52 protein-coding genes (2 of these 52 running past the window's edge) are annotated in these 57,671 nt (G+C 61.0%); 3 read left to right on the forward strand and 49 right to left on the reverse strand.

Going from position 1 to position 57,671, the window contains the following annotated elements:
* The 30 genes from AAAX75_RS04260 to pyrR all read right to left on the reverse strand — a co-directional run.
* Positions 1-136 carry the beginning of a helix-turn-helix transcriptional regulator gene (locus tag AAAX75_RS04260; RefSeq protein WP_349091212.1) on the reverse strand. Its footprint begins 1,376 nt before the window's first position, so only the first 136 of its 1,512 coding nucleotides appear in the window; the start codon lies at positions 134-136; the stop codon falls past the left edge of the window.
* Complete coding sequence (locus tag AAAX75_RS04265; protein ID WP_349091213.1) at positions 136-2,916, reverse strand: DNA translocase FtsK 4TM domain-containing protein; 2,781 nt, start codon at positions 2,914-2,916, stop codon at positions 136-138. Before AAAX75_RS04265 ends, AAAX75_RS04260 begins: the two co-directional genes overlap by 1 nt.
* 1 nt (position 2,917) lies before the next feature.
* Positions 2,918-4,588 (reverse strand): ribonuclease J, encoded by a 1,671-nt coding sequence (locus AAAX75_RS04270; RefSeq protein ID WP_349091214.1) that lies wholly within the window; start codon positions 4,586-4,588, stop codon positions 2,918-2,920.
* 651 nt (positions 4,589-5,239) lie between these two features.
* Positions 5,240-7,486, reverse strand: coding sequence for a polyribonucleotide nucleotidyltransferase (locus tag AAAX75_RS04275; RefSeq protein WP_349091215.1), 2,247 nt, complete (start codon positions 7,484-7,486; stop codon positions 5,240-5,242).
* Between the two features lie 149 nt (positions 7,487-7,635).
* On the reverse strand, positions 7,636-7,914 hold the full coding sequence (rpsO, locus tag AAAX75_RS04280) for a 30S ribosomal protein S15 (protein ID WP_035138510.1): 279 nt from the start codon (positions 7,912-7,914) through the stop codon (positions 7,636-7,638).
* A gap of 138 nt (positions 7,915-8,052) precedes the next feature.
* Complete coding sequence (recO, locus tag AAAX75_RS04285; RefSeq protein ID WP_349091216.1) at positions 8,053-8,802, reverse strand: DNA repair protein RecO; 750 nt, start codon at positions 8,800-8,802, stop codon at positions 8,053-8,055.
* 15 nt (positions 8,803-8,817) lie between these two features.
* Entirely contained in the window at positions 8,818-9,894 is a 1,077-nt protein-coding gene (gene era, locus AAAX75_RS04290) for a GTPase Era (protein ID WP_349091217.1), read from the reverse strand.
* A 12-nt stretch (positions 9,895-9,906) separates the two neighbouring features.
* Positions 9,907-10,284: a diacylglycerol kinase family protein gene (locus tag AAAX75_RS04295; RefSeq protein WP_349091218.1), complete on the reverse strand. Its 378-nt coding sequence runs from the start codon at positions 10,282-10,284 to the stop codon at positions 9,907-9,909.
* A gap of 9 nt (positions 10,285-10,293) precedes the next feature.
* Positions 10,294-10,803 carry an rRNA maturation RNase YbeY gene (ybeY, locus tag AAAX75_RS04300; RefSeq protein ID WP_260699294.1) on the reverse strand — a complete coding sequence of 170 codons (510 nt, stop codon included), beginning with the start codon at positions 10,801-10,803 and terminating at the stop codon, positions 10,294-10,296.
* A complete protein-coding gene (locus AAAX75_RS04305) occupies positions 10,800-11,786 on the reverse strand; it encodes a PhoH family protein (protein WP_349091219.1) in 987 nt (328 codons plus the stop codon). The genes ybeY and AAAX75_RS04305 overlap by 4 nt, the downstream gene beginning before the upstream one ends.
* Entirely contained in the window at positions 11,767-13,059 is a 1,293-nt protein-coding gene (locus tag AAAX75_RS04310) for a MiaB/RimO family radical SAM methylthiotransferase (RefSeq protein WP_349091220.1), read from the reverse strand. Before AAAX75_RS04310 ends, AAAX75_RS04305 begins: the two co-directional genes overlap by 20 nt.
* Positions 13,060-13,068: 9 nt before the next feature.
* The gene (gene dnaJ / locus AAAX75_RS04315; RefSeq protein WP_138374184.1) at positions 13,069-14,217 is read right to left on the reverse strand and encodes a molecular chaperone DnaJ; all 1,149 of its coding nucleotides are present in this window, start codon (positions 14,215-14,217) and stop codon (positions 13,069-13,071) included.
* A gap of 81 nt (positions 14,218-14,298) precedes the next feature.
* Positions 14,299-15,402 carry a DnaJ domain-containing protein gene (locus AAAX75_RS04320; RefSeq protein WP_171021457.1) on the reverse strand — a complete coding sequence of 368 codons (1,104 nt, stop codon included), beginning with the start codon at positions 15,400-15,402 and terminating at the stop codon, positions 14,299-14,301.
* 58 nt (positions 15,403-15,460) lie between these two features.
* Positions 15,461-16,693 (reverse strand): radical SAM family heme chaperone HemW, encoded by a 1,233-nt coding sequence (gene hemW, locus AAAX75_RS04325; protein ID WP_195211969.1) that lies wholly within the window; start codon positions 16,691-16,693, stop codon positions 15,461-15,463.
* A 2-nt stretch (positions 16,694-16,695) separates the two neighbouring features.
* Positions 16,696-17,739, reverse strand: a complete 1,044-nt coding sequence (gene dusB, locus AAAX75_RS04330) for a tRNA dihydrouridine synthase DusB (RefSeq protein WP_138374182.1) — start codon at positions 17,737-17,739, stop codon at positions 16,696-16,698.
* A gap of 4 nt (positions 17,740-17,743) precedes the next feature.
* A complete protein-coding gene (gene lepA, locus AAAX75_RS04335) occupies positions 17,744-19,555 on the reverse strand; it encodes a translation elongation factor 4 (RefSeq protein WP_117770326.1) in 1,812 nt (603 codons plus the stop codon).
* 96 nt (positions 19,556-19,651) lie between these two features.
* The gene (gene rpsT / locus AAAX75_RS04340) at positions 19,652-19,918 is read right to left on the reverse strand and encodes a 30S ribosomal protein S20 (protein ID WP_022094714.1); all 267 of its coding nucleotides are present in this window, start codon (positions 19,916-19,918) and stop codon (positions 19,652-19,654) included.
* 133 nt (positions 19,919-20,051) lie between these two features.
* A complete protein-coding gene (holA, locus tag AAAX75_RS04345) occupies positions 20,052-21,014 on the reverse strand; it encodes a DNA polymerase III subunit delta (protein WP_349091221.1) in 963 nt (320 codons plus the stop codon).
* Positions 21,015-21,092: 78 nt separating this feature from the next.
* Entirely contained in the window at positions 21,093-23,396 is a 2,304-nt protein-coding gene (locus tag AAAX75_RS04350) for a DNA internalization-related competence protein ComEC/Rec2 (protein WP_349091222.1), read from the reverse strand.
* A complete protein-coding gene (locus tag AAAX75_RS04355; protein ID WP_349091223.1) occupies positions 23,393-24,106 on the reverse strand; it encodes a ComEA family DNA-binding protein in 714 nt (237 codons plus the stop codon). The genes AAAX75_RS04350 and AAAX75_RS04355 overlap by 4 nt, the downstream gene beginning before the upstream one ends.
* A gap of 213 nt (positions 24,107-24,319) precedes the next feature.
* The gene (gene thiI, locus AAAX75_RS04360) at positions 24,320-25,564 is read right to left on the reverse strand and encodes a tRNA uracil 4-sulfurtransferase ThiI (RefSeq protein ID WP_349091224.1); all 1,245 of its coding nucleotides are present in this window, start codon (positions 25,562-25,564) and stop codon (positions 24,320-24,322) included.
* Positions 25,565-25,846 carry a DNA-directed RNA polymerase subunit omega gene (locus tag AAAX75_RS04365; protein ID WP_035138532.1) on the reverse strand — a complete coding sequence of 94 codons (282 nt, stop codon included), beginning with the start codon at positions 25,844-25,846 and terminating at the stop codon, positions 25,565-25,567. It abuts the gene before it with no gap.
* Between the two features lie 5 nt (positions 25,847-25,851).
* Complete coding sequence (gmk, locus tag AAAX75_RS04370) at positions 25,852-26,421, reverse strand: guanylate kinase (protein ID WP_006236131.1); 570 nt, start codon at positions 26,419-26,421, stop codon at positions 25,852-25,854.
* Positions 26,422-26,730 (reverse strand): integration host factor, actinobacterial type, encoded by a 309-nt coding sequence (gene mihF / locus AAAX75_RS04375; RefSeq protein WP_006236130.1) that lies wholly within the window; start codon positions 26,728-26,730, stop codon positions 26,422-26,424.
* 239 nt (positions 26,731-26,969) lie between these two features.
* Positions 26,970-27,686, reverse strand: coding sequence for an orotidine-5'-phosphate decarboxylase (pyrF, locus tag AAAX75_RS04380; protein WP_349091225.1), 717 nt, complete (start codon positions 27,684-27,686; stop codon positions 26,970-26,972).
* On the reverse strand, positions 27,680-28,603 hold the full coding sequence (locus tag AAAX75_RS04385) for a dihydroorotate dehydrogenase (protein ID WP_022094721.1): 924 nt from the start codon (positions 28,601-28,603) through the stop codon (positions 27,680-27,682). The genes pyrF and AAAX75_RS04385 overlap by 7 nt, the downstream gene beginning before the upstream one ends.
* On the reverse strand, positions 28,603-29,370 hold the full coding sequence (locus AAAX75_RS04390; RefSeq protein ID WP_349091261.1) for a dihydroorotate dehydrogenase electron transfer subunit: 768 nt from the start codon (positions 29,368-29,370) through the stop codon (positions 28,603-28,605). Before AAAX75_RS04390 ends, AAAX75_RS04385 begins: the two co-directional genes overlap by 1 nt.
* 116 nt (positions 29,371-29,486) lie before the next feature.
* Positions 29,487-30,776 (reverse strand): dihydroorotase, encoded by a 1,290-nt coding sequence (locus AAAX75_RS04395; protein WP_161161343.1) that lies wholly within the window; start codon positions 30,774-30,776, stop codon positions 29,487-29,489.
* The gene (locus tag AAAX75_RS04400; RefSeq protein WP_349091226.1) at positions 30,760-31,704 is read right to left on the reverse strand and encodes an aspartate carbamoyltransferase catalytic subunit; all 945 of its coding nucleotides are present in this window, start codon (positions 31,702-31,704) and stop codon (positions 30,760-30,762) included. The genes AAAX75_RS04395 and AAAX75_RS04400 overlap by 17 nt, the downstream gene beginning before the upstream one ends.
* 4 nt (positions 31,705-31,708) lie before the next feature.
* Positions 31,709-32,293: a bifunctional pyr operon transcriptional regulator/uracil phosphoribosyltransferase PyrR gene (gene pyrR / locus AAAX75_RS04405; RefSeq protein WP_117770320.1), complete on the reverse strand. Its 585-nt coding sequence runs from the start codon at positions 32,291-32,293 to the stop codon at positions 31,709-31,711.
* A 451-nt stretch (positions 32,294-32,744) separates the two neighbouring features.
* Here pyrR and rpmB point away from each other — a divergent pair, with 451 nt between their 5' ends.
* Positions 32,745-32,933: a 50S ribosomal protein L28 gene (gene rpmB, locus AAAX75_RS04410; protein ID WP_022094725.1), complete on the forward strand. Its 189-nt coding sequence runs from the start codon at positions 32,745-32,747 to the stop codon at positions 32,931-32,933.
* A gap of 195 nt (positions 32,934-33,128) precedes the next feature.
* Here rpmB and AAAX75_RS04415 read toward each other — a convergent pair whose 3' ends face one another.
* Complete coding sequence (locus AAAX75_RS04415) at positions 33,129-33,905, reverse strand: transposase (RefSeq protein ID WP_349091227.1); 777 nt, start codon at positions 33,903-33,905, stop codon at positions 33,129-33,131.
* A gap of 332 nt (positions 33,906-34,237) precedes the next feature.
* On the opposite strand from AAAX75_RS04415, the gene adhE reads away from it, so the two are divergent.
* Complete coding sequence (gene adhE / locus AAAX75_RS04420) at positions 34,238-36,886, forward strand: bifunctional acetaldehyde-CoA/alcohol dehydrogenase (RefSeq protein ID WP_316365489.1); 2,649 nt, start codon at positions 34,238-34,240, stop codon at positions 36,884-36,886.
* Between the two features lie 88 nt (positions 36,887-36,974).
* The gene (locus AAAX75_RS04425; protein WP_349091228.1) at positions 36,975-37,739 is read left to right on the forward strand and encodes an aminoglycoside phosphotransferase family protein; all 765 of its coding nucleotides are present in this window, start codon (positions 36,975-36,977) and stop codon (positions 37,737-37,739) included.
* A 178-nt stretch (positions 37,740-37,917) separates the two neighbouring features.
* On the opposite strand, the gene AAAX75_RS04430 is transcribed toward AAAX75_RS04425, so the two are convergent.
* The 18 genes from AAAX75_RS04430 to ppdK form a co-directional block, all read right to left on the reverse strand.
* Positions 37,918-39,639, reverse strand: coding sequence for a proline--tRNA ligase (locus tag AAAX75_RS04430; RefSeq protein WP_349091229.1), 1,722 nt, complete (start codon positions 39,637-39,639; stop codon positions 37,918-37,920).
* Positions 39,640-40,722 carry a flavodoxin-dependent (E)-4-hydroxy-3-methylbut-2-enyl-diphosphate synthase gene (gene ispG / locus AAAX75_RS04435; RefSeq protein ID WP_349091230.1) on the reverse strand — a complete coding sequence of 361 codons (1,083 nt, stop codon included), beginning with the start codon at positions 40,720-40,722 and terminating at the stop codon, positions 39,640-39,642.
* A gap of 13 nt (positions 40,723-40,735) precedes the next feature.
* Entirely contained in the window at positions 40,736-42,097 is a 1,362-nt protein-coding gene (locus tag AAAX75_RS04440; protein ID WP_349091231.1) for a M50 family metallopeptidase, read from the reverse strand.
* Between the two features lie 25 nt (positions 42,098-42,122).
* Positions 42,123-43,310: a 1-deoxy-D-xylulose-5-phosphate reductoisomerase gene (gene dxr / locus AAAX75_RS04445; protein ID WP_346964742.1), complete on the reverse strand. Its 1,188-nt coding sequence runs from the start codon at positions 43,308-43,310 to the stop codon at positions 42,123-42,125.
* Positions 43,310-44,209, reverse strand: a complete 900-nt coding sequence (locus tag AAAX75_RS04450) for a phosphatidate cytidylyltransferase (protein WP_233504656.1) — start codon at positions 44,207-44,209, stop codon at positions 43,310-43,312. Before AAAX75_RS04450 ends, dxr begins: the two co-directional genes overlap by 1 nt.
* Positions 44,210-44,211: 2 nt before the next feature.
* On the reverse strand, positions 44,212-45,006 hold the full coding sequence (locus tag AAAX75_RS04455) for an isoprenyl transferase (protein WP_349091232.1): 795 nt from the start codon (positions 45,004-45,006) through the stop codon (positions 44,212-44,214).
* Position 45,007: 1 nt separating this feature from the next.
* Positions 45,008-45,544, reverse strand: coding sequence for a ribosome recycling factor (gene frr / locus AAAX75_RS04460; protein ID WP_006236112.1), 537 nt, complete (start codon positions 45,542-45,544; stop codon positions 45,008-45,010).
* A gap of 2 nt (positions 45,545-45,546) precedes the next feature.
* Complete coding sequence (gene pyrH, locus AAAX75_RS04465; RefSeq protein ID WP_035138557.1) at positions 45,547-46,269, reverse strand: UMP kinase; 723 nt, start codon at positions 46,267-46,269, stop codon at positions 45,547-45,549.
* 118 nt (positions 46,270-46,387) lie between these two features.
* The gene (gene tsf / locus AAAX75_RS04470; RefSeq protein WP_022094736.1) at positions 46,388-47,257 is read right to left on the reverse strand and encodes a translation elongation factor Ts; all 870 of its coding nucleotides are present in this window, start codon (positions 47,255-47,257) and stop codon (positions 46,388-46,390) included.
* Positions 47,258-47,302: 45 nt separating this feature from the next.
* Positions 47,303-48,031, reverse strand: a complete 729-nt coding sequence (rpsB, locus tag AAAX75_RS04475) for a 30S ribosomal protein S2 (RefSeq protein ID WP_006236109.1) — start codon at positions 48,029-48,031, stop codon at positions 47,303-47,305.
* Between the two features lie 219 nt (positions 48,032-48,250).
* Positions 48,251-49,171: a tyrosine recombinase gene (locus AAAX75_RS04480; protein ID WP_161160301.1), complete on the reverse strand. Its 921-nt coding sequence runs from the start codon at positions 49,169-49,171 to the stop codon at positions 48,251-48,253.
* On the reverse strand, positions 49,168-50,505 hold the full coding sequence (gene trmFO, locus AAAX75_RS04485; RefSeq protein WP_349091233.1) for a methylenetetrahydrofolate--tRNA-(uracil(54)-C(5))-methyltransferase (FADH(2)-oxidizing) TrmFO: 1,338 nt from the start codon (positions 50,503-50,505) through the stop codon (positions 49,168-49,170). The genes AAAX75_RS04480 and trmFO overlap by 4 nt, the downstream gene beginning before the upstream one ends.
* A 14-nt stretch (positions 50,506-50,519) precedes the next feature.
* Positions 50,520-51,452 (reverse strand): DNA-processing protein DprA, encoded by a 933-nt coding sequence (locus AAAX75_RS04490; RefSeq protein WP_349091234.1) that lies wholly within the window; start codon positions 51,450-51,452, stop codon positions 50,520-50,522.
* A complete protein-coding gene (locus AAAX75_RS04495; RefSeq protein ID WP_349091235.1) occupies positions 51,452-52,975 on the reverse strand; it encodes a YifB family Mg chelatase-like AAA ATPase in 1,524 nt (507 codons plus the stop codon). Before AAAX75_RS04495 ends, AAAX75_RS04490 begins: the two co-directional genes overlap by 1 nt.
* Positions 52,975-53,460 (reverse strand): YraN family protein, encoded by a 486-nt coding sequence (locus AAAX75_RS04500; RefSeq protein WP_349091237.1) that lies wholly within the window; start codon positions 53,458-53,460, stop codon positions 52,975-52,977. Before AAAX75_RS04500 ends, AAAX75_RS04495 begins: the two co-directional genes overlap by 1 nt.
* A gap of 188 nt (positions 53,461-53,648) precedes the next feature.
* A complete protein-coding gene (locus AAAX75_RS04505; RefSeq protein ID WP_138374168.1) occupies positions 53,649-54,437 on the reverse strand; it encodes a ribonuclease HII in 789 nt (262 codons plus the stop codon).
* 93 nt (positions 54,438-54,530) lie between these two features.
* Positions 54,531-54,872, reverse strand: coding sequence for a 50S ribosomal protein L19 (rplS, locus tag AAAX75_RS04510; RefSeq protein WP_117583231.1), 342 nt, complete (start codon positions 54,870-54,872; stop codon positions 54,531-54,533).
* Between the two features lie 209 nt (positions 54,873-55,081).
* Positions 55,082-57,671 carry the 3' portion of a pyruvate, phosphate dikinase gene (ppdK, locus tag AAAX75_RS04515; RefSeq protein WP_349091239.1) on the reverse strand. It continues 161 nt past the right edge of the window, so 2,590 of the gene's 2,751 nt are visible here — the last part of the coding sequence; the start codon falls outside the window, past its right edge; the stop codon is at positions 55,082-55,084.

The raw sequence follows: 57,671 nt of genomic DNA on the forward strand, positions 1-57,671 counted from the left end.
GCATCGAGGCAAAGTTACCGGTCTCGAAAAACTCGATGATCTGCGGCCTGATTTTGATGGTGTTGGCGACCTGCTGAATGGAAAGGCCCATTCGGCGACGCTGCTCGAGCAGCATATCACCAAAGCGTGCAGCCATCAGAATCCTCCAAACTCACGATCTTCACGTGCCATCTCGGCGTCGACAGATTCCAGCGCGGCAAGCCCCTCCTCGTCCAACAGGACCTCGCGCGGCTTGGAACCGTCGGGCGGGCCGACGACACCCTTTTCTTCCAGCATGTCCATAATACGCCCGGCACGCGCATAGCCAACCTTCAGACGACGTTGCAGGCCAGATGTGGAACCAAGCTGCGATTCCACCACAATATGGGCGGCTTCCCAAATGAGCGGATCATCGTCTTGCGGCTCGGCGACTCCGGTGCGGACAATACCGCCGCCACCCGCCATGGACATGGAAGCGGGCGCCACGGCAGACAGAATCTCCTCGTGGTAGTCGGGCTCGCTCTGCGACTTGACGAACTCGACAATCTCGTTGATCTCATCATCCGAAACAAAGCATCCCTGAATACGGCGAGGCTTGCCCCAGTCGACCTTGGAGAACAGCATGTCGCCCAAACCGGTAAGCTTTTCGGCACCCATCTGGTCGATGATGACGCGCGAGTCGATACCCGTGGCGACGTTAAAGGCGATGCGGTTGGTGATGTTGGCCTTGATAAGGCCCGTCACCACGTTGGAGCTGGGGCGCTGCGTGGCCACGATAAGATGAATACCGGCGGCACGGCCCAGCTGGGCGATACGCACAATCGACGCCTCGACGTCCTTGCCGGCAACCATCATCAGGTCCGAAAGCTCGTCAATAATGATGACCAGGTAGGGCATCTTTTGCGGCGGGTTGTCGTAATGCTCAAACTCGCCGGCGGCCTGCTTTTCGTTGTAGGTCGAGATCTTACGCACGTTAAGGCGCTCGAAGACCTTCAGGCGACGCTCCATCTCGGACACGGCCCATTGCAGAGCGCTCGCGGCCTGCTTGGGTTCGGTAACGACCGGTACATAAAGATGCGGCAGGCCGTTATAGCCCGCAAGCTCGACGCGCTTGGGGTCGACCATGATCAAGCGAACGTCCTCGGGAAGCGCGCGCATGAGCAGGGTCGTGATGATGGAGTTGATCATCACCGACTTACCGGAACCAGTGGTACCGGCGATCAGCAGGTGGGGCATCTTGGCAAGGTCGGCGACGACCGGCGTGCCCTCGGCATCGCGCCCGATTGCGAGCTCGAGCGGACCGCCCTTCACATAGGGCAGCACGTCGCCCAGGTTGACGTTCTGGCGCTTGCGATTGGGGATCTCGATGCCCACGAGCGAGGTGCCGGGGATCGGGGCAAAGATACGCACCGACTGGGCAGCGAGCGAAAGCGCGATATCGTCCTCGAGGCTCGAGATCTTGCTCACGCGCTCGCCCTCGCCAGGTTGCAGCTTAAAGGTCGTCACCGTGGGGCCGGCGATCCAGCCGACCACGCGGGCACTGCGGCCAAACTCAAGCAACGTGGACTGAAGCGACTCGGCAGTCTGTTCCAGCTCCTTGTCAGAAGACGCGGAGGACGCCGACTGCGGCTTGGCATGCAGGATTTCGAGTGGCGGAAGCTTAAGGCCATCCTCTTCTTCGCCCTCGTTATCTGCGGCGCCGCCGTCCGCTCCCCCATCCCTAGCCGCAGCCGATCCGACAGCACTCGAGGCAGGCGCATCGGCAACCTTGGGATGCTTCAAGAAGTCGGGAATCTGAGGTGCTGCCGAGACAGGATTCACGGCAAACGGCGGCTCGGACTCGTCAATCTTATCGGGGTCGTCTTCCATCGAAAGCTGGCCGGTTACCTGTTCGCGCTTGGCATGGCGACTCGGCAGCAAAGTTGTCTTTGCGGTCTCAATCGGCGCCTCGTCGTCCTCGTCATCGCCCTCAGTGAGCTCAATCTCGCTATCGGACCAAGACGGGTCGGGCTCACTCGTATTGAGCTTAGGCGCAGCCTTGCCCTTCTTGGCATGGCGGCGCGGCAGCAGCGTCGTCTTAGCGCGCTCAACCTCAACCGACTCGGACACGTCGACAAACGGATTCTCGTCCTCGTCGTCATCGTCCAAAACCGGGTCCACATCGTTGCCCATGACCGTGGTCACGGCAGCAGCGGAGCCCTTTTGACGAAGAATGCTCAGGTGCGGACGGGCAACGCCGGGCACCGACAGGGCTTCGTCGTCACCCCACGGGCTGGCGTTGACATCGGCACGACGGCGCTCGGCAAAATCGGCCGCACGGTCGCGAGCAGAGCGCAGCACGCCACCCACCGAAAAGCCGATGATGACCAAGCCCACGACGACAAGGCCCAACAGGACTACCATAGCGATAGGCTTACCCAGGGCATTCTGCAGCGCACTCGCAATAAACGCACCGATGTAGCCACCCGAGGCGGACAAATTTTGCGGCGTGAACATAAGGTCACACGAGACACTCGTACCCGGCACCATCAGCGAAAGAATGGAGACGACGGCGATAAAGACCACGGCTCCGCCCGCAACAGAGCGCACGTTGAGCGGCGAGTCCTCGCCTAAAAAGAGCGTGGCGGCAAACAGCAAAATAACGATCGGCAGCACGTAGGCGCCCAGACCAAAGCCCAGGTGGTAGAAACCGGCAACCGCAGCCGTAACGGGTGCAGTCGCCGGCGAAATCACGGCAATGAAGGACGCAATCGCCAAAACGGCGATGACCACGCCGGCGATATCGCGGTTGGCCGAGGGCTCGACCAGGGGCTCAAAATCGTCAAAGTCCGCCTCGTGGCCCTTATTGGCACGCAGATGGGAACCGGCACCCTTAGCAGATGCCGGTTGGTTATTGGTCTTATTGCCTTTGGCGTTTTGTGCAGATCCGCGCGCCAAACTAAACCTCCATGACGACCGGGATGATCATCGGACGGGTGCGCGTACGGCTCCAAATAAAGTTGGAGAGCGAATCGCGCACGGCCTTGCGAATGGCATCGGAGCCGCTGCTCGTAAAGCTAAACTTGCCCTTCTCGATCGTCTTCATGATGGACGCGGAGGCATCCTCGGAGAACTGGTCGTCGATGGCAAACGAGACACCGCGGCCCGAAAACTCGATAGCCTCAATCTTCTTGTGCTTGAGCGAGACGATGGCAACAGCGGTAACCATACCGTCGTTGGCGAGCTTCTGGCGATCGCGCAAGACGATGGGGTCGGTATCACCGATACGCAGGCCGTCGACGTAGACGACGCCGGACTCGACGGGCGTACCGCGCTTGACGATACCGCCGCGCATCTCGAGCGTGTCGCCGTTATCGAGGATAAAGATATGATCGTCCTTGATGCCCATCTTGCGGGCCAGCTGGGCATGGGCGCGCAGATGCACGGCCTCACCGTGAACCGGCATAAAGTACGTGGGCTTGGCCATGGCCATCAGGAGCTTGAGCTCCTCCTGGCTACCGTGACCGGAGACGTGGACGAGAGCGCGGTTCTTATCCCACACGTCGCAGCCGAGCTTGGCCAGGCTGTTGACGACCTGCTGGACGGCCTTCTCGTTGCCGGGAACAGGAGTTGCCGAGAGGATGACGGTATCGCCCTCGTGGATGGAGAGCGTCTTGTGCTCGCCATTGGCCATGCGGGAAAGGGCCGACAGCGGCTCGCCCTGCGAACCGGTGCACATGACGACGATCTTGTCGTCGGGCAGGTTATCGATATCGAAGGCATCGATGATATCGGCATCGTCGATGTTGAGGTAGCCCAGCTCGCGCGCGACGCGGGTGTTGGTGAGCATGGAGCGACCGGTCACAACGACCTTACGGCCGCACTTGCGGGCGGCATCGCAGATCTGCTGCAAACGATGGATATGGCTCGAGAACGAAGCGACGAACACGCGACCCGGGGCGTTCTTGATGGCATGCAGTAGGTTGGGACCAACCTCGGCCTCGGACTTGGTAAAGCCGGGAACCGTGGCATTGGTGGAGTCGGACAGCAACAGGTCGATGCCCTGCTTGGCAAAGCGGCTGATAGCGGCATAGTCGGGCGTGACACCATCGATGGGCGTCTGGTCGAGCTTAAAGTCGCCAGTGTGCATAACGGTGCCCTGATTGGTGCGAATGAACACGCCCAGAGCGCCGGGGATGGAGTGCGTCATCGAGAAGAAGTCGAGCGAGATGCCGCCGAGGTTGACATGGCTGCCGCCCTTAACCTCGCGGAACTTGGGTGCGCGGATGCGGAACTCAGAAAGCTTGCCTTCGATAAAGCCAAGCGTCAGCTTGCTCGAGAAGATGGGCACCTTTTTGTTGAGGTCCTGCAGCAGATACGGAAGCGAACCGGTGTGGTCCTCGTGGCCGTGGGTGACGACGATACCGCGGAGCTTCTCCTCGTTCTCCAGAACATAGGTGTAGTCGGGAAGCACCAGGTCAATACCGGGCTGGGAATCGTCGGGGAACATGAGGCCAGCGTCAACGAGCACCATGTCGTCGCCGCATTCGAAGACCGTCATGTTCTTGCCGATGCCGTCAAGGCCGCCGAGCGGAATGATCTTCAAGGGAGATGATTTTTTAGCTGCCATAGGTTAGTGTGGTTTCCTTTCTTCGAAACGGGTCTGGAACAACCGACGGGGCGCTTCTGGCAAACCGACCGCCGGGAACGTACAAACATGCATCGCAGAGTCGATGCAATAACCACAGTATGATACCCATTTGCACAACAACAGACCACCCATGCATCAAAGCCCCATCTGAACCTGTGTATCCCGCCGGTCAGGGCTCAGCGGCCCCGGCACGGGCTAAGTTTCCTGCTCTACAGTCCTGCGCAAGACGGAAAGCACATTAAGTGCTTTCCTTTGCGTGCGGAACTCACGATAAACTTAGCCCGTGCCGGGCCCGCTGAGACCAGACCTGCCAAAATGGGACAGGTTTATTTTGGTTGGTTTTATCTGAGGATATGCCGGGTGTGCAGCTATCGACAATTCAGAAAAAAGGAAAGCTGAATTGACCATCTGACAAAATCGAAACCCGCACCAACCAGCCCTTTTGCTATTCCCGGCGGGGGCCGCGGGTAAAGTTTATCGCGAGTTCCGCACGAACAGGAGGCCACTTAATGTGGCCTCCGTCGTGAGCAGGACTGTAGAGCAGGAAACTTTATCCGCGGACCCCGCCGGGAATAGCAAAAGGGCGACCCCCTTAGGAGTCGCCCTTGTTGAGCTGCTTATGTTTAGCTGTTACTCGGCGTCGTGGTGACGGCGGGGCTTGCGGCCTCCGTTGTCGCCGGGACGGCGCGGACGGTCGCTGCGCTCGGAGCGCTCGCGACGCGGACGCTCACGGCGCTGGAAGTGCTCGCCGTCGCCCTCGGAAGCACCCTCGGCGCGAGCCGGGGCCTCGGGCTTGTCAAGACGATCGAGCGAGATCTTGCCGCGATCGTCAACCTCGATGACGACGACCTTGACCTCGTCGCCCACGTTGAGGACGTCCTCGACCTTCTCCACGCGGCCCTTGGCGACGCGAGAGATGTGCAGCAGGCCGTCCTTACCGGGCAGCAGGTTGACGAAGGCGCCGAAGGGCTGGATGGAGACCACGCGACCGGTGTACTCCTCGCCCGGCTCGGGAACCTTGATGATGAGCTTGATGCGCTCGACAGCCTGGTCCACGGACTCGCCGGTGCCGCCGACAAAGACGGTGCCGTCCTCCTGGATGTCGACCGAAGCGCCGGTCTCATCCTGGATACCGCGGATGACCTTACCGCCGGAACCGATGACGTCGCGGATCTTGTCGGTCGGAACCTGGATGGAGACGATGCGCGGAGCGGTGCTGCGCGTGGTGTGGCGCGGCTCGGGGATCACATCGAGCATCTTCTGCAGGATGAAGGCGCGACCCTCCTTGGCCTGCTGCAGAGCGCGGGCCAGGATGTCGAAGGTGAGGCCGGTGGCCTTGTTGTCCATCTGCAGGGCGGTGATGCCCTCGGTGGTACCGGTGACCTTAAAGTCCATGTCGCCCAGGAAGTCCTCGAGACCCTGGATGTCGGACAGGACCACGGTCTTGCCCTCCTCCTGGATCAGGCCCATGGCGATACCGGAGACCGGGCGCTTAATGGGCACGCCGCCGTCCATAAGGGCGAGCGTGGAGCCGCAGGTCGAAGCCATCGAAGAGGAGCCGTTGGACTCCATGACCTCGGAGACGACGCGGATGGCGTAGGGGAACTCGTTCTCGTCGGGAAGCACCGGAAGCAGAGCGCGCTCGGCCAGATTGCCATGGCCGATCTCGCGGCGCTTGGGGCTGCCCATGCGGCCGGTCTCGCCGGTGCAGAAAGGCGGGAAGTTGTAGTGGTGCATGTAGCGCTTGCCCTCGGTGGGCTCGATGGTATCCAGACGCTGGCCCTCGTTGAGCATGCCGAGCGACAGGACGGAGAGCACCTGGGTCTGGCCACGCTGGAACAGGCCGGAGCCGTGAACGAGCGGCAGGTAGTTGTCCTTCACCATGATGGGACGGATCTCGTCGGCGGCACGGCCGTCGACGCGCTCACCGGTCTCGACGACCATGGTGCGCATGGCCTTCTTCTCGAGCTTCTTGAGCGCCACGGGGATCTCGCGCTCCCAAGCGGCCTGCTCCTGCTCGGTAAACTCGGCACGGATGGACTCCTTCAGAGCCTCGACCTTGCCGATACGGGAGAGCTTGTCGGCGTCGCGAAGGGCGGCTGCCATCTCGTCGTAGTGGGCGAAGATGCGCTCCTGGACCTCCTCGACGGGCTGGTCGAGCGGGTACTCCTTCTTGACGATGGGGCCGTTGACCTGCTCCCACTCGGCAACGAACTCGTCCTGAGCCTGGCAGAAAGCAGCAAGGGCCTCCTGGCCAAACTTCATGGCGGCGAGCATGTCGTCCTCGGAGATCTCCTCGGCGCCGGCCTCGACCATCGAGATGAAGTCGGCAGAGCCGCCCAGCTCCAGGTCCAGATCGGAGTTCTCGCGCTCCTCGTAGGTGGGGTTGACGATAAACTCGCCGGTCTCCACGTTACGGCCGATGCGCACGCAGGCAAGCGGACCCTCGAAGGGCACGCCGCCGAGCGTCATGGCCAGAGAAGCACCCATGACGTTGATGACGTCGAAGGGGTTGACCTGGTCGGCGACGAGCGAGGTGGCGACGATGTGCACCTCGTTGCGGAAGCCATCCGGGAAGCTCGGGCGAATCGGACGGTCGATCATGCGCGCGGTGAGCGTAGCCTTCTCACTGGGACGGCCCTCACGCTTGAGGTAGCCACCCGGGATGCGGCCGGCGGCGTACATCTTCTCGTTGAAGTCGACGGTCAGCGGGAAGAAGTCGTAGTTCTTACGCTCCTTGGAGACGACCACGGTGTCGAGCATCGTGGTGTCACCCTGCTTGACCAGGCAGGCGCCGGTGGCCTGCTTGGCAAGCTCGCCCGACTCAAAGGTGTAGGTCTTGCCGTACAGCTCAAAGGTCTTGGATACGAGTGTCATTGTTCTCCTTTACCCCGCAGACCCCTTGCCTGCGGGCTTCTCATGTGACGCGGGCCCCCTGCCCCCGCCACGCTTCAGAGCGTGATTGTTCGCGCCCTTACACAAAAAGAGCGCCCCGCTGCGCAGGACGCTCTTAGCATGTACAAATCCTACTGGATGTTGTCGCGGATGCCCAGAGCCTTGATGAGCTCACGGTACTCGACGATGTCGTTCTTCTTGATGTAGGAGAGAAGACGACGACGACGGCCGACGAGCATGAGCAGGCCACGACGGGTGTGGAAGTCCTTCTGGTGGGACTTCATGTGCTCGGTCAGCTCCTTGATGCGCTCGGACAGGATGGCGACCTGAACCTTGGGGTTGCCGGTGTCGACCGGGGTGTTACCGAACTGGGCAGTCAGCTCCGCCTTGCGCTCTTTGGAAACAGTCATTGTTTCACCTTTCGTTTTACGTCGCCCGCGGGCGACTCGATTCGCCTCGGACTGGGAAGCCGCCGGTGGAGCGAGCAACCAAGGTCGAGGTACCAACAGGTCGGCATGATACCACAAGCAGCCCGCGCCTGCGCATCATCACCGACCCAACATGAATTCCATCGCACGGAGGCGTTGATCGGTGTGCGTCGCAGCCCACACATGCGAAAGCCCGAGCAGGAATGCCGCCGTATGCGGGTCGATTCGCTCGGCCATGAGCGCATCGAAGGTCATGGACATGAGGGCGCGCAGCCATGCGGTCTCACCGGTCGACACCAGTTCGGCACCTGGAACGCTCGACGCGCACGACCCGCACATGAGACCGCCCGCCTGGGGTGAAAAATACGACAGCATGGGGTCTCCGCACAGCACGCAGGCCGAAAAATCGGGTCGATAGCCAACGTGCGACAGCAGCTTAAAGACATATGCCGCCACAAGTAGGTCCATATGCGCCGTGTCAAGCCCGCTGCCCACCAGGGCAAGCGCTCGCTGCGTGATGGCAAAGGTAAACGGGTCCTCGGCGTCCTCGAACGAGCACACGCGCGCAACCTCGGCGATCGCGCTTGCGGCGCAGGTCGTCTCGTAATCGGGCGCAGCGCCGAGCGGCGCCTCCATAAGCTCGGCCTGGGAAACCACGTCGAGTGACCGTCCATGTGCGAGCAGCATATCGACCGTACAGAACAGCTCGCAGCGCGCAGCCAGGCGTCCGCCGGGTTTGCGGGCGCCCTTTGCCACGGCACGAACCTGCCGCCCCCGCTCGTCAAGCATCGTCAAGATCAGGTCGGTCTCTTTGAGCTTCGTCTTGTCGAGGACGAGCACCTTGGTGCGATATGTCCGGGAGCCTGCCATGCGCGCCGCGCGTCCTTAGTCCTCGGCGTTGTAGCCAAAGCGGCGAATCTGGGCCTCGTCGTCACGCCAGCCGGCCTTGACCTTCACGTCCAGCTCCAAAAAGACCTGCGTGCCAAAAATGCGTTCAAGATCGCGTCGGGCGTCGATACCGATATGCTTGATCATCTCGCCGCCCTTGCCGATGATGATGCCCTTTTGGCCCTCGCGCTCGACGTAAATGGTGGCGTGCACGCGCAGCACCTTCTTGGTCTGCTCGAGCGCATCGCAGATCACGCCAACGGAGTGCGGAATCTCATCACGGGTGCGGCGCAAGACCTTCTCGCGCACAAACTCGGCAACGAGCGTCTCATCGGAAGCGTCAGTACCCATGTCCTCGGGGAACCAACGCGGACCCTCAGGCAAAAAGTGCGCAACGGTCTCTATAAAGGCATCGACGTTGAAGTTCTTAACCGACGACGTCACAATCTCGTCGTCATATTCCATAAGCTCGTGGGCAGCCTTAAGCTGCTCCATGACCTGTGCGGGGTCGGCCTCATCGGCCTTGGTGAGCACCAGGACCTTCTTGCAACGAGCGCATCTGACACGCTCGGCAACCCAGGCGTCTCCCCTGCCGATGGGCTTGGTGGCATCAATCAAAAACGCGACGACGTCGACATCGTTCAACTCGAACAGTGCGCTCTTGTTGAGCTCGGACCCCAGGCCGTCCTTGGGCTTATGAATACCCGGGGTATCGACAAAGACCAGCTGGTAGCCGGGACGGTTGACGACGGCGCGCATGCGACGGCGGGTCGTCTGTGCCACCGGCGAGGTGATGGCGACCTTTTTGCCATAGCAGGCGTTGAGCAGCGTGGACTTGCCGGCGTTGGGGCGTCCGACCAGGGCTACGAAGCCGCTGCGAAAACCGGGTTCAACGTCGCCAAAGCCCGCGAGGCTATCGTCCTCGTCGCACAGGGCGTCGAGCTCCTCGTCGCTCATGCCCTCAAACGGATCGAATTCCTCGACTTCCTCGTATGCTTCGGCCGCTTCGGCATCCGCCGCATCCAGGACCTCGTCGTCCAAAATTTCATCGATAGGCTGCATAGTGTCGGACATGAAAATCCCTTTCTAGATAAAGCCGAGCGCGTGGGCAAATACCAGCAAGCCCACAATCGCGGCGGTGATGGAAAGAACGTATACGGAGGCGGCGGCGATATCCTTCGCGCGCTTTGCCAGCGGATGGAGCTCCTGGGTCGCCAGATCGACAATCGCCTCCATGGCGGTGTTGCATAGCTCGCCGTGAATCACCAGGCCACAACAGATGATAATCGTGGCCCACTCGGCAATGTCGAGCCACACGATGCAGCCGGCAATGACGGTGCACACGCCCGCAACGAGCATGACCTTAATATTGCGCTCGGTCTTGACGGCGGTGACGAAGCCCTCCATGGCGTAGGAGAACGACTTTAAGAAGGACGGATGGTCCTTGTTCGATCCGGGAATCATAGACGGCTCCTAGTCGTGGGCGTGGTTGGTGATGGGGCCGACGTGGACCAGCTTGGGGTCCTCGCCGCGCTCGAGCGCCAGATCGCGCAGGATGGCGTCCTCGCGGGCCTCCATGACCTCGGCCTCGTCGTCCTCGATATGGTCATACCCCAGCAGGTGCAGCATGCCATGCACGAGCATCAGGCGGCACTCGTCAGCGGGGCTATTGCCAAAACCGGGGGCCTGACGGGCAATGACCTCCGGGGCCAAGATGATATCGCCGAGCTCGAGCGTCTCATCGGCGGGAATGTCATCGTCAAAGGCCGAGTCGCATTCAAACGAGAGCACATCGGTGGTGCGGTCGATGCCGCGCCACTCGTGGTTGAGCTCGTGCATCTCGTCCTCGTCGACATACGAAAGGGAAATCTCGACTTCACGCTCAACGCCTTCGGCGGCAAGCACGACCTCGCAGATGTGTTCTACCTCCTGCGCGTCGAGCAGCGTATCGAGCTCGGCATCGTTGCTGATCAATACACTCAACGGGACTCCTTTCGGTCGCGCGGGCGCTGCTCGCGCACGTCATCATAAGCATCATATGCCTCGACGATACGTCCCACCAGGGCATGGCGCACCACGTCGGCACGCTCGAGGTGAGAAAATGCGACATCGTCGACACGGCCCAAAATCTTCTCGACATCCGCCAAGCCACCACGACGGCCCACCAGGTCACGCTGGCTCAGGTCGCCGGTAATCACAAACTTGGAGTTAAAGCCCAGGCGCGTCAGAAACATCTTCATCTGCTCGGGCGTGGTATTTTGGGCCTCGTCGAGCACCACGAAGGCGTCGCTCAGCGTGCGGCCGCGCATGTAGGCAAGCGGGGCGATCTCGATCACGCCGCGCTCCATGAGCTCATCGGTGCGCTCGCGATCCATCATGCAAAATAGGGCGTCGTAGAGCGGGCGCATGTACGGATCGATCTTTTCCTCGAGGGTGCCGGGCAAAAAGCCCAGGTTCTCCCCCGCCTCGACAACCGGACGCGTCAAGATCAGACGGCCCACCTCGTGACGCTTGAGTGCGGCAACAGCGAGCGCCATGGCCAGATAGGTCTTACCGGTACCGGCAGGACCCAAGCCAAACGTGATGGTATTTGAGCGGATGGCATCCACATAGCGCTTTTGACCGAGCGTCTTGGGGCGAATGACGCGACCGCGATACGAAAGCAGCACGTCATCGCGAAGCGACGTAGCCTCGTGCTCACCGTCGCGCAAGACGGCCAGGCAGCGAGAGACATCGTCGGCAGAAAGCGTGCGCCCGGAAGCAGCCTCACGAAAGGCATGTTCGAAAAAACGCGCGACCAGTTCGACCTCGTCCGGGTCACCGCTCACGGCGATGCTGTCGCCACGGGCGACCACGTGGGCGCGAACTGAGCTCTCCAGCGCACGAAGGACGCCGTCGCCGGCACCCAAAACGCGCGAGGGGTCAATACCCTCGGGAACGGTAAGTCTAATCTTCGAGGCTTCCATGAACCTCCCTGCGTGCATGGACCAAGCCGGAATCATCGACTCCGATGATAGCAACATCGAGCAGGCACGGGGCTGTAAGTCCACAGGTATCGTCAAGACGGGCATGATGGAACGAGCCAAGCGTCAGGTTGTCACCATACTCGAGCACGGCACGCTCGACCGTGCCCACGCGACGACGAGCGTCGGCAATAGCGAGCTCCTGTGCGGCGGCCCGCATACGGCGGCTGCGCTCGGCCATAACCTCGGGTGGCACCTGGTCGGGCATGTCGGCAGCAAGGGTACCGGGACGCTTGCTGTAGCGGAACACGTGCATACGCGAGAAACCCACACGGCGGCACAGCGCCAGCGACTCCTCGAACTCCTCGTCCGTCTCACCAGGAAAACCGACGATGACATCGCACGAAAGGGACGCCTGGGGCAAGTTGGCGCGAATCATACGCACCGTGTCCTCAAAGGCCTCGGCGCTATAGGGACGGCCCATGCGATGCAGGGTCGCCGTGCAGCCGGACTGCACGGGCAGGTGCAAAAACGGGGCGATACGCTGCGGGTAGCGCGCCATAACCTTAAGCAGGCGCTCGGAGATATCCATGGGCTCGACCGAGGAAATGCGCACATGCGGAATAGACGTGCGCTCCATGATGGCCTCGAGCAGCTCATCGATTTCGACGTGCTCGTCGGTCGCGCTCTTGCCATCGTAGGCACCCAGGTTCACACCGGTCAGCACCACCTCGGGCACGCCGACCTCCTGGGCCTCGCGAACTTGCTCGAGCACGGACTCGACGGGCACGGAGCGCTCGGGGCCGCGCGCCTTCCACACAATGCAATAGGTGCAGCGATGGTTGCAGCCATCCTGAATCTTCACGCCCAGGCGAGAGCGACCGAGCGCATCGACCACCTCGCCATCGCTGCAGGCGGGAACGCTATCGGACTCAACACCCAGCACCTCGCAAACACGTTCGGCGACATCTATCTTGGACGGCTCGGCAATCACGCGATCCGAAAGCTCCGACAGCTCCTCGGGATGCAAATTGACCACGCATCCGGTCACGACCACATAGGGCTCGTTTGGATGGGCCAGCGCATGACGGACGGCCTTACGGGTCTTAGCCTCGGCCTCGCCCGTAACGGCACAAGTGTTAATGACGATCAGATCGGCATCCTGGGGCTCCACAATAGCAAAGCCCAAGCGCATAAGATCGGCAGTGATACGGTCAGACTCAACCCGGTTGACACGGCAGCCGAGGTTGACGACGGAAATATGGGGTGCGAGCACGCGGGCTCCTTAATCGAGGATATCGTCGAGGGCACTCTTGATACGGTCGGTCACCGACTTCTTACCAGAAGCGACGTCATCGCCCATCTCATCGGCAAAAGCACGGAGCAGCTCGCGCTGCTTATTGGAAAGATTGGTGGGAACGACCACGCGCAGTTGCACGATCAGGCGGCCACGCGAACCGCCACCGCCAATGCGCGGCATGCCGTAATTATTGACGCTCACGGTGTCGCCGTACTGGGCGCCGGCGGGAACCGTCACCTTAACGACCTCGTCGGGCATAATGCCCTCGACCTCAATCTCGCAGCCGAGCGCAGCCTGCGCAATCGAGATATCGCTCACCAGGTACAGGTCATCACCGTTGCGCTTAAAGCGCTCATGGTCGGCGACGCGCACGTTGACAATCAGGTCGCCCGAAGGCTCGCCGCGAAGGCCGGCCTCGCCAAAGCCGCTCACACGAAGCTGGCGACCGGTCGAAACGCCGGCGGGAATATCGATGTCGATCTTTTCGTGCGAAGGCGTGCGGCCTTGACCGTCGCAGGTCTCGCAGGGATGATCGATAACCGTGCCCTCGCCATGGCAGTCGGGGCAAGGCGAGGAAGACTGAACCTGGCCCAAAAACGATCGCTGAACCGTCGTGACGTAGCCCGTACCGTGGCAGCGGCCGCACTGCTTTTCCTGTGCGCCCTCTGCCCTACCGGTGCCATTGCAGTCCTCGCAAGGAGCAAGGCGGTCATAGCTGATTGTCTTTTTGCAGCCGAGCGCCGCCTCCTCGAGCGTCACCGAAAGCGAGATGGCCATATCACGTCCGCGACGACGCTCACGACGGCTGCGGGCGCCACCGCCGGCACCGCCGCCAAAGAACGACGAGAACAAGTCGTCCATGCCCATGCCACCAAAGATATCGTTGATATCGACGTAGCCGGAGCCACCGGGGCCGTCGGCAGTGCCGTAACGGTCGTAGTTAGCACGCTTCTGCTCATCGGAAAGAACGGAATATGCCTCGTTGAGCTCTTTGAACTTAGCCTCGGCCTCGGGGTCGTCCGAAACGTCCGGGTGTACGGTACGGGCCTTCTTTAGAAACGCGCGCTTAATCGTCCGCGCGTCGGCATCCTTGTCGACGCCAAGCACCTCGTAGTAATCCCTATTTTCCGACACGACCGAATCCTTCCGACTTTCATTATTGTCACAGTGCGTCCTATACCCAAGCTGGGCCGGCCGCAAACAGAGGGTTTGATGTTATTGCATTGCGTAGGGCGAAAGCATGGCACGTTGCGAGCAGCTCGCAAACCAAACCGACACGAGCGCAAACATAAATCCGTTGGCAAAACCGTTGGCAAACTGCATCGCGCCGCGCTTCCACCACAGCAGGCTGCGGTGCAGCACGCCGTCCGAGAGCACCATGAACAGGCCCATGGCAAACGGAATAAAGCACATCACGGCAAAGGCCGAGAACACGCCCGAGATGGCCGATAGCACCAAAAACGGCGCCACGATGCCCATCAGGTAAAAACCGGTACGGGCCTTGCCTTCCAGGCGCTCGGCCTCAACATGGGCCCGACCGACCAGATCACCGCCAGAGGCGCCGTTGGTGCCGGCGTGACCCATGCCGCCAATACGGACCTCGTCGCCATCGTGCGTGCCGGCGGGAAACTCAATCGTCTGCTCGGAGGTCACACGGGTTCGCCCGCTGCCGCCGCAATCGGGACAGGGGTCGGCGACGACCTTACCGGAGCCACCGCACTCAGGGCAGACAGACTGGAACGTGCCGGCACCAAACAGAAAGGACAGGTCGACATCGATGTGGCCGCGACCGCCGCAGCTCGGACAGGTATGTGCATGCTCGGACGAAACAGAGCCCGAACCGCCGCAGTGACCACAGGTATCGAAGCGCGTATAGCGGACGGTCTTGCGGGCACCGCCCTTGGCCTCCTTGGCGTCGAGCTTAATATCGACGACCACGTTGGCGCCGTTCTCGGGATTATAGGCAGCCTGCCCGCGACGCGGCTGACCCCAGGCGCCACCAAAGGGAAAGCCGCCCTCAAAGGGATTGCCGTAGCCCGCGCTGCCGGCGTAACCGCCGCCATAGGGCGAAGCCGTGGGAGCGCCGGCAAAGGGATTGCCCGAGCGCATGGCGTCGTAGCGCGCACGCTTCTGCTCGTCCGAAAGCACAGCATAGGCCTCGGAAACCTCTTTGAACTTTTCCTCGGCATCCGGTTCTTTGTTGACGTCCGGATGGAGCTTGCGGGCCTTTTGCTGGAAGGCTTTCTGTATATCACGCGAGGTGGCGTCCTTGGAGACACCCAAAATCTCGTAGTAATCTTTTTCGTTCATCGTCGCCATGCGCGGCAACCTCCTGCTCACAGCAGCGTATATATTGCGGTAATTCTACCCGAGCGGCCTAGGCTAGACCCCAAAACAGCTCGAACAGCACATTTCCATCGAGCCAGCCCAAGTGAGTGGGCGCTAAACGAGCACGGACGCGACCTGCGATAACGTCTTTCGAGGTGACGCGCCCCGCATGTCCTTCAATATGATCGGGCACCCAGGTGGCAAGGCCCAACTCGACCGCACGGTCGCAGGCCGCCGCCAACTCATCTGCAGCGATCACGCTTGCCGAGCGAACCAACAGATCGGGCCCAATGCCACGCGTCATGCGACAGGCAAGCATCAAATCCTCGGCCGCCGCCTCGCGCTGCGACAGATACTCGGCATCAAACGTCGTCGCGGCATCGTCGCGTTGCACCAAGCGCACGCGATACGCATCGCCGCGAGCAAGCACGTCGGGAAACAGCCCGGCCAAGCGATCGAAATCCTCGGCGTCGAGCATACCGGCGGCAGAGCGGCCCAAACCCAGATAGCCCTGTCCGGTCCAATAGGCAATGTTGTGGGCGCACTCATGGCCGTCGAGCGCGTAGCTTGCCACCTCATACGGGTGATAGCCGGCCGCACTCAGGCGCTCACGCGCCGCATCCATGCATGCAGCCTGAAAATCCTCGTCGGGCTCGAGCGACTCGTCGCGACACGCCATGCGATAGAGCGGCGTGCCCTCCTCGAGCGTGAGCGGGTACACCGACACATGATGCGGCGCCGCCGCCAACACGCCATCGAGTGTGCGCTGCCAGCTTAGGTCGGTCTGCCCGGGAAGGCCGCACATCAGGTCGCACGACACGACAAGCCCAGCGTCCTTGACCGTCGTGATGGCAGCGAGCGCCCGATCGGCATCGTGAATGCGGCCGATGGCGGTAAGTTCGGCGTTATCGAGCGTTTGCACGCCCAGAGAGACGCGCGTGACACCCACCCCGGCAAGCGCAGTGGCAAGCTCTGCGGTCAGCGATTCGGGATTGGCCTCGCAGGTAAACTCAACAGGCTTGCACCACGCAGAGATACGCCGGGCAAATTCTACCAAACGCTCCCCCGCCAGCGACGGCGTGCCGCCGCCAACATAGACGGTGCGGATCTGTGCAAGCGCGCCTGCGTCGCCAAAAGCATCGAGGCGCGCATACAACTGCTCAAAATAGGTATCGAGCGCAACGCTCATGTTGCACGGAGCAAAACTGCGTGAGTCAAAGTCACAGTACCGGCATTTTTGGGCGCAAAACGGCACATGCACGTACAGCGCGGTAACGGCCACCGTTAGGCCTCCAACGGATGAGCGGGCACCGACTCGCCGGCGGCAAGTGCGGCCTCACAGGCCACCACATCGTGCTCGATATCATCGACCAGTGCCATGAACTCCTCGTATGTGGAGCAACGCACCACCTGAGCGCGCCAGGCGGCAGCATGGGGCATGCCCTTTAGATACCAGCTTGCGTACGTGCGGGCACGCGACATGAGCGGCAACAGCTCGTGCGTGAGCGTCAGGTGCTCGCGCAGGGCATCCAGGCGCTCAACCGAGGAGCGAGAAGGAACCGGCGTGCCATCGAGTGCAAGGGCTCGGGCATCGCCGAACACCCATGGATTGCCGTAGATGCCGCGCGCGATAAACACCGCGCTGGCACCCGAGCTTTGCAGATGCTCAGCAGCGTCCTCTGCCGAGAACACATCGCCCGAACCGATAACGGGAATCTCGACGGCGTCGGCCACCTCATCGACGACCGACCAATCGGCCTGGCCCGTATAGAGCTGCGTGGCGCAGCGACCATGTACCGCCACCGCGGCGGCCCCTGCTCCCTCAAGCATCTGGGCAAACGTCGCGGCGTTGCGGTCTTCGGCGTAAAAGCCCTTACGGATTTTTACGGTCACGGGCACATGCGCCGCGCCCACCGCCGCCTCGACGATCTGCTCGGCCAGATCGGGAGTGCGCATAAGCGCCGAGCCCTCGCCCTTGGTGACGACCTTGCGAGCCGGGCAGGCCATGTTGATATCGATCAGCGACAGGCGATCGCCCACACGCTCCTCGACGGCAGCAACAGCGCTCGCAAACTGATCGGGCTTGGAGCCAAAGAGCTGCACGCAGATCTGCTGCTCCTCATCGGCCGGCAGTACCAGGCGCCACGTCTTATTGCTGGCATAGGCAAGGCCCGCCACGCTCACCATCTCGCTATAGGCAAGATGGGCACCGCGACGGCGGCACATGATGCGATAGGCGGGATCGGTCACGCCCGCCATGGGAGCCATAAGGAACGGCTGCTCGGCATAGGCGCCAAGCAACCGCTTGCTGTATTCAGAAAGTGCCATGGACCTACTCGTCCACCTTGAGAATCGCCATAAAGGCCTCCTGCGGAACCTCGACCGAGCCGATGGCCTTCATGCGCTTTTTGCCCTCTTTCTGCTTCTCGAGCAGCTTGCGCTTTCGCGAGATATCGCCGCCATAACACTTGGCCAGCACGTCCTTGCGGCGCGCTTTGACGGTAGAGCGGGCAATGATCTTGTTGCCGATGGCGCCCTGGATAGGCACCTCGAACAGCTGGCGCGGAATGATTTCCTTGAGCTTGTCGCACAGACCGCGGGCCAGGCCATAAGCCTTATCCTTGTGCACGATAAACGACAGCGCGTCCACCTCGTCGCCCGAAAGCAGGATGTCGAGCTTGACGAGCTCGGAGGGGCGATATTCGTTGAACTCGTAGTCGAGCGAGGCGTAACCCTTGGTGCGGCTCTTGAGCTGGTCAAAAAAGTCCAGAATGAGCTCGGCAAGCGGCATGTCGAAACGCATCTCGACCGATTTGCTCGTGAGATGGATCATGTCGGTTGTAATGCCGCGATGCTCGATAGCGAGCTGCATGACGGCACCCGTATACTCGGGCGGACAGATAATCTTGGCCTTGAGGTAGGGCTCCTCGATGCGCTCGATGCGCGTAGCCTCGGGCAGATCCTGCGGGCTGCGAACATCAATCATCTCGCCGTCGGTCTTGTAGACGTGATAGTCCACCGAAGGGCTCGTGGCAATCAGGTCCAGGTTGAACTCGCGCTCCAGGCGCTCCTTGACGACCTCCATATGCAGCAGGCCCAAGAAGCCAACGCGGAAACCAAAGCCGAGCGCCACCGAAGTCTCGGGCTCCCACACCAACGACGGGTCGTTGACATGCAGCTTATCGAGCGCGTCACGCAGGTTCTCGTAGTCCTTGTTATCGATCGGGAACAGGCCCGTATAGACCATGGGCTTAGCCTCGCGGTAACCGGGAAGCGGCTCGGGGCAGGGGTTCGACGCCCAGGTAAGGGTGTCGCCCACGCGAACGGCCTCGGGGTCCTTCAGGCCCGTGACCACGTATCCGACCTCGCCGACCGTCAGCGCGTCGACCGGCGTCTCGGCGGGACGCTTGACGCCCACGCCATCGACCAAAAAGTCGCCCTTTGCCTGCATCATGCGCAAGGTATCGCCCTTTTTGATGGAGCCGTCAAAGATGCGCACCGTGGCGACGACGCCACGATACTCGTCGAAGTATGAATCCAGAATGAGTGCCTTGAGCGGCGCATTCGCATCGCCCTTGGGCGGAGAGATCAGAAAGACAATGGACTCCAGCAGATCGTGGATGCCCTCGCCGGTCTTGCCCGAGACACACACGGCATCATCGGCAGGGATCGCCAGGTCATCCTCGATCTCGGTCTTAACCTCGTCGGGATGAGCCGAGGGCAGGTCGATCTTGTTGATGGCCGGCACAATGTCCAGATTGGCGTTCATGGCAAGCGTCGCGTTGGAGACGGTCTGTGCCTCGACGCCCTGTGTGGCGTCGACAACGAGCACCGCGCCCTCACAGGCTGCCAGCGAGCGCGAGACCTCATAGGTAAAGTCCACGTGGCCCGGCGTATCGATCAGATTGAACTGATACGTCTCGCCATCGTCGGCGTCATAGGACACGCGAACGGCATTGGACTTGATCGTGATGCCGCGCTCGCGCTCGATATCCATGGTGTCGAGCAGCTGCGACTCCATGTCGCGCTCGTCGACGGTATGGGTGAGCTCGAGAATGCGGTCACTGATCGTGGACTTGCCATGGTCGATGTGCGCAACAATCGAGAAGTTGCGGATGTGGGAAATGTCAATTGAAGTATTCATGCGGACTATCTTACCCGAGCGGTACAAAAAATGGAGCCTGTTCCATAAAACAGGCTCCATTTATGCGCGTAATCTGTGTGGTGTGAAATTTACAACTTAAGCGTTGATGCTGTTCACGAGCTTGGCAAGACCGGACTTGCGGTTGGAAGCCTGGTTCTTGTGGATAACATGCTTGGCGGCAGCCATGTCGAGACGCTTGGTGACGGTCTTGAGGGCAGCCTGGGCCTTCTCGGCGTCGCCCTCGGCGACGGCGGACTGGACGTGCTTGGTCAGCGTCTTGAGCTCGGACTTGACAGCCTTGTTACGCATGCGAGCTGCCTCATTGGTGCGGATACGCTTCTTCTGAGACTTGATGTTTGCCACTTCTGGAGTTCCTTTCGAGTTCCTTGCAAAAAATGTATGACACCTCTGAGACACGGTGAGGTCATGCAAGCGCCTACTATAGCACGCTCCCCCTCAAAGGGATAGAACGAATTTGTCAAATAGGCAGGTATCATCACGATTTTCTCAAGATGTTCGTAATCCAGAGCAAAAGCGCGGCCTCAGAATCGGCCGAACCCTTGAGCGCGAGCTCTACATCGACCGCCCCCTCGAGCGCCGCGACGAGCTCTGCCATCGAAAAGCGACGTGCCCAGGTCAAGTGATTCTTGACCTGCCAGGACTGGAGCTTGAGCGTTGCGGCCAGCTCACGACCCTGTCCGCGCGCATCGAGCGCCTTGGCGACGATAAGCTCGCGGATGCGGCCGCACAGCAACGTGTAAGTCCACACGTAGCTCTTGGCGGGCAATAGATTGAAAAGCTCGAGCGAGCGTCGCATGTCACGTGCCGAGACCGCATTGAGAAAGTCCCAGGGTTGAACCTCGGCCGTACGTACAATCCAGCGCTCAACGTCGGCAAGCTCAATCTGGGGCGCCTCGACCATCTGGGCAAGCTTAGCCAAGTCGTTATCGAGCATGCGAGTGTTCTCGCCCGAACGCGAGACGAGCTCCTCGGCGGCCGCCGTCGAGATCGACTTGCCGCGCTGCGTCGCCATCTGCTGCACGCGACGCGGTAGCTCCCAGCGCTTGGTGCCGGAGCAATCGATCACGGCCTTCTTATCGATCTTGGCGATCGCCTTATACAGGCGTGTGTTCTTGGCAAGCGAGTCGGCAATGACGAGGCAGACCGTTGTGGGGCTGGGACTCGCCAAATACTCGACAAGCGGCTCCGAGACCGCCTTGGCGAGCTTTGAACAGCCGTCAAGGATTACCAGGCGAAACTCGCTGCCCATCGGAAAGGTGTTAAGCGATCCGATAATCGACTCGATATCGGGGTCTTTGGTCATATCGCGCTCGTCGAGGTTGAACTCGACCATGCCCGTCTTTTCCAGACGCGCTTTCATACGCGAGACGGCGTGATCGCGCTTGACGCCGTCGGTACCGACGATCAGATATGCCGGCAGCAGACCGATTTCGGACATTGCGCTCCCCTCCCGCAGGCCTTCGTATTCGTTCCGTGCCATTCTAGCCCAGGGGCCCACCACACGCCAACGACGTCGTCACGGTCGCTGGCATCGCATCGTAAAGCCCTTCGCGGTCGGCGTGATGGTGATATCGCCGTGTTCGATAGTGCACGCGAACACACCGCCCGCTTCCTGAACGGCATCGATGCAGGCATCGGACGGATGGCCGTATCGATTCCCCTCGCCCGCGCTCGCGAGGGAAAGCTCAGGCTTCAAGACGTCCAGCAACTCACCATCGACCGAAACCTTAGAGCCGTGATGCCCAAGTTTAAGTACATCGATATCCCCCACCTCCTGCACGAATTCCCGTTCTTGGTCGAGCTCGGCATCACCGGTGAGGAGCATACGCAGGCCCTTGTCTTCCTGAACATAAAAGAGCAGCAGGACAAGCGAGTCCTCATTTCCCTCGCCATCCACGGACTCGAATGGCCACATCACGCGGGCGCAAAATGAGCCGATATCGACCGTATCCCCACGGCGCACCTGCCGATACTCCACGCCAGGTCGGTTCAATACCTCGGCAGGAGCATCCTCCAGCGCATCCGCCGCCACGGCAATCGTTCCGACCGAAAACTGCTCGAGCACGGCAGGCAGACCACCCCAGTGGTCCTCATCCCAATGCGTCACAAAGACGGCATCGATATGGTGCACGTTATTGCGAACCAACGCCGCTACCACGCGCTCGTCGAGCCCGCAGTCGACGAGTGCTACTGCGTCGCCCTGGCGGATAGGAATCGCATCCGCCTGGCCCACATCGAGCACCGTCACCGAAGGCGGAGCGAATCGATCCCAGTAGACGTACGGAATCGCAGTCAAGAGCACCAGGCATGCAAGCCCCACCGCCATAGAACGTGCGCGGGGACGCGGCCACCAGACCAGCAGAACCGCCAGCAAACACGGCACTAGGTAAATCCACATGCTATCGGGCGGCACACTCACAGATGCACCAGGCACGGCGGCAAACAGCTGCTCGAAGAACAGTGCGCAACGGGCGGCAACCATGGGCACAACGAGCGCCCAAATCCGCAACGGTTCCACGAGCGAAAAGGGAACCAGCACGATCGACACAGCAAGCAGTACGCTCACCACCGGACCGATGACTGCATTTGCCAGCGGAGCAATGAGCGAGAACGTACCGAAGGCAGGAATGGTAATGGGAAGTGTCGCCAGTTGCGAGCACAGCGTGACGGAAAGCATGCTGGCGACGCCCGATGGCACACCCAGCTCACCCAAAGCGTAGGTCGCATAGGGACAAAAGCACAAAATGGCAAAGACGCTGGCACATGAAAGCTGAAAGCCCATCTCGAACAGCACCGTCGGCCGCAGCAGCACAAAGATGGACATGGTTGCGAAGAGTGCCGAAGCGCCGTGCCGGCGACGCCCCGCGCTGTTTACGACAAGCGTCGCGAACACCATGCAGCACGCGCGCACGGCCGAGGGAGACGCGCCAGTAAAGGCAGCGTAGCCAACAAGCGTTATCGCCAATATCGCCCGCTGAAGACCACGTGAGCACCGAGTTTTTTGCAATAAACCCTCGATTACAAACCCCACGATAGCCAAATGGCTGCCCGAGACGGCGATAAGATGCGCCGTTCCCGTTACCGAAAACCAGTCGCCCGCCGGCTTGGCGCGCAGCTCGGCCGAACGACCGCAGACGACACCGGCTATGAGCGCACGCGCCGGGTCGGTCGCAGGCGCGATGGACGCTAGCAGCCCATTTCGCAGCCGAAGCAGCGGCCCCGGAGAGCCCTCATCGACCGGCACAATCCGAACGGCTTGAACCTTGCGCACCTCGCCTCGGAGCACACGCGATCGTCCATAAGCATCGTTCTCAAAACGTGAAACGCGACCGATAACGCGCACGTGCGCCCCGACCTTAAGCTCGCGGTCGCACGATAGGCGAACCGTTGCCAAGTTCTTACCGTCCGCGCGTGCCTCGCAGGTATAGGAATACACGTCCTCGTTTATGGATGGATCTCCCTGCACGACAAACTCGAGGCTGCTTGCCGCCCGACCGTCGAGCGCCTTCGAGGCGCTTAGCGCGCCCGCAGCCCACCACGCCGAGACGACCGCTCCCGCCACGAGACCAACGGACGCGGCATACAGCCACCGCTTCCAAGGAGCAAGCGGTGCACAAAATTGAGCCAGCACAACGAATACCGCCGCCGCAACGGGAATGGCCCATAGCAGCCCGACCGCCGGCGCCTGCTCCCTCAGCAGCACATCAGCGGCCACGTTGAGCACCAAGGCGCAGCTCATGCACACGCCGGCACACAGAGCCATCGTCCACGGCATCAAGGGCCGCGGAGGCATCACATGCTCGCGCTCTGTCGCACTCATACGCAGATGCAATCTTTGATTTTGGCAAGCTTCTTCTCGCCGATTCCCGACACACGCATCAGATCGTCAACCGAGGCAAAAGCACCGTTCTTTGTACGCTCATCGATAATCGACTGGGCCATGGAGGGGCCGATGCCCGAGAGCGTCTGCAGCTCTGCCGAGCTTGCCGTATTGATGTTTACTAGGCCTGTTGCGCCACTCACACCCGATGATGCGGAAGCCCCACCATCAACACCGGCTTCCGCAATGGACGCCTGCTGTTCCCCTACCGTTGGAACGTGAATTTTTTGTCCATCAGTGACCTTAGACGCCCGATTGAGCCCCGTAACGTCTGCCTCGGGCGCCAGCCCGCCGGCGGCATCAATCGCCTGAGCCACCCGCGCGCCGTCCTTGAGGCGATATACGCCGGGCGACACAACGGCGCCATCGACATCGACATAGACCTCTGCCGCGGCAGAAGCCTTTGTCGAAGAGCCTTCGGATGCCTTTCCGCTCGAGGCATCGCCGGATCCCGGCTTCACCAACGAGCCTGAACCGTCAGTGCGCTCAAACGACACGCCGCCGGCACCGCCGCCAAGGTTCGCCATCGCCAAGCCGCTCGCCATCGCAATGACGACCAATATCGCCATCACCACTGTCTTATGACCGAACAGCTTGTCCGCCCAGTGGTCCATCTTTTTGACCCGTTCGTGTTGTTCGCGCTGCACCATAGCAAAACCTCCCAACACCATCGTGTCAGGAAAGGAGTCCCGCAACAGCCACGCCCCAAAACCGGTTTTAGCGGTCAAACCCAAAGCTGACCAAAACCTTGCACAAATCTGTCCATTTATTCAGGCACACGTCAGCAAATGAACACTTAGCCGCAAAATGCCCAGATAGCAAAAGACCGACGATGCAAGCGCATCGTCGGTCTATGCACAAATTTACTCGTGATCTTGGTAAATCTCACGCGGAGAAAGCTCCGAATGTTTGCGTTTTAAGGTCTTAGGGGCCTTATACGTGTTGCTCTCAAAATCGATGTACTCGGTCTGCTTGAGCAGGCGCTCAATCATCTCCTCGTGATCGAACAACTCCCAGGCCTCATGCACGGCATCGAGTTTAGCGTGCGTCTCGGGACGGCGCGGCATAAACAGCGTGCAGCAGTCGGGAGCGGCCTCAGTCGAGATATCAAACGTACCGATCTCCTCGGCGCGCGCGATAATCTCCTGCTTGTCAGAACCGATGAGCGGACGGAACACGGGGATCTTCACGGCCTCGTTGACGGCCATGATATTCTCAAGCGTTTGGGAGGCAACCTGTCCAAGCGATTCGCCCGTCACGATGGCCTTGGCGCCCTCGATGTGTGCAATGCGCTCGGCAACCGAATACATAATGCGGCGATACATGATCACGCGCAGGTTGCTGGGACAGGTGACCGAAATCTCACGCTGGCAGTCGCCAAACGGCACCACGTACAGGCGGCCGATCTGGACACCCGGCTCAAGCGCACGAATGATGTCCTGCACCAAATACTCGCTCGTGTCGGGCGTCTGCGGACGACCTGAGAAATGTACCGGCACGCACACCGCGCCGCGACGCGCGAGCATCCAGGTTGCCACCGGAGAATCAATACCCGACGACAGCAGCGTCACGACCTTGCCGGCAGAACCCACCGGCAGACCGCCCACGCCGCGCTCGGAGCGCGCGTACACATAAACGCTACCCTGGACCACCAGCACGTGCACCATCGCATCGGGGTCGTGCATTTGAACCTTTTTATCGGGGAAGGCCTCGCACAGCACCTCGCCCACCTGACGATTGATGTCAATCGAGGTGAGCTCATAGTCGGTATTGGAGCGCTTGGCGTGCACCTTAAACGAATCGAAGGAACCAAACTCGCGCAGCGCCTTCACGGCGGCGGCACAGTACTCCTGAGGGTCGCGATTGGTGTGATACGCCAAAGACACGCGAGCAACGCCGGGAACGGTGCGAATGACACGCGCCGCCTCGTCGGCCTGATGCTCGTTAAAGGTCACGAGGATATAACCGGAAATTCGAGACACGGCATTCACGGAAAAGGCGGCCAAGGCCGCCTTGATGTTATCCATGAGGATATGCTCAAAATGTGCGCGGTTCTTACCCTTCAGTCCAACCTCGTGATAGTGGACCAGGCAGACGCGAGCTGCCATTTAGGCTTCAGCAACCTTGTGGCCGAGCGCCTTCTCGTAACGGGCCTCGTCGTAAGAGATGTCGCCGTCGACAATCTCGTCCATAGCCATCGAGATGGTGTCGGCACCGGAAAGCCCGATGGTGATGTCATCGACATCCTGGACGGCAAGCACGCGGTTGTGCTGGCCACGCAGCATGCTATTGATGTCGCAGGCGCGCTTGGAGGCAAGCGAAGCGAGCAGGAAGCGGTTGTGATCGGTCTTCTCCAGAAGATCGTCAATGCAAGGCTTTACAACGGACACGGACCTCAGATCCTTTCATGCATATCGAGAACGCGAACGAGCTCATCGGTCGCGCGGTCGAGATCGTCATTTACCACGACGTCGTCGTAGCGGTCGGCAAGGGCAAGCTCATCGGCGGCGTTTGCCATACGCAGCTCAATCGTCTCGGGCGTCTCGGTACCGCGACCGACTAGACGCTCGCGGAGCACCTCAAGCGAAGGCGGCTTGATAAAGATCAGCACGGCCTCGGGGAAACGCTCCTTCACCTGCAGGGCGCCCTGGACATCGATCTCCAAAATCAGAGATGCGCCAGAGGCGAGCTTGGATGTGACCTCGCTCACCAACGTGCCGTAGCAGTTACCGTGGACCTCGGCCCACTCAACAAACTCACCGTTTGCCACGCGGCGGTCGAACTCCTCGCGCGTCAGAAAAAAGTAGTTGACGCCGTCGACCTCACCTTTGCGTGGTGCTCGCGTGGTAGCCGAAACCGTCAGGCCCAAGTTCGAGCGGCGCTCGCGCACACGAGTGACGAGCGTACCCTTCCCTGCGCCTGACGGTCCAGAAATCACAAAGAGCTTGGAATCCTGAGCGCTCACTTATTTGGTCAGCTGCTCGAGAAGCTGCTCGCGCTGACGGACGCCGAGGCCCTGGACGCGACGGGTAGCGGAGATACCGAGCTCCTCCATGATCTTGGCGGCCTTGGCCTTGCCATAACCAGGAAGAGACTCGATGAGGGTGGAAACCTTCATGCGGGAAGCGATGGGGTCATCGGAGTTGAGCACGGACTCGAGGGACTTCTCGCCCTTCTTGATCTGCTCGCGAAGCTCAGCGCGGGCGTGACGTGCGGCAGCAGCCTTCTCAAGAGCCTGCTTACGCTGCTCATCGGTAAGCTGAGGGAGTGCCATTCGTACCTCCAAATAGTTGGGTTATATCTGATTCAATAATTGGCATTTTAGCACGTAGAACGTACAAAATGCCCAATCGCGGCTCCATAGGTTAGACGATACCCGCAAAAAGTGCAATATACTGCGCCCAAAGTTAAGCCCCTGACCTGCGATTCCACACAAAGGATGGGAAAGTTTACGCAGGCACAGGGGCTATTTTGTGCTAATGAAACCCAAAAGTGGTGACTTAGGGGAATCTTTTACGCGACGTTTTCGACCAGCTCAGCGACGATGGCGTCAAAGGCGGCAACCGGATCGTCGGCACCGGTGATGGGTCGGCCCACCACGATATGGCTCGCGCCGCGCTCGATAGCCTGGGAAGGCATCGCCACACGGGACTGGTCACCAAGGGCGGCACCCACAGGACGCACGCCCGGAGTCACGATCAGCGCGTCGGGGCCGAGCAACTCGCGCATGTCATGGGCCTCCATCGGCGAGCACACGATGCCGTCGATGCCGTTGGCCTGGGCAAGCTTTGCCAGACGGGCGGCTTCCTCGGCCACAGGCGACTCAACGCCGATTTCGGCCAGCGAATCCTGGTTCATGCTCGTGAGCACGGTGATGGCAACGAGCTTGGCGCGATCCTCGCGCGCCTCCTCGGCACCCTCGCGGCAGGCAGCGAGCATGGCGCCCGAACCCAAGCCGTGAACCGAGAGCAGGTCGGCACCGGCAAGCGAGGCCGAACGGGCGGCACCGCGAACCTGATGCGGAATATCATGGAACTTAAGGTCAAGGAAGACCTTAAAGCCCAGGTCCTTAAAGGTCTTGACGATCTCGGGGCCCTCAGCGTAATAGAGCGTCATACCAACCTTAAGCCAGGCGGCATGGCCCGAAAGCTCGTGGGCGAGCTCGAGCGCACGCTCACGATCGCAGTCGAGGGCGACGATTACGCGGTCGCGGGCATCGGTCTCTAGCATTCGAAAGCACCTACCAGCTCGTTGATGTCCTTTACGCCCTGGGACTCGGCCCAGGCCTCGAGCTCATGCGCGATCTTGAGCGAAGCGCACGGATCGACGAAGTTGGCCATGCCGACCGACACGCAGGTGGCACCGGCCAGGATAAACTCGGCCGCATCCTCGCCGGTCATGACACCGCCGACACCGTTGATGGGGATATCGACGGCCTGGGCGACCTCCCAGACCATGCGCACGGCGATGTGGTGGCACAGCGGGCCCGAAAGGCCGCCCTTGGGCTTTGCCACGCGGGACTTGCGGGTATGGACGTCGATGGCCATGCCCTGGATGGAGTTAATGACCGAAAGGCCGTCGGCGCCGGCGGCTTCGAGGGCCTTGGCGATCTCGGCGACGTTGACCGGCGCCATCTTCACGAACAGCGGCTTATCGGTCACCTTGCGGCAGGCAGCCATAACGGAAGAGGCGCCCTCGGGCGTGGAGCCCATGGCGGCACCGCCGGCGGCGATGTTGGGGCAGCTCACGTTGATCTCGTAGCCGGCAGCCCAGGGGCATAGCTCGACATACATCTCGAGCGCGCGCACAAACTCGTCAACGGAGTGGCCGGCAACCTGACAGATGACCTGGCAACCGTCCTTGGAGAGCTGCTCGAGCCACGGGCCGGACTCGCGGGCAAAGGCGGCCACGCCGGGGTTCTGAAGGCCCACGGAGTTGATCATACCGCCGGGGATCTCGGCCATGCGGGGCGCGGGGTTGCCGGGCCAGGGCTCGGCTGCGCAACCCTTGGTGGTGATGGCGCCCAGCTGGGAAACATCAAAGAAGTTCTGGAACTGCCAACCGTAACCAAAAGTACCGGCTGCGGTGTTGATGGGGTTCTGCATCTTGACGCCGCCAAAATCGACGGCCATGTTCACGGTACCCACTAGAAGACCACCACCTTGGAAGCATCGAACACGGGGCCGCACATGCAAGCGCCCTTCATACCGTCGACCGTCTCGACATTGCAGGTGTTGCAGGCGCCAAAGCCACAGCTCATCATGCGCTCGAGGGACACCTCGCAGTACGCACCGGCCTCGGCGGCAGCAGCGGCGACCTTCTTCATCATGACGGCGGGACCGCAGCTGGCGACGTAGTCGTAGCCGCCCTCGCCGAGCAGCTCGGCGGCAGGATCGGTGCAAAAACCGTGCGTGCCGAGCGAGCCGTCGTCGGTGCAAACGTTGACCGTGGCGCCCAGCGCGCGGAACTCATCGATGCCCACGGCCTTGGAAGCGGTGCCAAAACCCAGGCACACGTCGACGGCCACACCCTGCTCGGCAAGCTTGCCGGCAAGGCACAGCACGGGCGGAACACCGATGCCACCGGCGACGAGCAGGGCCTTCCTGGTGCCCTCGGGTACCATCCAGCCACGGCCACCGGGGCCCAGCAGGTTAGAGGTGGAGCCAGGGCCCATCTGGGACAAACGACGGGTATCGTCGCCCACGACGGCGTACCACAGCTCGACGGTGCCGGCCTCGGCGTCGGCGCGATAGAAGCTCAGGGGCACGCGAAGCAGCGAGGAAGCATCGCCGGGCACGGCAATGTTCACAAACTGGCCGGGCTTGAGCGCACTTGCAAGCTTGGGGGCCGAGATGACGAGCGAGAAGATGCCGTCGGCGATCTCCCGGTTCGAGACGACCTCGAAGTCGTGCATGCGTGCAGTGGAAGGTGTGGGCATAGACGCTCCAATCCCCCATGCGGTTGCATGGTCCAAACGAATAGAAAGCGCGGCACCGCAAGGGCGCCGCGCACAAAAGCGATAAGGCTATGCTAGCAGATGCAGCCGTCGGCAAGCGTCTGCTTACCGCCGACAAACACATCGGTGGCACGACCGGTGAGCGTGCGGCCGGCAAAACCGGAGTTCTCGGCGCGCGACTCGTAACCGTCCTCGCCAACCGTCCAGGTGGCGGACGCGTCGAACACGGTCAGGTCGGCAACGGAGCCCGCCTTGACCTGAACCTGGTCGAGGCCCAGGATCTCACGCGGCTTGATGGCCATGAGCTCGACCATACGGCCCATGCTCATCTTGCCCGTGTTGACCAGCTCGGTGAGTACGAGCGACAGCGAGGTCTCGAGGCCGATCATGCCAAAGGGCGCAAGCTCGAACTCGCGGGCCTTCTCCCACGGGGTGTGGGGAGCGTGATCGGTGACGATAACGTCGACGGTGCCGTCGATGACGCCCTGACGAATGGCCTCGGCATCCTCCTCGGTACGCAGCGGCGGGTTGACCTTGAGCGAAGTGTTGTAGGTCTCGTCCAGGTCGTTCTCGGTCAGGAACATGTGGTGCGGGGTGGCCTCGCAGGTAACCTGAACGCCAGCGGCCTTACCGGCACGCACGATCTCCAGACCATGGGCGGTGGAGATGTGCTGGATGTGCAGCTTGGCACCAGTCAGCTTGGCGATCTCGATGTCGCGGGCGATCTGGAGCTCCTCGCCGGCAGCCGGCCAACCCTCGAGAGCCAGACGGGTCGAGACCTTGCCCTCGTTGATCTGGCCGTGGCCGACCAGATCCTCGTCCTGGCAGTGGCTCATAAAGACCTTGCCGAACATCTTGCCGTAGTCCATGCAGCGACGGAGCATGCCCGCGCCCTGCACGCCGCGACCGTCGTCGGTGAAGGCGACGGCGCCGTGGGCGACCATATCGCCCATCTCGGACATGGCCTCGCCCTTAAGACCGCGGGTCATGGCGCCCGACGGATAGACGCGGCAGTGACCGACCTCGGCAGCACGGGACTTGACGAACTCCACGACGGTGCCGTTATCGGTGACGGGATCGGTGTTGGGCATGGCGCACACGCCGGTAAAGCCGCCCTTGGCAGCTGCGCGGGTGCCGCTCTCGATGTCCTCTTTGACCTCGTAGCCGGGCTCGCGAAGGTGAACGTGCATATCCACCAGGCCAGGGACGAGGTACTTGCCGGAAAGGTCGCGGACCTCGGCTCCCTCGACGGCGAGATTCTCGCCGACCTCGGCGATCTTGTCGCCGTCAATCAGGACGTCAACGACACCGTCAAGCTCGACGGACGGGTCGACGACGTGGGCATTCTTAAGAAGCAAGGCCATTATCGGCACCTCCAAGCAGCAGATACAGGATAGCCATACGCACGCAGATACCGGCGTAGACCTGCTCCAGGATGACGGAGCGTTGCGGGTGGTCGGCCATATAGGAGTCGAACTCGACACCGCGGTTGATGGGGCCCGGGTGGCAGATGATCGCGTCGGGCTTCATGAGCTTCTCGCGGTCCTTGGTCAGGCCGAAGAGCTTGTGGTACTCGCGAATCGTGGGGAACGGGGCACCCTCGAGGCGCTCCTGCTGCACGCGCAGCATGTAGACGACGTCCAGCTCGGGCAGGACGGAATCGAGGTCGCTCGTCACGTGGTCGCAGCCCAGAACCTCGGGCGCCGGCGGCAGCAGCGTGCCGGGGGCGACGGCGTAGGTCTCGCAGCCCATGATCTTCAACGCGGGGATCAGCGAGCCGCAAACGCGGGAGTGGGAGATGTCGCCGACGACGGCGACCTTCAGACCGTGGAAGTTACCCTTGTGCTCCCAGATGGTATACAGGTCGAGCAGAGCCTGCGTGGGGTGGTTGTGCTTGCCGTCACCGGCGCAGATGACGCTCGCGGGCGAGTTCTGCGTGACGATGTAGGGCGCGCCGGCGTGCTTATCACGCACGACGATGCAGTCGATCTTATAGGCGTTGAGGGTCTCGACGGTGTCGACGAGGCTCTCGCCCTTGACCGTGGAGGTCGAGGAGCCGCCAAAGTTGAGGCTGTCGGCCGAAAGACGCTTCTCGGCGAGCTCGAAGGAGCTACGGGTGCGCGTCGAGGGCTCGTTGAACATGTTGACGATGGTCTTACCCTTGAGCGTGGGGACCTTCTTGATCGCACGCTCGTTGACCTCGGAGAACGCCTTGGCGGTCTCGAGGATGAGCTTGATGTCCTCTTCGGAGTACTCGGTAATGTCGATCAGGTGCTTATGGTTGAACGCCACGGTACTACTCACCTCCCAGCGGCGCAGAACCCACGTGGGAGCCCGGCGCGACGTCGTTGATCTCGACGGCGGTGTGGCCGTCGACTTCCTTCATATATAGATGCACGTTCTCCTCATGCGACGAGGGAACGTTCTTGCCGACAAAGTCCGGCGAGATGGGGAGCTCGCGGTGGCCGCGGTCAACGAGGACTGCCAACTCAATGCGACTCGGACGGCCCAGGTCCATGACGGCGTCGAGAGCGGCGCGGATGGTACGGCCTGTATACAGGATGTCGTCCACCAGCACGACGCGCTTGCCGTCGACGCTAAAGGGAATGTTGGTGGCGTGGATCGCGGGAGCGAAATTGGTCGCATAGTCATCGCGGTAGAAGCTGATGTCCAGGCTGCCGAGCGGAACTTCGACGCCCTCGATCTCCTTGATCTCCTCGGCGAGCTTCTTTGCCAGAAGGTCGCCGCGCGTGACGATGCCGACCAGAGCGAGGTCTTCACAGCCCTCGTTGCGCTCGAGAATCTCGTGCGCGATGCGGGTCATCGCTCGATTGACGGCGGTCTCGTCCATGATGACCGCCTTGGGGGAAGTCGTGCCCATCGATCTCCTTCCTCACATGTCTTGACTGCTGACACAGTCAAAAAAATAGATGCCCGACCGCTTAAAGCGGACCAGACACCCACAGGAAGGGCTGCTCTTTGGCAGCTATGTAATTCCATGTGGGTATCTCGTACCCCTTTAATGGTCAAGGGATAGTGTAGCCAACCTCGAGCTTAATTGCGAGCATAAATACAGAGCAATCCGTAAACGGAGCCCAATGCTCCATAAACCTATATATATTTGTGGGACGAGCTTGAAAACGCACGCACGAGCTGGCATAATCCCCTCTGCTGCACGCAAATCGGATCTACGTCCAGGGCCGTGGCGTGGGCACTATCGCCAAAAGAGGAATATCTCTGTGTAGATTGCGCACAGGGAGCGACTTCTGTGCTATAGTTCAGGCTTGTTTGTTAACGCGACATGTTCGTTTGTCGCCCAAGGAGGGTCAGTTATGTCCAAAGTTTGCGAAGTTTGCGGTAAGCACCCCGTTGCCGGTCGCTCCATCAGCCACTCTCACCGCGTCACCAACCGTAAGTTCCGCCCCAACATCCAGCGCGTCTACGTCGTCGTCGATGGTCACCGTCGCAAGATGAACGTTTGCTCCACCTGCCTCAAGTCCGGCAAGGTTGCGCGCTCCTAAATAAGGTCTTACCAACAAGTACCTCGGACTCTCCGGGTCAAAGACCTCGCGTTCATATAGAACTTACCAAAGGCGTCCTCCCCTACGGAGGGCGCCTTTTTGCACTCATTGGGGACAGGCTTACATGAGTGCTTTCACGCATTGGGGACAGACGTGACGTACACATGCGGCGCCATGATCAGGTCCTGCCCAGCCTCACGCAGCCTCCCTCCAGCCCACAGTGGCCTTGGTCACGCTTGTAGCGCCAATGCCGGTGATACGGGCAATTTGCTTGACCGTGAGATGTGCCCGCCTGAGCCTCAGCAGACAGGCATCGCGATCGGGGCGTGGCAGGGCCTTGAGCAGCGCAGGATCTATGCTCGGCAGGACTTCGTGCGCAATGGAAAGGGCCTCCTCATCGGGGATCCGCCGGCGTGGAAGAACCTCCACTGACCAAGTGCGCCCGGCAACTTCCTCGAGATGCTCGCAATAGCAACGGGAGCCTCCGACGATATCGAGCATAGGAGCCGCGTCACAGATGTCAAAGGGATCATAGCCCAGCTGATATGCCTTGTAGCTTGACCAGCGGTACGCCTCGAGCGAGTCAAGCGCACCCTTCACAGGATTGAGATGGATATAATCGAGTAGCTGCACCGCCTGTGTGTCCGACTCGACCGCGACCCGCGAATAGCGATTGTCAAACAAATGCCCCGTTCTCCCCGTTTTCCCGTTGAAATACTTGGCATACGCCGTCAGTGCGCACTGCATTGCCTTTGAAAGGTTGTCAAATGGGTCATCAACCATCAAATGGAAGTGGTTGTCCATAAGGCACCAAGCCAACACTGCCACTTTATGGCGTGCAAACCTGTCCGAGATGTCCGATAAGAAACGATATCGGTCAGAGTCATCTTCAAAAATAATCTGTTTGGAGTTGCCACGGTCAAAGACGTGGTAATAGCCGGTGAGCGAAACGGCGCGGGCGCATCGGGGCATAATCTCTCCTTTCAAAACTGAACAGGCAACACCTAAAAGGAGAGAAGGAACGCGAAATGCTGAGCCTGTAACCTATTTATATCCAATGAGCGGCAAAAACAGGTTCAGAACGGCAAAATGGCAAAACGATGTCTGTCCCAAATGAGTGAAAGCACTCATGTAAGTCTGTCCCCAATGAGCGAGGCGATGCAGCAGGCAGATAGTTTTAGTTAAAACGCTTCAGTTTATTGAAGCGTTTTAGTGTGCCTTTTACAGGAATCTTACCGTTCGCCGAATAATTTCTTGCTATCATGCAAGGCGTAGGGTAAATCTCCGATCGCAAGGAGACACAAATGGTGAAAAAGTCACCGGAAAACACTACTCCCGCAATTGTGGACAACGTAGAGGCGCTTGAGGCCAAGCTCGCTCAGATGCGAGAGGCCCAGGCGCTTTTTGCTACGTACACGCAGGAGCAGGTCGACAAGATCTTCTATGAGGCCGCCATGGCCGCCAACAAGGCTCGTATCCCGTTGGCGAAGATGGCCATCGAGGAGACCGGCCGCGGCGTTCTTGAGGACAAGGTCATCAAGAACCACTACGCCGCAGAGTACATCTACAACGCTTACAAGAACACCAAGACCTGTGGTGTCCTGGAGCGCGACGAGGCTTACGGCATCACCAAGATCGCCGAGCCCATCGGCATCGTGGGCGCCGTCATCCCGACGACCAACCCCACCTCCACCGCGATCTTCAAGACGCTGATCTGCCTGAAGACCCGCAACGCCATCATCATCTCCCCGCACCCGGCTGCCGCCAAGTGCACCATCGCCGCCGCCAAGCTCGTGCTTGACGCCGCCGTCAAGGCCGGCGCCCCCGAGGGCATCATCGGCTGGGTCGATGTCCCCTCCATCGAGCTGACTAACATGGTCATGCGCGACGTCGACATCATCCTCGCCACCGGTGGCCCGGGCATGGTCAAGGCCGCTTACTCCTCGGGCAAGCCCGCCCTGGGCGTTGGCGCCGGTAACACCCCGGTCGTCATCGACGACACCGCCGACGTGCTGCTCGCCGTCAACTCCATCATCCACTCCAAGACCTTCGACAACGGCATGATCTGCGCTTCCGAGCAGTCCGTGACCGTCATCGACAGCATCTATGACCAGGTTAAGGCCGAGTTCCAGAAGCGCGGCTGCTACTTCGTCAAGCAGGGTGCCGAGATGGAGGCCCTGCGTGCCGCCATGTTCAAGAACGGCGCTCTCGATCACCGCATCCCCGGCATGGCCGCTGCCAAGATCGCCGAGCTCGCCGGCATCGAGGTTCCCGCCAAGACCAAGATCCTGATCGCCGAGGTCACCTCCACCGACCCCGCCAAGGAGGAGTTCTCCCACGAGAAGCTCTCCCCGGTCCTGGCCATGTACCACGCCAAGGACTTCCAGGAGGCCGTCGACAAGGCCGAGCACCTCGTGCTCGCCGGTGGCCCGGGCCACACCGCCTCTCTGTACGTGCACCCCGCCCAGGCCGAGAAGATCAGCCTGTTCGAGCACGTCATGAAGGCCTGCCGTATCGTCATCAACACCCCGTCCTCGCACGGCGGCATCGGTGACCTGTACAACTTTGGCATGAAGCCGTCTCTGACCCTGGGCTGCGGCTCCTGGGGCGGCAACTCCGTCTCCGAGAACGTTGGGGTGAAGCACTTGATCAACGTTAAGACTGTGGCCGAGCGCCGTGAGAACATGCTGTGGTTCCGCGCTCCCGAGAAGGTCTACTTCAAGAAGGGTTCCACGCCCGTCGCCCTCGACGAGCTGGGCAACGTCATGGGCAAGAAGCGCGCCTTCATCGTCACCGACCAGTTCCTCTTCAAGAATGGCAACACCCGCGCCATCGAGGCCAAGCTCGACGAGATGGGCATCGCCCACGACTGCTTCTATGACGTCGAGCCCGATCCGTCGCTGCAGTGCGCACGTCGCGGCGCCAAGCAGATGGCCCTCTTTGAGCCGGACGTCATCATCGCCGTCGGCGGTGGCTCCGCTATGGACGCCGGCAAGATCATGTGGATGATGTACGAGCACCCCGAGTGCAAGTTTGAGGACATGGCCATGGACTTCATGGACATCCGCAAGCGTATCTTCACCTTCCCCGAGATGGGCAAGAAGGCCTACTTCGTCGCCGTCCCGACCTCTTCGGGTACCGGCTCCGAGTGCACGCCGTTCGCCATCATCACCGACAAGGAGACCGGCATCAAGTGGCCGCTCGCCGACTACGCGCTGCTCCCCAACATGGCTATCGTCGACGCCGACAACTGCATGACCGCCCCGCGCGGCCTGACCGCTGCCTCCGGCATCGACGTCATGACCCACGCCATCGAGTCCTACGTCTCCATCATGGCTTCCGACTACACCAAGGGCCTCTCCGAGCGCGCTGCCAAGCTCGTCTTCGAGAACCTGCCCTCCAGCTTCACGAACGGCGCCAAGGATCCGCATGCCCGCGAGGAGATGCACAACGCCTCCTGCATGGCCGGTATGGCCTTCGCCAACGCCTTCCTGGGCCTCAACCACTCCATGGCCCACAAGCTCGGCGCCTTCCATCACCTGCCCCACGGCCTCGCCAACGCCGTCATCCTGACTCGCGTCATGCGCTACAACGCCGCCGAGGCCCCCGTCAAGATGGGCACCTTCTCCCAGTATCCTTACCCCAACGCGCTGCACAACTACGCCGAGATGGCCAAGTACTGCGGCATCGAGGGCAAGGACGACAAGGAGGTCTTCGAGAACTTCATCACGAAGCTCGAGGAGCTCAAGGACTTCATCGGCGTCAAGAAGACCATCGCCGACTACGGTGTTGACGAGCAGTACTTCCTCGACACCCTCGACGAGATGACCGAGCAGGCATTCAACGACCAGTGCACCGGCGCCAACCCGCGCTACCCGCTCATGAGCGAGATCAAGGAGCTCTACCTGGACGCCTACTACGGCCGCGAGCCCCAGGATTACGCCGTCTGCTAGTTTTAGCACGGTTTTTAACGGCGGGGGTGCACGGGTGTTTCACACACCCCCGCCGTCGCTTCTATCGCATCGTTGAAAGGATGCAACCATGCTGCTACCCGATTCCAAGACCGAGCTCGTCCGCCGTGGCAACAAGGTCGTTTACGACCTGGGCGACAAGATTGTCAAGGTCTTTAACGAGACCAAGCCTGTCTCCGACGTGTTCAACGAGGCTTTGAATCTTGCCCGCATCAATGAGTGCGGCATCCGCAGCCCCAAGGCGCTCGAGGTTTCCCAGCTCGAGAACGCCAACGGCTGGGCGCTCGTGACCGAGAAGGTTCCGGGCACCACCCTTGCCGAGAAGATGACTGCCGAGCCCCAGCGCTTTGGTGAGTACCTCGAGATGTTCGTCGACCTCCAGACCGAGATCCACGGCTACACCTCCCCGCTGCTCAACCGTCAGCGCGACAAGTACGCCCGCATGATCGACAGCCTTGATCAGCTCAATGCCACCACGCGCTACAACCTTCAGGAGCGTCTGGACGGCATGACCAAGGAGTTCAAGGTCTGCCACGGCGACTTCAACCCCTCCAACGTCATCGTCGGCGACGACGGCCAGCTCTATGTGTGCGACTGGGCACACGCCACCCAGGGCTCCCCTGCTGCCGACGTTGCCACCACCTACCTGCTCTTTGCCCTCAACAGCAAGGATCAGGCTGAGGCCTACCTGGAGCTCTACTGCGACCGCGCCGACATGCCCATGCAGGTCGTGCGTCAGTGGACGAGCATCGTCGCCGCTTCCGAGCTCGCTCGTAAGCGCAACGTGAACGATGAGTTCCTGAAGAACTGGATCGACGTCGTCGATTATCAGTAATATCTGAGCGATTTATTTCGCATCGGAGGCACAAGGAAAACCCCGCAGCTCGCATGGGCTGTGGGGTTTTCCTTTTAGATATCGAGGATGCCACAAGATAAAAGGACGGCCCCGCATCTCCCCGATCTGGAGAAATGCGGGGCCGTACCGTATATCGAACTACAAGCGAAATCGTCGATTAACGGCGTGCTGCCTTCACAAGCTCGGCGACCTTGGCGACGACCTCGTCGATCGCCACATCCTCGCGCTCACCCGTGGCACGGTCCTTGAGCTCAACGGTGCCATTCTTAAGGCCACGCTTACCCAGAACGACCTGATACGGGAAGCCCATAAGGTCGTTGTCGGCAAACTTAAAGCCGGGACGCTCGTCGCGGTCGTCGACGACAACCTCGATACCCTCGGCGCACAGGCCATCAACGATCTGCTCGCAGACGGTAGCGCACTCCTCCTTCTTGGGATCGAGCGGAATCACCGCGACCTCGTACGGGGCAACGGAGACCGGCCAGACGATACCGTGCTCGTCGTTGTGCTGCTCCACGACGGCAGCGAGCGAGCGGGACACACCAACGCCGTAGCAGCCCATGATGAGCGGCTTCTCCTTGCCGTCCTCGTCCATAAAGGTGGCACCCATGGCCTCGGAATACTTGGTGCCCAGCTGGAAGACCTGAGAGACCTCGATGCCGCGGGCAGCGGAGAGCGGCTTGCCGCAGTGCGGGCAGGGGTCGCCGGCGACAACGGTGACCAGATCGGCCCACTCATCGACGGTAAAGTCGCGCTCGGGGCAGGCACCGGTAAAGTGATAATCGACCTCGTTGGCACCGCAGGCCCACTGTTTGGACTCGCGCAGGCTCTCGTCGCAGACCAGACGAATGCCATCGGGCAGGTTAACCGGTCCGATAAAGCCCTTGTGCAGACCGTTCACCTGAAGCTCCTCGTCGGTCATCATGCGATAGCCCTTGCCAAAGACGTGCTCGGCCTTGCAATCGTTGAGCTCGTGATCGCCCGGAACAATGGCCACGACCGGCTTGCCCTCGGCGTCGATGAGTGCCAGCGACTTGCGCGTGCCGTTCTCGGGGAACCCAAAGAACTTAGCAACAGCCTCAATGGTGCCCATGCCCGGAGTCTCAACCTTGGTGAGCGTACCGTCACCAGGACCCTCGGTCACGACGACCTTGGTGCTTGCAGCCTCGTCATCGGCAGCGAAGCCGCAATCGTCGCAGTAGACGAGCGAAGCCTCGCCGGCGTCAGCCAAAGCCATGTACTCGACGGAGGTATCGCCACCGATCTCGCCAGAATCGGCGACGACGGGCAGAGCCTTGATGTAGCAGCGCTCGCAGATATTGGCGTACGCCTGCTTCATCTTGTCGTACTCCTCCTGCAGGCTCTCCTGCGTGGCGGAGAAGCTGTAGGCGTCCTTCATGATGAACTCGCGGCCGCGCATCAGGCCAAAGCGGGGACGGAACTCGTCGCGGAACTTATCCTGGATGTGATAGAGATTCACCGGCAGCTGCTTGTAAGAACGCAGCTCATTGCGCACCAGGGCGGTGACGGTCTCCTCGTGCGTGGGGCCGAGCACGAACTCGCGGCCGTGACGGTCATCAAAGCGTACGAGCTCCTTACCGTAGGCATCGATGCGGCCGGACTCACGCCATAGCTCAGCGTCGACCATGATGGGCATCATGAGCTCCTGGGCGCCGGCAGCATCCATCTCGTCGCGCACGATGTTCTCGATCTTGCGAATCGAGCGCCACGCGAGCGGCAGATAGGAATACAGACCGGCGGCCTCCTTGCGAATCATACCGGCACGGAGCAGCAGTCGATGGCTCGCAAGTTCGGCGTCGGCCGGATCCTCTTTGAGCGTCGGAGCATACAGCTTAGACATATACATTGCTCGGGTCATTTATTTCTCCTCAATAAGCTTGTCGACCTCGGCCATAAGCGCGTCGACAATTTGGTCCTCAGCTACTTTACCAATGATCTGGCCGTGCGAAAAGAGCAGGCCCTGACCTCGTCCGCAGGCAACGCCCAAGTCGGCATCAGAAGCCTCGCCGGGGCCATTGACCGCACATCCCATCACGGCGATCGAAAGCGGCGCGGAGTAGTTCTTAAGCCGCTCGGTGACCTCCTCAGCGATGGGAATCAGGTTGACCTGGCAGCGAGCGCACGTGGGGCACGAGACAATCTCGGGACCACGGCGACGCAGACCCAGCGACTGCAAAATTCCCCAGGCGACAGGCGGCTCCTCGACCGGATCGGCCGTAAGCGAGACGCGCATAGTATCGCCAATGCCCTCAGAAAGCAGAATACCCAGGCCCACAGAGCTCTTAATGGTGCCCTGGAGCTTGGTTCCGGCCTCCGTCACGCCCAAATGAAGCGGAACATGGGGGATTTCGCGCGACAGGGCACGATAGGTGTCAAGCGTCGTGGACACGCTATGAGCCTTGGCGGAAAGAACGATATTGGTAAAACCGCGGTCCTCAAAATGTTTGACGAAACGCTCGCTCGACATTACGAGCTTTTCGGGCTGCGAAAGGTCATCGCGCTCGGCGATATCCTGCTCAAGCGAGCCTGCGTTCACGCCAATGCGAATCGCGCACCCAGCGGCGCCAGCGGCATCGATCACGGCATCGACCTTGGCCCAATCGCCGATGTTGCCGGGATTGATGCGGAGCTTGGCAGCACCGGCCTCCACAGCGCCGATGGCGAGCTTATGGTTAAAGTGAATATCGGCGACGATCGGCACCGGAGACTCAGCACAGATGGTGCGGAAACCCTCAAGCGCGGCCTCGGTGGGCACACTCACACGCACGATATCGCAGCCAGCTTGCGCCAACGCGCACACTTGCGCAAGCGTTGCCTGGGCATCAGCGGTATCGGTGCAGGTCATGGATTGGACCACCACCGGCGCGCCGCCACCGATCTGCACACCGCCCACATGCACGGGGCGCGTCAACTCGCGAGGCAAAGGATGGGATAAAGACAATCCAAACACTCCCCTACAGGATAAATCGAAGGACGTCGGAACGAAGCATATAGACAAACAGCAGCGCAAAGAGCGCGATGCCCACATAGCTCACAATCGTCTGGACCTTGAGCGGAAGCTCGCGGCCAACAATCTTTTGAATGATCTCGATGACCAGCTTGCCGCCATCGAGTGGTGGGATGGGCAGCAGGTTCATAAAGCCAAGCGAGAACGAAATGAGGGCGGCAAACGAAAGGAACGTGGCAGGACCGGCAGCAGCAGCCTGTGAGGACATAACGCTAATACCCACGATCGAAGAAGACTGATCGAGAATCTCCATCGTATGCTGCGGCTGGAGCAGGCGCATCACGCCCTCCGCTGTCTGCACGACATAGGAGAACGAAAGTCGAGCCGACGTGATGGGGTCTAAACGGACCACCTGCGTAGAGGCATACACACCTAGGCGCTCGTCCTCTTTGAGCGCAACCGCGGTCGAATGCTGCTTGCCGTCACGCTCGTACTCGATGGCGATATCGTCCTTACCGGCAGCCTTACCGATGGCATCGTAAACATCCATCCAGGTAGAGCACGATACTCCGTCAACCGAAAGGATCGCGTCGCCGCCCTCGATACCCGCCTTGGCGGCAATAGACCCCTCGTCAACCTGACCGATCACGTTGGTATCCATCGGCACGGTGACACCCGCAATAGAGTAGATGCTCATAAGCAGCAAAAAGCCCGTCAGGATATTGACGAGAATGCCCGCGAGCAGCATAAAGGCGCGCTTGAGAAAGCCCTGGCCAAGATAGGTGTGCGAACGCTCTTGTGCAAGGAACTCGGCCTCGCCGCACGGCAGCTCCCACACATCGCCCTCGGCAGTTGAATGTTCGCGATCGAAACGGCGGCCGTCAAAGGTAGTGTAACCCGCCGCATCTCGCGGCAGCGTCTGATACTTGGTGGGATAGTAGCTCGGCAAGGGCTTCTCCCCTTCCTCATACCAGGGTGCGATGGAACCCCAGCCCAGCAACAGGGCGCATGCCTCGAGCACATCCTCCTCGGAAAGCTCAAGCTCGACAGCAAGGTCGGCCACGGTCACGCGACCATGACGATAGATAGCCGCGAGCACGCGATCGGCGCACGAGACGTCGGTCGGATCCATACCGCAGATGGCAGCGTAGCCACCCAGCAGCAGCGGGGTCACGCCAAACTTGGTTCCAATGCGACGTGACGTGTAATGGATGTCAAAGCGACACGGCAGGCCCAAAAAGAACTCGGTCACACGGACGCCGCAGGCACGCGCCGCCAAAAAGTGGCCGCCCTCGTGCAAAAACACAAGGACGGAAAGCATCAGCAGGCCCCAAAAGACCGATGAGAGAACGCTCAGAACAGTATCCATAAAACGAAAAAGCAATCCTTATGGGTTAGGAACGGGTTGCGGCGAGCACCTGCGCAGCCTTTTCACGCGCCCATGCATCGATGTCGTGAAGTTGCTCAAACGAATCGACCGCCTGCATATCGTGGGAATCCATGCAGGATTCCACAATGCGATCGATATCGGTAAAGCTGCAGCCATCGTGCAGGAAGGCATCGACGGCGACCTCGTTGGCGGCATTGAGCACGCACGGCATGGTGCCACCCGTCTTGCCGGCACGTTCGGCCAGTGCCAGACAGCGGAAGGTATCCATGTCGGCAGCATCAAACGTGAGCTGCCCCAGCTCGCGGAAATCGATACGAGGCGCCGGGGTATCCCAACGCTCGGGATACGAGAACGCGAACTGGATGGGAATACGCATGTCGGAAGCACCGAGATGCGCCATCACGGAGCCGTCGGCGAACTCGACCATAGAGTGAATCTTGGACTGACGCTGCACGACCACGTTAATGAAATCGAGGTCGCAGTTAAACAGATGCATGGCCTCAATGCGCTCCAGGCCCTTGTTCATGAGGGTGGCGGAGTCGATGGTGATCTTGGCACCCATGGCCCACGTGGGATGTGCGAGGGCATCGGCACGCGTCACGCGGTCGAGCTCGTCGCGGGTGCGGCCAAAGAACGGACCGCCCGAGCAGGTGAGCCAAATACAATGAGCCTCGCGTGGGTTCTCCCCCAGATAGCACTGGTAGATGGCGGAGTGCTCAGAGTCGACTGGAATAAGCTGGCCCGGTTGCGCCAACGGCATAAGCAAGTCGCCGCCGACGACGAGGGACTCCTTGTTGGCAAGGGCAAGACGCTTATTCGAGGTCAAGGCCGCATGGCTCGCCTCGAGACCGGCGGCGCCCACAATAGCGACGAGCACGCAGTCGACATCGTCGCGACGCGCGAGCTCGCAAACCGCCTGCGCGCCAACGCCGAGCTTCGTTCCCTCGGGCAACTCCTGCAGCACGGCGTCATCGCCATGAGCGACATCGGCCACGGCAACCGCCGGAACCGAGAACTCGCGGGCAGCGGCAACGAGCTCGGAGGTACTGGAGTTAACGGACAGCGCCGTCACCTGCAGGCGATCGGCATGCTGGCGGCACACATCGAGCGCCTGGGTGCCGATAGAGCCCGTACAACCCAGGATGGCAACACGGAGACGTCCATCGGGGCCATACGTCGTCTGGAAGGACATTACAGCACGCCTCCGATCATCAAAAGCAGCTGCGCGGTAATGCAGCCAAAGATAAGCGAATCGCTACGATCGAGCATGCCGCCGTGGCCCGGGATAAGGTTACCGGAATCCTTAACGCCCACACCGCGCTTGATGCGCGACTCGATGAGGTCTCCGATAACGCCCAGGACGGACACGACCACGCCGCACAGCAACGCATAGGGCAGGCTGAGCTTGTAGAAGTGCGTCGCCCACAGGATGAGCCAAATCAAAACCGAGCCCAGGATGCCGCCGACAAACCCCTCCCAGCTCTTTTTGGGAGAGATCTTGGGAACCATCTTGTGCTTGCCGATACGGCTACCCACGATGTAGGCAAACGAATCGGAGACCCAAAGGGACGCGCAAACGCCCACCGAAAGCAGGGCGCCGGCAAAACCGGGCACGGCATCGCGCAGCAGTACGATAGCCGACAGCATAAAGCCAGTGTAGATGGGACCCATGAGCGTCACGGCCACATCAGAGATGCGGGTACGCGGCGACCAAACATACCAAATGCCCACAGCGAGCATCAGGGCAAAAAGCAGGGCATTCAGCAACATCGAATCGCCCAACGCCGACAGCGGAAAGAGTACGGCGGCAGCGATACCCATGCGCTCGTTAGCCATCTTGCCATCGAGCCTCGTCATACGGAAAAACTCATAGCAGCACAGGCCGCTCATGACAGAAACAAAGATGGCCGTGGGCACAATACCCAAAACCAGGCACAGGATAAAGACAACGGCATAGACGATACCGGCGGCGGCACGGGTGATAAAGCCGGCAAGCCACGAACCGGTGCCATTCTTCGCTGCGGGCGCTCCCGCAGCGACAGCCTTGCGCTCAGATGTCTTGGGAGCAATTGCCTTGGGACGATCGGACACGATTAAGCCTCCTCGGTCTTGCTCAGACCACCAAACCTACGGTCACGGCCCTGATAGGCCAAAATGGCGTCGACAAGGCCCCAACGATCAAAGTCGGGCCAATAGGTATCGGTGACGTAGAACTCGGAATAAGCCACCTGCCACAGCAGATAGTTCGAAAGGCGCAGCTCACCAGAGGTGCGAATCACAAGCTCAGGATCGGGAAGACCGGCGGTATAAAGGTGAGAAGCCACCATGTCGTCATCAATTGCGGCAGGATCAATCTTACCGGCGGCAACGTCGAGCGCGATCTGACGGACAGCGCAGGTAATCTCGGCACGCGCGCCGTAGTTGACAGCAAGCGCCAGCGTCATACCGGTGTGATCGGCGCACTCGGCAAGACCGCGTTCAAAAACGTCGCGGGTCTTCTTGGGCAGCGCGGAAATATCACCCAAAAAGACAACGCGCACGTTTTCGCGCTTCAGAAGCGGCAACTCGTCGATGAACGTCTTGGCAAACAGGTGCATCAAGACGTTGACCTCATGCTGCGGGCGGTTCCAGTTTTCGGTAGAAAACGCATAGGCCGAAAGCACGTCGACGCCCAGGCGCACGCAGGCGGTAATGATCTCGCGCAGCGAGACGATACCCGCCTTGTGGCCCTCGGTGCGTGCAAGACCGCGCGACGTGGCCCAACGACCGTTGCCGTCCATGATGCACGAGATATGGTGCGGAATGTTATTGAGGTCAAGGTCGGAAAAACCGACGCCCGCAGGGGCGTCGGCAAAGTACTCGACCAGTTTATGCTCGTCGTATTGCACCTTAGATCTCCATGACCTCGGCTTCTTTTTCCTTCAGAAGCTCCTCGACCTTGGCGACATACTCATCGGTGTGCTTCTGGACCTTAGCCTGCTCGCGACGGACATCGTCCTCGGTGAGCTCCTCATCGCGCTCGAGCTTGTTGTTGAAGTCGCGACGGATGTTACGGATAGACACCTTGGCCTGCTCGGCGTACTCGCGGCACTCCTTGACGAGCTCGCGACGGCGCTCCTCAGTGGGAGCCGGGAACGGAAGACGAACGACGGTGCCATCGGAGTTGGGGGTAATACCCAGATCGGAAGCGCCGATGGCCTTGACGATAGCATTGATGAGTGCCTTATCCCACGGCTCGATGAGCAGCATGTGGGCCTCGGGGGTCTTGACGGCGGCAACCTGCGTGACCGGCGTGGGAACACCGTAATAATCGACGGTGATGTCGGACAGAATGTTGGCATTGGCGCGGCCGGTACGGACCTTGGAGAAGTTATGCTTGAGGGACTCGAGCGACTTGTCCATATGGGCGGTGATGTTCTCTGCCATGCTTAATCCTCCTGATAGACGAGCGTGCCGACGGGCTCACCCGAAAGCGCGCGCTTGACGGTGTCCTCGCCATCGATGTTGAGGACCAAAATCGGCATACGGTTGTCCTGGCACAGTGCCGTAGCCGTGGAATCCATAACCTGCAGACCGCGGACGAGAACCTCGTGATAGGTAATCTTGTCAAAACGGACGGCATCAGCGCACTTGACGGGATCCTTATCGTAGATACCGTCAACCTTGGTGGCTTTAATCAGAATCTCGGCGCCGATCTCACACGCACGAAGAGCCGCGGCGGTGTCGGTCGTAAAGTACGGATTGCCCGAACCGGCGGCAAAAATAACGACGTTGCCCTTGGAAAGGTGGTTGATGGCGCGACGGCGAATATAGGGCTCGCAGATCTCGTTCATCTGGATAGCGCTCATCACGCGGCAGGGAACATCGTTATGCTCGAAGGCATCCTGCAGGGCGAGCGCGTTCATAACGGTTGCCAGCATGCCCATGTAGTCGGCCTGAGCACGCTCCATGCCACCGGCAGCGCCTGCCATGCCGCGGAAAATATTGCCGCCGCCGACAACGACGCCGACCTCATGGCCAACGGCGAGCAGCTCCTTGACCTGCTTAGCAAGATGGTCGGTAACCTTGGGGTCGATGCCATATTGGCCGTCGCCCATCAGCGCTTCGCCGGAAAGCTTAAGAAGCACGCGTTTATATCGGATGTCGGACAAAGCGATCCTCCTTTAGATTGAACTCTCAACATTCTATCAAAGGCTCTAAGAAGAGCCATGAAAAAGCAGGCTGTGAGTAAAACCCACAGCCTGCTCATTACCAGCTACAAGAGCTTATTTACTCGCCACGGACCAGACGGTCAAAGGCAACGACGGTAATGGTGTCGCCGAGCTCCTTGGAGACCTGCTCAGCGTACTTCTTGATGGTGAGGGAGCTGTCCTTGATGAACTCCTGCTCGGTGAGCACGGACTGCTTGTAGAACTTCTCCAGACGGCCGACAGCCATCTTCTCCTGGATAGCCTCGGGCTTACCGGACTCGGCAGCCTGGGCCATGTAGATCTGCTTCTCGTGCTCGACGGTCTCGGCCGGAACCTGATCGCGGGTAGCGCAGATCGGGGCGACGGCGGCAACCTGAAGGGCAACGTCGTGAGCGAAGGTCTTGAAGGATTCAGCCTGAGCGGTCTCAGCCTTCTCGAAGGCGAACTCGACGAGGACGCCGATCTTACCACCCATGTGGATGTAAGAAGCGAGCGCGCCGTTCTCGGCCTTACGGGCAGCGAAGCGGGAGATCTTCATGTTCTCGCCCATGATGTGAATCATCTCGGTGAGCTCGGAGGAAACGGTCTCCTCGCCCATCGGCTTCTCGAGCAGAGCGTCGACGTCAGCAGGCTCGGTGGTAGCGACAACCTCAGCGACCTTGGAAGCAAAGCCGGTGAACTTGGCGTTAGAGCCAACGAAGTCGGTCTCGCAGGAGAGCTCGAGCAGAGCGCCGGTCTTGCCATCCTCGGAGACGAACGCGGCGACAGCGCCCTCGTTGGTCTCACGGCCAGCCTTCTTGGCAGCCTTGGCAAGGCCGTTCTTACGCAGAACGTCGACAGCGGCGTCCATGTCGCCGTCAGCCTCGACGAGAGCCTTCTTGCACTCCATCATCGGGGAGTCGGTCATCTCGCGGAGCTGCTTGACCATAGCGGCGGTAATCTGGGCCATTGTGGTTCCTTTCAAAGAGATGAAAAAGAATTAACTAAGACTGATTTACTCGGCCTTGGGCTCAGCGGCCATCTCGGCCTCGGAGACCTGCTCCTTGCCGGAGCCAGCGAGGCAGGCGTCAGCCATGAGCTCGCACATAAGGGTGACAGCGGAGATAGCGTCATCGTTGCAGGGGATGCCGTACTCGACCTCGTCGGGGTCGGAGTTGGTGTCGATCAGGGCGACGACGGGGATGTTCAGGCGCTGGGCCTCCTTGATGGCGTTCTCCTCGCGCTTGGTGTCGATGACGAAGAGAGCCTGGGGCAGACCCTTCATGTCGCGGGCGCCACCGAGGTTGGTCTGGAGCTTAGTGAGCTCCTTGCCGAGAACAGCCTGCTCCTTCTTGGGCAGAACAGCCATGCGGCCGTCCTCGACCATGGCCTCGAGCTCCTCCATGCGGTTGATGCGGGAGCGGATGGTGACGAAGTTGGTCAGCATACCGCCGAGCCAACGCTGGTTGATGTAAGGCATGTTGGCGCGCTCAGCAGCGTTCTTGACGGCCTCCTGAGCCTGCTTCTTGGTGCCGACGAACAGCACGTTGCCGCCCTTAGCGACGTTCTTGACGAAGGTATAGGCCTGGTCGGCGTCGAGGATGGTCTGCTTGAGGTCGAGGATGTAGATGCCGTTGCGCTCACCAAAGATGAACGGCTTCATCTTGGGGTTCCAGCGACGGGTCTGGTGACCGAAGTGGCAGCCGGCCTCGAGCAGGGTGCGGATATTAATCTTGGTAGCCATGTTAAACCTCCTGTGGTTTGCCTCCGCGCGGGGTCATCCTCCAAAACCAACCCGGACATGTGCTACCAAAGCCCGGGCACCACGGTATGAAGTAGCCGCGCGTGCGTGATAAAAACATGTTGCCGTGAAGCAACCCGATGAATGATAGCAGGAATGCTTCTTCCTGCCAACCCGCAATCAAAACCACACACCTGAGTGCGGCGCGGGACGTCCCAGCCACTATTCGCCGCGGGGATGGGCTTGAGCCACGGCACGCTTGAGCCGATCGGGCGTGAGATGCGTGTAGATTTGCGTCGTGGACAGGCTCGCATGACCCAGCAGCTCTTGAACCGAGCGCAGGTCCGCACCGCCCTCAAGCAAGTCGGTCGCAAAGGTATGGCGCATCGCATGCGGGGCGATGTCGGCCGGAATGCCGGCGAGCGTCGCCAGCGTATGGAACCGCCGCCGGAGCATGGCGGCGCTCATGCGATTGCCACGCGCCGATATAAGCAGCGGATGCGGCCCGGTAGCGAGGTCGCGGCGCTTTGCCCGAGCGAGCAACTCCGGCCTCCCCTCTTCAATATAGAGACGCGTCACATCGAGCGCACGACGATACAGAGGAACGATGCGCTCCTTGCTTCCCTTGCCCCACAGGCGCAGCGTGCGCTCGGACCATGAGATGGATTCCACATTGAGCGCCGCAAGCTCTGAGATGCGGGCACCCGAGGCATAGAGCAACTCGAGCATCGCCGCATCGCGCAGTCCCGCGGGTGTTGAGGTATCAGGCGTCTTGAGCAGCGCCTCGACCTGCTGGGTCGTAAGGACGCCCGGCAGGTCACGCGGCAGCTTGGGCGACGCGATCGCCGAGACCGCATCGCCCTCGACAATCCCCTCGGCAGCCATCCAGCGATAGAGAGATCGAATAGCCGACAGGTGCGCCGCAAGCGTTCGGGGAGCCACCTGCTCACGCGAAAGCTCGGCAAGATAGCGACGAATGGTGCGCACGTCGGCAGCGAAAGCATCGATATCCTCGCGCTCGCACCAGGCAGCGAAGCGCTCCAGCCTCGAGCCATAGGCCGTCACCGTGTTGGGAGAAAGTCCCTCGACGCGTGCGATATAGGCGATAAACGAGTCGACGGTGTCGTACAGGTCAAAGGCTATGACCGGTCGCCTCCAAACAAGTCGGAACGCGTGGCCAAGTAGGCATCGAGGGCCTCGAGCGCACGGTCCGCATAGGCCTGGTAGCGGTCGCGCTTGCTGCGGCGCTTACCATCTTCGAGTGGCGGCACCAGGCCAAAGTTGACATGCATAGGCTGATAGCCCACGGTGGCAGGATCGGTCGCATAGCCCACGAGCGCACCCAGGGCACCCACACGCGGCAACTCGACGCCCGCGGCACCGATAGCCTCGGCATAGGTGTTGAGCGCCGCGAGCAGACCTGTCGCCACGGCTTCCATGTATCCCTCGGTACCGGTGATCTGACCGGCCAGACGCACGCCGGTACCGGGCACGGCAAAGGTGCCATCGAGCACGTGCGGGGCGTCGACAAAGGTATTGCGGTGCATGACACCGTAGCGGAAGAACTCAGCGTTCTCCAGGCCCGGCACCATATGGAAGACGCGCTTCTGCTCGCCAAAGGTCAAGTTGGTCTGGAAGCCCACCAGGTTATAGGCGGTCTTCTCCTTGTTCTCGGCACGCAGCTGAATCGCCGCCCAGGGGCGACGTCCGGTACGCGGGTCGGTGAGGCCGACGGGCTTCATGGCGCCAAAGCGAATGGCGTCCTTGCCGGTGCGCGCAACTTCCTCGGCAGGCTGGCAGGCCTGGAACAGATCGCCGCCCTCAAAGTCTTTGAGCACCACGCGGTCGGCCGTGGTAAGCGCCTCGATAAAGGCCTCGTACTCTTCCTTGTTGAGCGGGGCATTGAGATAGTCGCCACTCCCCTGCTCCTCGTAGCGCGACTGCGAGAACAGCACGTCCATATCGAGCGTAGAGGCATCGACAATCGGGGCGGCCGCGTCAAAGAACGCCAGGGCGTCGCCACCGACAAGCTTCATGACCTCCTCGCTCAAGGCCGGCGAGCATAGGGGGCCAGCGGCGATAACCACATGGCCCTCGGGAATATGGGTGACCTCACCGTGAACGACCTCGATATTGGGGCGGGCGGCAACCTCGGCCTCGACGAGCTCGGAAAACTTGACGCGGTCGACCGCCAGGGCGCCGCCGGCGGGAACGGCCGCACGATGAGCGCAGTCGAGCAGCACCGAACCCATGCGCTCGAGCTCGGCCTTCAGCAGGCCGGCGGCGGAATCGGGACGGGTCGACTTAAACGAATTGGAGCAGACGAGCTCCGCCAAGTGATCGGTATGGTGGGCAGGAGAGCTCACCTGCGGACGCATCTCGCACAGCTTTACGGCGAACCCGCGATCTGCCAGCTGAATCGCACATTCGGATCCCGCCAGACCGCCACCGATAACCGTCACCTGATCAAACAGCATCTGCAAACACCTTTCTAATTGACACGTTTTCCATTGTGACCGAAGGGCGTCTGGGCGTGAAGGGCAAACTTGGAGGGCGCATACCTTCCATCCATCATGCGTTCGATGAGGCCCTCGAGTTCGAGCGAGCCCAGGAGCTTGAGCACGCCGACGGCATCGAGGGAAACGAGTGCGGCGATGTCATCGACCTTGAGCGGCGAGGCGATGAGCGCATGCATCACGGTCTGCTGCATGGGGTCCAGATCCGCGATACCGGGCGCATCGGGACGCGAATAGCGCAGGGTGCCGTATATGCGAGAAATAGCCATCTCGATGGACTCCTCATCGACAATGCAGCAGGCGCCGTTGGCGATAAGATAGTTGGTACCGCGCGACTCGGGAGACAAAATCGAACCCGGCACGGCAAGCAGCTCGCGCCCCAGGTCCATGGCGGCCTCGGCGGTAGAAAACGTCCCAGATGGCATGCCGGCCTCCGATACAAAGAGCGCCTGCGACAGCGCGGCGATCACGCGGTTGCGGCGCGGGAACGCAAACTTGCGCGGCCCCATGCCCCACGGTGAGATCGACACGACCGCACCACCCGTATCGATCGTGCGCGCGATAAGCCCCGCACTCGAGCGCGGATAGACCACGTCGGCGCCCGTACCCAACACCACGACATGCCTGCCTCCGGCGTTGACCGCGGCCCAACCTGACGCCTGGTCGCAGCCGACCGCGCCGCCCGAGACCACCGTCACCCCCGCCTCGACCGCAACTTTCGCGGCCAGCTCTGCCACGGCAAGGCCGTACGGCGAGGCCTTGCGAGCGCCGATAATGGAGAGCGCGGGCGTCGACAGTGCGGCGGGGTCACCACGCACATAAAGCGTCTGGGGAACATCAGAGAGCTCCAAAACGGTATCTGGATACAACGCATCACCGGGATGAAGCTCAAAAGTCTCCTCGGGCATTACTGGTCCCTCCGTCCCTGGTACATGGCGGCCTCGAGCACATGACCTTGCGTTACCCGCTCGCTTTCGGCGACATCGGCGATCGTGCGCGCGATGCGCACCAGGCGCACGATGCCGCGCCCCGTGAGATGCGTGCGCTTCGACAGGCCGAGCACGCATTTCTCGGCGGCCTCGTCGAGTGCAAAGGTCGACACGACACCGTCAATGGACCGTGACTCATCGTCCTCGGCGTCGGCATCCGCATCGTCCATACGGGACTCGCGCCAGGCGCGAAAAGCCCTACCGCGGACAACGTAGTCGCGAAGCTCGGCCGACGACATGCCCTCGGCGCCCTCGATAATCACCTGCGGATCGGGGCGGGTCACGTCGATCATCAGGTCGATACGGTCGGCCAAAGGACCGCGCAGCTTGGACCGATAGCGCTCGACCATCGATGCCGAGCAGCGACACGGAACCTCGCGATCGCCCAAAAAGCCGCAGGGGCAGGGATTGCTCGCCGCGAGCAGCTGAAAGCGCGAGGGAAACGTAAAGGCGCCGTCGACGCGCACGATCCTGACATAGCCGCGCTCGATAGGCTGCCTGAGCGTCTGCAGCACACCGGTGGGAAACTCGGCAAGCTCGTCCAAAAAGAGCACGCCGCCATGGGCAAGGCTGATCTCGCCCGGATGCACCGGGCGCCCTCCGCCAATAAGGCCCGCTGTCGAAATGCTGTGATGGGGGCTTCGAAACGGCCGATGCCCTGCAAGCAAGCCATCGATGTTCTCACCCAAGACCGAATGGATACACAGTGCCTCCTGCTGATCCTCAACGGAAAGCTCGGGCAAGATCCCCGTCATGCGACGCGCAAGCATGGTCTTGCCCGATCCCGGAGAGCCGATCATAAGCAAGCCCAGCTCCCCTGCCGCCGCAAGCGCTATGCCGCGCTTGGCGACCTCCTGCCCCAACACGTCGGCATAATCGAGTTCAGGCTCAAAGGTGGCCTCAACGCCCTCGGAATCCAGATAGTGCTGAGCCGCCTCGCCCATACCGCGGGCAAGCTGCGACAGATGATCGATAAAACCGCAGTCGACCCCCGCCAGCGGAACATGCTGGTCGGACCTGCCGGCGATAAAAGACAGCCCCATGTCACGAGCCAGCAGCTGGAACGCCACCTCGCCCTTGACGGGGAGCACCGTGCCATCCAAACCGAGCTCGCCGGCAATGAGGCAGCGGTCGAGATTATCGCGGGGAATCTGCCCGTCAGCTGCAAGCACCGCAATGGCTATCGGCAGGTCAAAACCGCTACCGGTCTTTCGGATATCGCCCGGCGCCAAATTGACCGTGATACCCGAGCGCGGGATCTCGAATCCGGCAGAGCGCATCGCGCAGCGAATGCGCCCGCGCGACTCCATGACCTCCATACTCGGGATCCCGAGCATCTGGATGCCCGGGATGCCGCCCGCAAGCGATACCTCGACCGTGACGGGAATCGCCTCGACGCCGCGGATACAGGCAGCGTGGACGGCGAAGGTCTCGAACGCCATCAGGACACCTGCCAATCGCACGCGTTGTACTGGTGCTCGATCTCGGCGATATGCCCGCCGCGAATGGTGACGCCCACGGCATCGAAGCGGATCGCTTTGAGCGGATAATGCTCCATGAGATAGCAGCTCGCGATGCGACGATAGCGTCGCTGCTTTTGGGCATTCACCGCTTCCTCGGGAAACACCCGCGTGTCGCAATCCAGCGCAACACGCCTTGTCTTGACCTCGGCCATCACCACCACATCGTCGAGCTCGTCGAGCAACACCAGGTCGGCCTCGCCCTCCGAGCATCGATAGCCTTGCTCCAGCAATGCATAGCCGCGCTCGTTAAAGTAGTCGATAGCGATGAGCTCGCCCAGCATACCGAGCTCGCGAGGACTGAGCCCCTTTATAAACTCGGGCGTGATCGACCCGCAATCGAGCTCCCCCTCTTCCCAACGCTCCTTGAGCTGCTGCGTCTTACTCAGTCTGCCTGCGGCACACATGGGGTCTCCTTTCCCGCTCTCTGCATTGCCTCGATAATGAGGGCAGGTTTCATGCGGGTAAGTACCGGAAGCAAACCAACAGCAAACCAAATGCCAACAAATGAGGGGCCGCGCGCAACAATAGCGTTGCACACGGCCCCTACCAGCAAGTTTATGAAACCCTTAAGGTCCCTGTCTCCACAATTGGCCTAAAAAAGGCGCTCAGTCTGCAGAAAGTTTCCGCAAAAGCTCACACGATGCAGCGGACAAAGTCCATGTTTGCGAATGGCCTCGATGTGCTCGGGGCTCGCATAGCCTTTCGATTCGGCCAAATGGTACTCGGGGTACTCGGCATCGTACTCGACCATCATCTCGTCACGCGTGACCTTGGCCATGATGGACGCCGCGGCGATACAGGCGATCTTGGCATCGCCCTTCACCACGTCGCGCTCGTTGGGAACGGCGCCCAGGGGGTTGCCGTCCATAAGCACGCAATCGGGCTCAAGCCCCGTATCGGCCACCGCACCCGCGACAGCGGCGCGAATGGCGCGGGCCATGCCCATCTCATCGATATCCGCAGGAGCGATATGGCAAAAGCCGATAGCAGTCGCCACCTCGGCAATCTTCACCGAGAGCAACTCGCGGCGCGCCGGCGTGAGCTTTTTGGAATCATTGATGCCCCAGATGCGCGGCTCCATCGGAAGGCACACGGCGCACACCGTCAAAGGACCGGCCACCGAGCCGCGACCCACCTCGTCGACACCCACGACCACGCCGTCACCGCCGAGCTCATGCATAAGCTCGTACATGCCGTTGACGCGCTCGCGCTCGGCAAGTTCCTTGGCATGGCGCTTAAGAGCGCGCTCGCAAGCCTTGATCACTTGCTGGCGCGGATCCTCACGATAATGCTCCACGAGGGCGGGGATCTCCTCAAACGTGGCGCTCGCCAGCTCGCCGGCAACCTGCGATGCCGAAACCGAGCTCGTCATGTTGGCCATATCGGGGCCTCCTTGCATGCAAATCAGATAAAAAGAAGGGCCACCCGAAGGTGACCCTTGTGTCCAAACGAGTGGACAGACGCTGCGATCTTCTTAGCGCTTCTCGGGGATGCGAGCAGCCTTGCCCACCTTGTCGCGGAGGTAGTACAGCTTGGCGCGACGGACGCGACCATGACGGACGACCTCGAGCTTGGCGATCTTGGGGCTGTGAAGCGGGAAGGTACGCTCAACACCGACACCGAAGGAAATCTTGCGGACGGTGAAGGTCTCGCGGGCACCGGCGCCGGCCATGCGGATGACGTCGCCCTGGAAGACCTGGATGCGCTCGCGGTCGCCTTCCTTAATGCGGTAGTGAACCTTGACGTTGTCGGCGACGCGAACCTGAGGAATGTCCTCGCGGATCTGCTGACGCTCGATTGCGCGGATGTAATCCATGTGCAATTCCTTACTCTTCTAGAGGTGCCGTACCACCTTGGCCGGCACGTAGTTGAACAAACGTATTCGAGTATACACGCGCGGGTTTCTGCTGCAAGAACAATTTTTTACGCAGACAAAAAGACAAAACCCGCACATGATAACCGCCCACCTCACGAATGAGACGGGCGGCATGAAGGGGGCTACGCTAGGCGCCCAAACCCAAAACGTTAGGCGGAACGCTTGGCTTCGAGCTTGGCCTGGGCGGCCGCAAGACGTGCGAGGGGCACGCGATAGGGTGAGCAGGACACGTAGTCCACGTCGGCCACGTTAAACAGGCCCTTGATGGACTCGGGGTCGCCGCCGTGCTCGCCGCACACGCCAAAGTGCATGTCGGGATTGGTGACGCGACCCTTCTCGACAGCCATACGCACCAGCTCGAGTACTGCCGTATCGATGGTCTCGAAGGGGTTGTCCTTCAGAATCTTCTTATGCATGTACAGCGGAATGAACTTGGCCTCGGCATCGTCACGAGAGAAGCCGAAGGTCGTCTGGGTAAGATCGTTGGTGCCAAAGCAGAAGAAATCGGCATGGTGGGCGATCTCGTCGGCGACCATGCAGGCGCGCGGCAGCTCGAGCATCGTGCCCACGGGAATATTGAGCTCGACGCCCTCCTCGGCGGAAACCTCGGCGATCACGCGCTCGATAACCTCGCGGGTCTGTACATGCTCCGCCGTAATGGAGACGAGCGGAACCATGATCTCGGGACGCGGATCGACGCCCTCCTTGATGAGGCGAGCAGCAGCCGTGGCGACGGCGCGGACCTGCATGAGCGGCAGATCGCTAAAGACAACGGACAGGCGCACGCCGCGCAGGCCGAGCATCGGGTTGGACTCGACCATGCCGTCGATACGACGCAGGCGGGCTCGCAGGACGGCAAGCTCTTCCTCGCTGGCGCCAGCGGCTTCCTTCTTGGTGATGGCGACCTCGAGCTCGCGAGGATTATCCAGGAACTCATGAAGCGGTGGATCGAGCAGGCGAACAACCACATCGCGACCGGACATGGTCTTGAACATCGCCAGGAAGTCCTCGGTCTGAACCTTAAGCAGGTCGGCCAGAGCCTGCTGCTTCACGGCCTCATCATCGGACAAGATGAAGCTCTGGATGATGTTCTTGCGGTCGCCCAGGAACATGTGCTCGGTGCGGCACAGGCCGATGGCCTCAGCGCCAAATTCGAGTGCGAGCGCGGCATCCTCAGGGTTGTCGGCGTTGACGCGCACATGGTTGGCGTGGCCACAGGTCTCGTCCAGGCGAATCTCGTCGGCCCAGGACAGGATGGTGTCCAGGTCGCCGGTGAGCTCGGCCGAAACCAAATCGACAGCGCCGTCGACGACGATACCCTGGGTGCCGTCGATGGAGATGACATCGCCCTCGTGCAGCACACGGTCGCTGCCCTCGATGCGAACGACCTTCTCGGCGGCATCGATGTGGAAGCGCTCAACGCCGCAGACGCAGGGCGTACCCATGCCGCGGGCGATAACGGCGGCATGGCTCGTCTTGCCACCGTGGCTGGTCAGGATGCCCTCGGCGGCAACCATGCCCTTCAGGTCGTCGGGGTTGGTCTCCCAGCGAACCAGAATGACCTTATGGCCCTCGTTGGCGCGCGCGACGGCATCGTCGCTCGAAAACACGACCTCGCCCACGGCGGCACCAGGGCTGGCGTTTAGACCGCTGGCCAGGGCCTCGTACTTTTTGGAGGCATCGAACTGCGGATGCAGGAGCTGGTCGAGCTGCGCGGGATCGATACGGCTCACGGCCTCCTTGCGGGTGATCAGGCCCTCCTCGACCATTTCGATGGCGATGCGCAAGGCGGCGGTGGCAGTGCGCTTACCCACGCGGGTCTGGAGCATCCAGAGCTTGCCCTGTTCGATGGTGAACTCGATATCGCACATATCGCGGTAATGATCCTCGAGCGTCAGGAACACGCGCTCGAGCTCTTCACCAGCGGACTCGAGGCCCGGGGTGGCCTTGAGGTCGGCGATGGGCTCGGTGTTACGGATGCCGGCGACGACGTCCTCGCCCTGGGCGTTAACCAAAAAGTCACCATAGAACTCCTTGGTGCCGTCGGCCGGGTTGCGTGTAAAGGCAACACCCGTCGCAGAGGTCCCGCCCTTGTTGCCAAAGGCCATGGCCTGTACGTTGACGGCAGTTCCGAGCTCGTCGGAAATGCCATGCTGCTTGCGGTAGATGCAGGCACGCTCGTTCATCCAACTGCCAAAGACGGCCTGAATGGCAAGGCGCAGCTGGAGCTCCGGGTCGTGCGGGAAGACGGGCTTGTCGTCGGCGACCTCGAGCTCGGGATACAGGGCGGCCTCAACGTTCTCGGAGAAGATGCCCTTAAAGGTCTCGACGAGCTCCTGCAGATCTTCGGCCGAAAGCTCGGAATCGACGCGAACGCCGGCGACCAGGCGTGCCTGGGTCAGCGCGTTCTCGAACAGGTCGGCGTCAACACCCATAACGACGTTGGAGAACATCTGGATAAAGCGGCGGTAGCTATCCCAGGCAAAACGCGGGTTTTGCGTCTGGGCGATGAGACCCTGAACGGAGTCGTCGTTGAGGCCCAGGTTGAGGACCGTATCCATCATGCCGGGCATGGAAAACGGAGCACCCGAGCGAACCGACACGAGCAGCGGATCGGAGGCGTCGCCAAGCTTCTTGCCGCAGCGGGCCTCGAGGTCGGCCTCGGCAGCAACGATCTCGTCGAGTGCGCCTTCGGGCCAGAGGTTGCCGGCACCGGAGTACTCGACACAGGTCTGGCAG

The sequence above is a fragment of the Collinsella sp. CLA-ER-H7 genome (assembly GCF_040092345.1).
Classification (GTDB): domain Bacteria; phylum Actinomycetota; class Coriobacteriia; order Coriobacteriales; family Coriobacteriaceae; genus Collinsella.

What these genes read in the sequence shown, in the direction of transcription:
- AAAX75_RS04355 (WP_349091223.1), bottom strand. Translation starts at nt 24,106, where the DNA reads ATGGTGCAGCGCGAACAACACGAACGGGTCAAAAAGATGGACCACTGG.
- tsf (WP_022094736.1), bottom strand. Translation starts at nt 47,257, where the DNA reads ATGGCCCAGATTACCGCCGCTATGGTCAAGCAGCTCCGCGAGATGACC.
- adhE (WP_316365489.1), top strand. Translation starts at nt 34,238, where the DNA reads ATGGTGAAAAAGTCACCGGAAAACACTACTCCCGCAATTGTGGACAAC.
- AAAX75_RS04305 (WP_349091219.1), bottom strand. Translation starts at nt 11,786, where the DNA reads ATGGAAGCCTCGAAGATTAGACTTACCGTTCCCGAGGGTATTGACCCC.
- dusB (WP_138374182.1), bottom strand. Translation starts at nt 17,739, where the DNA reads ATGGCACTTTCTGAATACAGCAAGCGGTTGCTTGGCGCCTATGCCGAG.
- rpsO (WP_035138510.1), bottom strand. Translation starts at nt 7,914, where the DNA reads ATGACTGTTTCCAAAGAGCGCAAGGCGGAGCTGACTGCCCAGTTCGGT.
- AAAX75_RS04295 (WP_349091218.1), bottom strand. Translation starts at nt 10,284, where the DNA reads ATGATTCCCGGATCGAACAAGGACCATCCGTCCTTCTTAAAGTCGTTC.
- frr (WP_006236112.1), bottom strand. Translation starts at nt 45,544, where the DNA reads ATGGCAGAGAACATCACCGCCCATATGGACAAGTCGCTCGAGTCCCTC.
- AAAX75_RS04320 (WP_171021457.1), bottom strand. Translation starts at nt 15,402, where the DNA reads ATGGCGACGATGAACGAAAAAGATTACTACGAGATTTTGGGTGTCTCC.
- AAAX75_RS04430 (WP_349091229.1), bottom strand. Translation starts at nt 39,639, where the DNA reads ATGACCCGAGCAATGTATATGTCTAAGCTGTATGCTCCGACGCTCAAA.
- trmFO (WP_349091233.1), bottom strand. Translation starts at nt 50,505, where the DNA reads ATGCTGTTTGATCAGGTGACGGTTATCGGTGGCGGTCTGGCGGGATCC.
- thiI (WP_349091224.1), bottom strand. Translation starts at nt 25,564, where the DNA reads ATGGCAGCTCGCGTCTGCCTGGTCCACTATCACGAGGTTGGACTGAAG.
- AAAX75_RS04490 (WP_349091234.1), bottom strand. Translation starts at nt 51,452, where the DNA reads ATGCCCGAGGAGACTTTTGAGCTTCATCCCGGTGATGCGTTGTATCCA.
- AAAX75_RS04425 (WP_349091228.1), top strand. Translation starts at nt 36,975, where the DNA reads ATGCTGCTACCCGATTCCAAGACCGAGCTCGTCCGCCGTGGCAACAAG.
- recO (WP_349091216.1), bottom strand. Translation starts at nt 8,802, where the DNA reads ATGGCAGGCTCCCGGACATATCGCACCAAGGTGCTCGTCCTCGACAAG.
- pyrF (WP_349091225.1), bottom strand. Translation starts at nt 27,686, where the DNA reads ATGCTAGAGACCGATGCCCGCGACCGCGTAATCGTCGCCCTCGACTGC.
- AAAX75_RS04500 (WP_349091237.1), bottom strand. Translation starts at nt 53,460, where the DNA reads ATGTGTGCCGCAGGCAGACTGAGTAAGACGCAGCAGCTCAAGGAGCGT.
- AAAX75_RS04275 (WP_349091215.1), bottom strand. Translation starts at nt 7,486, where the DNA reads ATGACACTCGTATCCAAGACCTTTGAGCTGTACGGCAAGACCTACACC.
- lepA (WP_117770326.1), bottom strand. Translation starts at nt 19,555, where the DNA reads ATGAATACTTCAATTGACATTTCCCACATCCGCAACTTCTCGATTGTT.
- holA (WP_349091221.1), bottom strand. Translation starts at nt 21,014, where the DNA reads ATGTCCGAAATCGGTCTGCTGCCGGCATATCTGATCGTCGGTACCGAC.
- dxr (WP_346964742.1), bottom strand. Translation starts at nt 43,310, where the DNA reads ATGTCCTTCCAGACGACGTATGGCCCCGATGGACGTCTCCGTGTTGCC.
- AAAX75_RS04395 (WP_161161343.1), bottom strand. Translation starts at nt 30,776, where the DNA reads ATGGCCTTGCTTCTTAAGAATGCCCACGTCGTCGACCCGTCCGTCGAG.
- AAAX75_RS04390 (WP_349091261.1), bottom strand. Translation starts at nt 29,370, where the DNA reads ATGCACGACTTCGAGGTCGTCTCGAACCGGGAGATCGCCGACGGCATC.
- era (WP_349091217.1), bottom strand. Translation starts at nt 9,894, where the DNA reads ATGTCCGACACTATGCAGCCTATCGATGAAATTTTGGACGACGAGGTC.
- AAAX75_RS04350 (WP_349091222.1), bottom strand. Translation starts at nt 23,396, where the DNA reads ATGAGTGCGACAGAGCGCGAGCATGTGATGCCTCCGCGGCCCTTGATG.
- rpmB (WP_022094725.1), top strand. Translation starts at nt 32,745, where the DNA reads ATGTCCAAAGTTTGCGAAGTTTGCGGTAAGCACCCCGTTGCCGGTCGC.
- AAAX75_RS04495 (WP_349091235.1), bottom strand. Translation starts at nt 52,975, where the DNA reads ATGGCGTTCGAGACCTTCGCCGTCCACGCTGCCTGTATCCGCGGCGTC.
- rpsB (WP_006236109.1), bottom strand. Translation starts at nt 48,031, where the DNA reads ATGGCTACCAAGATTAATATCCGCACCCTGCTCGAGGCCGGCTGCCAC.
- AAAX75_RS04415 (WP_349091227.1), bottom strand. Translation starts at nt 33,905, where the DNA reads ATGCCCCGATGCGCCCGCGCCGTTTCGCTCACCGGCTATTACCACGTC.
- pyrR (WP_117770320.1), bottom strand. Translation starts at nt 32,293, where the DNA reads ATGGGCACGACTTCCCCCAAGGCGGTCATCATGGACGAGACCGCCGTC.
- rplS (WP_117583231.1), bottom strand. Translation starts at nt 54,872, where the DNA reads ATGGATTACATCCGCGCAATCGAGCGTCAGCAGATCCGCGAGGACATT.
- AAAX75_RS04505 (WP_138374168.1), bottom strand. Translation starts at nt 54,437, where the DNA reads ATGGCCAACATGACGAGCTCGGTTTCGGCATCGCAGGTTGCCGGCGAG.
- AAAX75_RS04440 (WP_349091231.1), bottom strand. Translation starts at nt 42,097, where the DNA reads ATGGATACTGTTCTGAGCGTTCTCTCATCGGTCTTTTGGGGCCTGCTG.
- mihF (WP_006236130.1), bottom strand. Translation starts at nt 26,730, where the DNA reads ATGGCACTCCCTCAGCTTACCGATGAGCAGCGTAAGCAGGCTCTTGAG.
- AAAX75_RS04270 (WP_349091214.1), bottom strand. Translation starts at nt 4,588, where the DNA reads ATGGCAGCTAAAAAATCATCTCCCTTGAAGATCATTCCGCTCGGCGGC.